Genomic DNA, 55682 nt, shown 5'->3' with positions numbered 1-55682 from the left:
TCAGCGCCGGCACAGTGGCCAACACGCAGGCGGCCATGAACATGCTGACATAGCGGGTGCCGCCACCTTCGGCCGTCAGATCTCCGATCCCGACCTGGATCGTCTTCATCTCGCTGGAATTGAGCAGCAAGGACGCCCAGAGAAAATCGTTCCATGCATTGAGGAAGGTAAAGATCGTCACCGCGGCCAATCCCGGAAGGGAAATCGGCAGGATGATCCGCAGGAAGGTCGAGATGTAGCTGCACCCATCCACCAGCGCCGCCTCTTCGATCTCGGGCGGACATGAGGATTCGAAATACCCTTTCAGCAACAGGATCGAAAACGGCAGAGAGAACCCGGCATAGGACAGGATCAAACCGGTATAGGTGTTCAACAGGCCGGCATCCTGAATCAGCGCATACAGCGGAAAGACACGGGTGATCGGCGGGATCAGCTGGGTCACAAGGATCGTGACGAGGATCAGGGTCATGCCCGGAAAGCGGAACCGCGACAGGACATAGGCGGCGCTGGTCCCGATCAACGTTGCCAACAGCGCCGCCGCCGCCGAGACGTAGATCGAGTTGAAGATATAGCGCCAGATTGGGATCAGCAGGTTGATGTCCTGGTAGGAATCCAGCCGGATCTGATCGGGAATCCACTTTGGCGGCAATTGCTTGATTTCCGCCGCCGTCTGGAACGAGCTTTTGAGCATCCAGAAGATCGGCAGCAGAATGTAGATCAGCGCAATGACGGTTGCGGCAATGACGGTCAGCTTGGTGATCGTGTCGACACGGCGATAGCGGGAAAAGATCCCCTGCCCCTGACGCACAGCCGGATTGACGGTGGCATCCATGGTTATTTGTCTTTCCTGATTTGCGCGCGGATATAGAAGATGCAGATCACGCTGGTCATCAGAAAGACCACACCGCTTGCCGCAGACGCATAATCGAAGCGGAAGAAGTTGAAGGCCTGCTGATAGGCGTATACCGCCGCGACATTGGTCATGTCCTGCGGGCCACCGCCGGTCATGATGAAGTTGATTTCGAAGTGTCCGAAACCGGTGATCAGCAACAGCATCACGATGACACCGAGAACCGGTTTCAGCAAAGGCAGGGTGATATACCTGAAACGCCCGATCAGGCTTGCCCCGTCGATCGAGGCCGCTTCGTACAAGCTGCGCGATATCGACTGCATGCCCGCCAGCAGAAAGATCACCACAAACGGCAGCCCGTTCCACACCCGCACCGCCACCACGGACGCCAACGGCAGCGAAAGCGGTCCGGCGTCAGTGGTATCGGTCAGAAACCGCAGGTTGCCGTCGATCAGCCCCCAATCCATGAGAAGTGCGTTGATCGGGCTGCGATCGGTGTCCAGCATCCACACCCAGATGGCCGCGGCCACGACGGGCGGCACGAACCACGGGGCGCAGATCAGGGTTCTGACAATGGCGCGCCCGCGATATTTCGCATTCATGACATGCGCCAGCAGCAGCCCGAGCGCCACGACCAGAGCCATGACCATGACGGTCATCACCACGGTATTGACCAGCGAGGTCACGAACCGTTGGTCAGACAAGACTACCTGATAATTGCGCCATCCCACGAACGTCTCGCCGGCGGTTTCCGCCTGAATCAGATCGTAGTCCAGAAAGCTCCACCATAGCGACGTGACCATCGGCACGATGCCAAGGGCCAACGTAATCAGAAGCGCCGGTGCAACCATCAGATAGCAAAAGAGATTCTTGCGCAGTTCCATCGCCATCACGTCCTGTTTGTCTGGAAATGCGGCGCGAGACCCGGCCAGCCGGGCCCCGCACCAGGGAGGTTACTTGTTGAACGCCCGATCCATTTCGGCCTGCATCCGCTCTTCGGCCCGCTTGATCGTTTCGTCCATGTCGGCCTGCCGGATCACCACGTCATAAACCATGTCGTAGATCACGGCGCCGGCCTCATCCGCGGCAAGCGCATTCCACACCGGCGACGGGTGCTGCGACGTATGGGCGAATTCGAGACTTTCGGTCAGGACCGACTTCCATTCGGTATCGCTCCAGAATTCGGAATTCATCACACCGCGGTGCGGGCTGACATTGCCGCTCGCCTCGCTGAGCACCTGCATGTTTTCTTCTCGGCTCAGGAACTCGATCCATTTGACGCAGGACTCGACGTTTTCGCTGCCGCGCAGGACGCCAAAATATCCTGACCCCGAATAGGCATCGCGCCCCTCCGGGCCGGCCGCAGGCACGGCCAGGGCCCATTTGTCGTTCAGCTCGGGATATTCCACCGTCCAGTTCGAGGGCCAGCCGCCGGGTACGCTGCCGACGATCGACACCTTGCCCGCCAGAAAGGCCTCGCCGGTGTCGTTCCCCTTTTCCATGAAGTCAGGATCAAGAACCTCATGCGTCCAGACAAGGTCTTTCAGGAATTGCAGGGCGGTGCGCATGGCTTCGTTGTCGATGGTCGCGGTGCGGCCGTCTTCGGTCATCATTTCACCGCCGGCCTGCCAGTATAGCGGCGGAAACGATTGTCCGATGTTGTTGTTGCCAAGCCCGAAGCCCCATTGCGTCACGTTGCCGTTTTCGTCGCGCAAGGTCAGCTTCTTGGCATGCTCAACCAATTCGTCCCAGGTATCGGGGGGCGCGGTCAGGCCGGCCACCTCGAAATGATCGGTGCGATACATCATCGGACGCACGTCGCCACGCCAGGGGATGCCGTAGAAATCACCGCTCCACGTCACGTCCTGAAGGCTGCCCGTGAAAAAGTCTGTGTCGAGCGCAGGCCAGGTGCTGTCACGGTATTCATTGAGCGGCAGCGGCCCATGCTCGGTTCCGCCGATGGCGGAAAATGAATGCAGGAAGAACATGTCGGCGCAGTCCGGGGCCGGCCCGCCCTGAGCCACTGTAAGCCACCGCCGAAAGGCGACGCTCCAGTTGATCGGCTCGTAATTGACGGTGATGCCCGACTCGGCCTCGAATTCGTCGGCCAAGGCTTCGATTGACTGTTTCCAAGCAATGAGGTCGCCGTACGGCTGCGTCCAGAACTCGACCTCCTGAGCTTGCGCGGCCACATGAAGCGATCCGATGATCGCACCCAGCGCAACGCTCCGCGCCAATTTTCCCTGCATTTGATGTCCTCCCTGAGTCGCCATTCCACCACCCACACTATGTGAACGATGCTTGTGCGTGAGTTAACGTATGCACTAATTTCAACATAGTCAATGACTGATTTGGATCATCCCAAGGCTGTAATGCGTCACGTCCCGTGCGCGAAGCCACGCCGAAGGGCGCGATGAAGATCGCGCGCCACACCAAAGTTAAAAGGATTTTTCCAATCGGCATTGCGCTCACGCGCCTGCTCGCCGCCCTGTCACAGCGGCCTGACCGAAACCGGGGAACACCACGTCTTCGAACACTATCATGAGCAGAAGCGCCCCCATGATCGGCAAACGTCCCGCCGTTCGCGCAGTAATGCGCGGGTCGCGTGGGAGCGATGCACGCGCGTCATTCAGGGTCTGGTTTGCAGACCTGCCCCATCACCGTCAGGATCAACCACGGGTGCCACCCGCTTCGCCGGCAGTTCGGGCATCAAACACTCCGATCCCGTGCCGCGTCACCCTCGGATCGCTGCGGGTCGCGCCGAGAACTTCGGCCTTCCTGATAAATCTGGCCGGAGGTGCAGCGGCGGCCCCGGTCGGGACCGCCGCTGCAAAACCTCAAACGTAACGGTTTACCAGGTTTTCGAGCCTTTCCTGCCGCCCCGAACGCGGAGTCGGGTTGAGGCCTTCGCCCTCGACACGGGCCGCGATCTCGTCCAGCCCTTCGGCGAGCATGGCCTGCACCTCGGCGCTGTCCCAGCCGGCGTAGCGGGCCTGCCGGGCTTCTTCCAGCTTGCCGTCTTCCAGCATCTTCGCCGCCGCCTTGAAGCCTGCGGCACAGGCGTCCATGCCGCCGACATGCGCGAGGATCAGATCCTCGGCATCTAGCGACTGACGCCGCAACTTGCTGTCGAAGTTGGTGCCGCCGGTGGTAAAGCCTCCGGCGCGCAGCACCTCGTAATAGGCCAGCGCCATTTCGGGCACGTTGTTCGGGAACTGGTCGGTGTCCCAGCCCGACTGGTAATCGTTGCGGTTCATGTCGATCGAGCCAAAGATCCCCAGCTCACGCGCCAGCGCCAACTCGTGCTCGAAGCTGTGACCGGCAAGGATCGCGTGGCCCTGCTCGATGTTGACCTTTACCTCCTTTTCGAGACCGAAGTCCTTGAGGAAGCCGTAGACCGTCGCGACATCGTAATCGTACTGGTGCTTGGTCGGCTCCTGCGGCTTGGGTTCGATCAGGATGGCGCCGTCAAAGCCAATCTTGCGGGCGTATTCGACGGCCTGTGTCAGGAACCGCCCGGCCTGCTGACGCTCGCGCCCCATGTCGGTGTTGAGCAGCGTCTCATAGCCTTCGCGCCCACCCCAAAGCACGTAGTTCTCGCCGCCAAGCTGATGGGTAGCGTCGATGCAGGTTTTCACCGTCGCCGCGGCAAAGGCATAGACGTCCGGATCCGGGTTGGTCGCCGCGCCGGACATGTAGCGCCGGTGCGAGAACAGGTTCGCGGTGCCCCAGAGAAGCTTTGTGCCGGTCGCCTCCATCTTGCCCTGGAAGTAATCGGTGATCTCGCGCAGGTTTCGGGTGTTCTCGGCAAAATCCGCGCCCTCGGGGCGAACGTCGACGTCGTGAAAGCAGAAATACGGTGCGCCGAGGATCTCGAACATCTCGAAGGCCACGTCGGCTTTGAGCTTGGCCTTTTCCATACCCTCGCCGAACCAAGGCCGCTCGAAGGTCTGCCCGCCGAAGGGATCGCCGCCCTCCCAGGCGAAGCTGTGCCAATAGGCGACCGAGAAACGCAGGTGCTCCTTCAGCGTCTTGCCCATCACCACCTCGTCGGGGGCGTAATGGCGGAAGGCGAAATCATTGTCGCTGTCGGGCCCTTCGTGGCGGACCTTTGGGATGCCCTTGAAAAAATTTGTCATGGTGCTCTCGTCTTTCATGTGCCTGTCTCTCGGCTGTCTGTGGAGCGGCTGGCCCAGACCAGCCCGCGGCGAAGGATTTCGCGCATTTGGGGATTGGTGAATTCGGAGGCCTGATGGCCCAAGGCCGAGTAGAAGACCCGGCCGCGCCCATGGCGACGGGTCCAGACTACCGGCATCACGGTGCCGGAGATCCAGGGCGCATGGCTGCCGTCGAACGTGGTCGTCGCCAGCACTTCGTTGCCGGGGTCGACATGCAAGAAATACTGTTCCGAGCGATACTCGAAATCGTCGATCCCCTCCATCAGCGGGTGCTGCGGCTGGGCGATCTCGACGCGGTAGTCGAGGATATCGCCGGGATGGGCCACCCATTGGCCGCCCGCCATGAACTGATAGGCCGGCGCATCGCGAAAGGTGTCGCCCATGCCGCCGTGAAAGCCCGCAAGCCCGGTGCCGGCCTCGATCGCCGCGCAAAGCCGCTCGAGCGGCACCTGGTCGATGCTCACCTGCGTGCACATCGGCACGATCAGGTCGAAGCGGGCCAGATCGGCCTCGCCCAAGACCGCGACGCCTGCCTCGGACCGGACGTCGAAGCCCTCGGCCTGCAACATCTCCTCGACGATGGCGGCGCAAGCTTCGGGCTCGTGCCCCTCCCAGCCGCCGTAAAATATCAGTGCCTTGGCGCTCATGCCGCCTCCTCCTGCAATGCGATTTCGCCGGTGCCGAGACCGGCTGCCAGCGGCGCGGGCCGCGCACAGCGCGTCGTGATCTCGATCGCCCTGCCCTCTTGGGCCGCAAGGTGCATGGCCTCCATCACCTCGAGAGCGTGCAGCGCCAGATCGCCGCTGGCGCAATGCGGGCGCCCCGAGCCGATGGCCTCTGCCATCTGTGCCAGACCGAGCCCGCGGAAATTGCCGTCGCCATGGCCATGGTGCATCGGTTGATCCCGCCATTCGCCGGTCTCGAACAGTTCGACCGTACCGTCGAAGCGATTGGGATCGGGGATCGTCATCGATCCCTCGGTCCCGTAAAGCTCGAGCGGCCCGTGCCGGTGCGCGCGGACATCAAAGCTCGTGGCGATCTGCACCAGCGCGCCCTGGGCGAACTCCAATACCCCCGCGAGGTGTGTATCGACCTCGACCGGCACTTGCGCACCCGCCCGCGGGCCGGTGGCAATCTCGCGGCTGTCGCGCGCGCGGCCGCCTAAGGCGGTCACACGCGCAATCGGGCCAAGCAGGTTCAGCATGGCGGTGATGTAATAGGGGCCCATGTCCATCATCGGCCCGCCGCCGGGCTGGCTGTAGTAGAAATCCGGGTTCGGATGCCAGGCCTCGTGGCCGGGCAGCATCAGGGTCGCGGTGCCCGCGACGGCGCGCCCAATGCGCCCCGCATCGATCAGCGCCCGCGCGGTCTGATGCGCGCCACCAAGGAAGGTGTCGGGGGCGCAACCCAACCGCAGACCCGCCGCACCCGCCGCCGCGTTGAGCGCGCGCGCCTCCTCGAAGCTCCCCGCGAGAGGCTTTTCCGAATAGACGTGCTTGCCCGCCTCCAGCGCCCGGTGACCGATCTCGGCATGGGCGGCGGGGATGGTGAGATTGAGCACGATATCGATGTCGTCGCGCGCCAAGAGCGCCTCGACCGTCATCGCCTCGCTGCCGTATTCATCCGCCTTGGCCTGCGCCGCCTCGGCACGCAGATCCGCGACGGCGCGGATCTCGAACTGCGGAAACACCGCCGCGTTCTTCAGGTAAATGTCGCTGATGACGCCGCAGCCGACGACGCCCACTCCCAAAGCGCTCATGCCGAGTGCTCCATGCGGCGGCCATCATGCCCGAAGAGATGCAGGTTCGCCGCCTCCGGGCTCAGCGCCAGCCGCTCGCCCGCCTTGAGGCGTATATGCCCCGGCAACCGCACCGTGATTTCGCCCAGACCTTCGGCATCCATATAGGCGATGGTGTCGGCCCCGAGGGTCTCCACGACCTTGGCCACGGCGCGCCATTGTCCCTCGCTCTCGATATGCAAGTGCTCGGGCCGGATGCCGGCGATCTTCACGTCGTCGCGCGCGATGGCACGCCCCGGCAGCAGGTTCATCTTGGGCGAGCCGATGAAGCTCGCCACGAACTCGGACGCCGGGCGGTCGTATAGCTCCATCGGCGCGCCGACCTGCTCGATGTGACCGTCCTTCATCACCACGATCTGATCGGCAAGTGTCATCGCCTCGACCTGATCGTGGGTGACATAGATCATCGTCGCCCCGATCGACTGGTGCAGCTGCGCCAGCTCGACACGCATCTGCGTCCGCAGTGCCGCATCGAGGTTGGACAACGGTTCGTCGAACAGGAACACCTCCGGGTGGCGCACGATCGACCGGCCGATCGCCACGCGCTGACGCTGCCCGCCCGAGAGCTGGCCCGGCTTGCGGTCGAGATAGGCTTCGAGCGACAGAATGCGCGCGGCCTCGCTGACGCGGGCGGCCCGTTCGGCCGCGGGCACCTTGGCAAGGCGCAGGCCGAAGTCGATGTTCTGCGCCACCGTCATGTGCGGATAGAGCGCGTAGGACTGGAACACCATCGAGATGCCGCGATCCGAAGGCTCGGCATCGGTCACATCGGTGCCCCCGATGCGGATCCCGCCCGCGGTGGGGCTCTCCAGCCCGGCAATCATCCGCAGAAGCGTGGACTTGCCGCAGCCCGAAGGGCCGACCAAGACCGTGAAAGAGCCGTCGGGCACGCTGAGATTGAGATCGGGGATCACCGTCACCGCGCCGAACGTCTTGGTGATGCCCGTCAGTTGAACGTCAGCCATCAGAGGCCCTCCTTGTCAGGCCCGCCATCAGCGGGGCTCGTATTGAAAATGCAGGAAGTCGGCGTGAAGGCCGCGCCCCGAGGTGTCATGCGCCGCCATTCCGATAAAGGCGCCGGTGAAATTGTTGCCCGGCCCGTTGCCCGCCTCGTCCGAGATCGCGGATTGATCCAACGCGAGGCCGAGATCGGTCCAATCGCCGCCTTCGATGGCGTAGCGAAAGCGCAGGGTCATACCGTCGACATCGCAGCCGAGCCGGACCCGGCCCGTCGCAGGCAGATCGATCGGGGCGGCAAGCGGCTGTTCCATGCGCATCATCGGCCAGTCGGCAGGACAGCTCATCACCGTGAGCTGGCGCTGCCCCGCATCGCCCGCCGTCACCGCCAGGTAGTGGAACTTGAAGCCGTTGTACCATGCGACCAGCCCGGCGAACTGCTGGTAGGTCTCGGGGGCATAGTCGATTTCGGTCTCGGCGGCATAGGCGATGTCGGTCTGGCGTCGCGCCACCAGCGCATGTTCGAACAACGATCCCGGTGCTTCGCGGCCAAAGAGCCGCAGCGCGCCGGGACGGGCGTCGAGCGAGAACAGCCGCGCGCTGTCGGGCGTGCGCAGCCATTGGAACGCGGGCGGCAGCGCGCCCGGCGCGAAGTCGGTGCGGCCTGTCGGTGGCGCAAACCGGTGCTCGGGCAGATCCGGCGCGGGGGCAGTCGGCGCCGGCACACAGCCACCATGGGCCAGGCGCGGAAATTCCCCGGCCTCCCAGATCAGCTTCTGGATCGCGGTCTCGCGGCCCAGAGGCGAGCGGCGCGCATCCTCCTCGTGGATGCCCACGACCCGGCCCGGCGCATCCCCGCGCGTCGCGTCGAGCGGGCGCGAACACAGGTGGACGAGGTAATGTTCCCCGGCCTGCGTCTCGACGATATCGGCATGGCCGGCGCGCTGAAGATAGGCTTCCGGCGCGTCCTTGGACGTCAGAAGGTGCTTTTGCGGATCGGTCTCATACGGGCCGAAGAGATCGCGGGAGCGGGCCATGGTCACCGCATGCTCGTAGCCGGTTCCACCCTCGGCGGTCAGCAGCCAGTAATAGCCGTCGCGGCGGTAGAGATGCGGACCTTCGGTGAGCTTGTGGTCGGAGCCGCGGTAGATGTTGCGCACCTCGCCCACGAGCCGCTTCTCGGCGACCGAATACTCCTGGCACAGGATGCCGCCGAACCTGTCGCCGCCTTCCTGGCGGTGGTCCCAGACCATGTTGACCAGCCACTTGCGGCCGTCCTCGTCGTGAAACAGCGACGGGTCGAAGCCCGAAGAGTTGAGGTACACCGGGTCTGACCAAGGCCCCTCGATTGCAGGTGCGGTCACAACGTAGTTGTGGCTGTCCTTCCACGCGCCGTCGCGGCGTTTCACGTCGGTGTAGACGAGCCAGAACAGCCCGTCGGCATAGGTCAGGCAGGGCGCCCAGATGCCGCCCGAATCCGGGTCGCCGCGCATGTCGAGCTGTGCCGCACGGGTTAGCGGCCGGGTGACGAGCCGCCAGTTCGCGAGATCGCGGGAATGGTGGATCTGCACGCCGGGGTACCATTCAAAGGTCGAGGTGGCGATGTAGTAGTCCTCGCCCACCCGCAGGACAGAAGGGTCTGGGTTGAAGCCGGGCAGAATCGGGTTGCGGATTTCAGTCATAGTCTCATCCCTTGACGGCACCGCCGGTAAGGCCGGCGACGATGTATTTCTGGGCGGCGAGGAAAAAGACGATCGCGGGCAGGATCGTCAGCGTCACGAAGGCCAATGTGCGGTTCCATTCGGTGACGTATTCGCCACGGAACTGCATCATGCCCAAGGGCCAGGTGAAGGCCTCGCGCGAGTTCAGCACCACCAGCGGCAGCAGGAAGTTGTTCCAGCTCTGCACGAAAACGAAGACGCCCACGGTCGCGAGGATCGGAGTCGAGAGCGGCAGGGTGATCCGAAAGAAAAAGCGCACGTAACCGCAACCGTCGATCCGCGCCGCCTCGAACAGCTCCTTGGGCAATTGTTCGAAGAACGTCCGGAACAACAGGATCGCCAGAGAGAGACCAAAGGCCGTCTGCGGCAGGATCACCGCCCAGTAGGTGTCGAGCAGGCCGATATCGCGCACCTTGATGAACAAGGGCAGGATCGCTGTCGCAAAGGGAAACATCAGCCCCAGTAGCATGTAGGAAAACAGCATGCGCGAGCCGAAAAAGCGGATCTGCGCGAAGACATAGGCCGCCGCCGCTCCGACCAGCAGCGTCAGTGCCACGGTGCCGGTCGAGATCAGCAGCGAATTGCCGAGGTAGCGCCAGAACGCGGGGTCAGCGAGGATCGCACCGTAAAAGCTGACGTCCCAGTCCTGTGGCAGTGCGAAGGCATTCATGCGGATCTCGGCGTTGCTCTTGAAGCCGCCCAGTGCGGTGGCCAGCATCGGTGCCAGCACGAAGCTCGCCACCACGCACAGAACCGCGACGCGCGCGAAGTTGCGCCAGAAATGCGACCGGCTCATGCCCGTGATCCTTTCATGAAGATGCGCTGGTAGAAGACCGCCACGAGGATCGCGGCAAAGAAGAGCAGCACGCCCACGGCGCTGCCAAAGCCGATCTTCAGTCGCGTCAGGCCGAAGCTGTAGAGATAGGTGACGATGGTGTGGGTCTGGTTCGACGGACCGCCGTTGGTCAGCGGAATGATCACGTCAAAGACCTGCAACGCCCCGATGATCGCAAAAAAGGCGCTGACGATGATGGCCGGACGGATCTGCGGGATCTGCACGTAGCGCACGATCTGCGACCGCTTCGCGCCTTCGATCTTGGCCGCTTCGATCAGGTCCTCGGGCACACCTTGCAGGGCCGCGATATAGATCATCATGTGAAAGCCGAAGTATTTCCAGACGATCACCGTCATCACCGCGACAAAGGCCCAGTCGCGGTCGGCAAGAATGAAGAAGCTTTCTTGGCCAAAGGAACGCGCGATTGCAGCTGTGACGCCATAATTGCCGTCGAAGACGAAGCTCCAGATCAGGCCCGCGGCCACCTCGGCCAGGATGTAGGGCACAAAGAAGATGAGCCGGAACACCGCGTTGGTCGGCGTCTTGCGATAGATCAGCAGGGCGAGAAACAGCGCCAGCGGCATCTGGATGAAGAGCGAGATCGCGACGATCTTTGTGGTATTGCCGATCGCGGTGTGGAACACGCTGTGGCCCGCGATCTGCTCGAAGTTGCGCAGCCCCACATAGTCCTGCGGCGTGCCATAGCCGTTCCAGTCGAAGAAGGCATAGTAGCCCGACTCGGTGAGCGGCAGGATCACGAACAGGCTGAACAGGATCAGCGCCGGCGGCAGAAGGATCGCGATGGCGGCGAAGCGGCTGGAACCGGCGCCGCGCCAGATGCGGCGCGCGGGGCGCGGCGACGCTGGCGAGCGAGCATCGAGCATTTGCATGGAATGCGTCTCCGTATCGGTAAGAAGGTGGCGCGCGCTCCGGGGAGCACCATGGGAACGCGCGCCGGAGGGGGAACCCTCAGCGGAACTCCCAGGCCTCCTGGACCTGCGCCGCCGCGTCCTCGGGCGTGATGGCGCCCTGCGCCAGATCGGCCGAGATGTCGTTCACCGTGGCGCCCACCGAAGCCCCAAGGAACTGGTCGAGGAAGATCTGGTGATAGCTCGAGGCGGCGATGTCCTGCGCAACCTGCTGGAAGAACGGATTTTCCAGGGCCTGCTCGGCACCCTTCACGATCGGGATGAAGATACCTTCACGCGCGACCTCTTCCTGGTGGTCGCGGTTGAGCAGGAACGTCAGGAAGTCGACCGTCCCGGGCGCCGCGTCCGAGGTCACGGCCCAGCCGTTCATGCCGCCCAGGGTGACGTTGTCGCCGCCCTCGGACACCGGGTCGGCGACCGCAGGAAAGGAGATGATCGCCAGCTGCTCGTCGGGAAGGCCCTCGCCGCTCTGCGACCGGCCGCGCATTGGCAGGTAATCCCAGTCCCCCATCAGGTGCAGCGCGCCCTTGCCGTCGGCAAACATGCCGCTGGCGGTTTCATAGGTGGTGCCCATGAACCCCGGCTGAAAGGGCTCGAGGTCGGTCAGCTTCTGGAAATCGGCCCCAGCCGCGATGAAGGGTTCGGCTTCGAAACCGCCATCCGCGCCCTCCATGGCCGCAGTCACGACATCGGCGCCACCCTCGCGCAAGGCCAGGTAGCTCCAGTAAAAGTGCAAAGGCCACTTGTCCTGACCGCCGACTACAATCGGGGTGACCCCGGCGTCCTTCATGGTCTGCACCGCGGCCAGCAGGTCATCCCAGGTCTTGATCGCAGTGTGGTCGACGCCCGCCTGCTCGGTCAGCGCGGTGTTGACCCAGAACACCACCTCGGTGGCATAGAGCGGCAGGCCGTGCAACGCGCCATCCACCGAATAGGCGGTCAGCGCGGCCTCGGGGAAGGTGGCACGCACCTCTTCGGTGATCTCGCCGGAGATATCTTTTAGAAAGCCGGCCTCGGCCTGCTCGACAAGCGTCTGGCCGCCCCAGCTATAAAAGATGTCGGGCCGGGCATTGGATTGCAGCAACGTCGGCAGCTTGGATTTGTAGGCCTCATTGGCGATGTATTCGAACACCACGTCAACACCGGGGTTTTGCGCCTCATAGGCCGCCTCTGCGCGCTCATAAAAGGCCTGCTCGGGATCGCTCGGCTGAACCCGCAGCACGCGGATCTCCTCCTGCGCCAGAGCCGTACCGCTCCAAGCTGCGATTGCCACCAGGGCAGTTGACATCACTTTCATCGATAATCCTCCCGGAATTTTGCCGATCTCGGGATCCTCCTGACCCCGATTCTGCTGTGTTTGACTAACGTACGTCAAAAAAATGACGTGTGCAACGCTTTCGCTGCCAAACACGCGTCAGGGCAGGTTGTCGCGGAGGAAGATCTCGGTATGGATGAGGCCGGTGCGCGGATCTGTCGGCACCGCCTCGATCAGGTTGCGCATGATGACGAGCGCGCTCGTCACCTCTTTGTGTATATCTTGCTGCAAAACGGCGTCGAACACCCCGTCTTGCAACGCCGTCCGCGATTGCTCGGTCAGCTCATGCACGACCACGCGGGGCCGGTCAGCAGCGTCGATCCTGTCCAGCGCCTTTCGCAAGCCGCGATTGCCGCCGCCGAGGCTATAGACACCGACAACATCGGGGTATGCTTGAAGCACGTCAGTCAAAAGCCTGTCAACGCGCGCCGCCTCATCGCCGCCCTCGACGGGCGCCAGCACCTCAAGGGTCGGGAAATCCGCATGCATGACCTGCTCGAAGCCGAGCCTGCGCTCGACATGGTCACGTACCAACATCGAACCGGCGACGATGGCAATACGCCCGGGGCGCGCCTGGCAGAACCGGCCCAGAAGCCCGGCGGCGGTGCGCCCCGCTGCGACGTTGTCGATCCCCACAAAATGCCCGCGCGCCGAGGCCGAAAGGTCGGACACCAGCGTGACGACCTGTATCCCGGCAGCGCGCAACTCCAGGACCGCCTGCCGGACCTCTGCCGATTCAGTGGCAACCATCACCACCCCGTCGACCTTGGCCTCTCGGGCGCGCCGCAAGGCCGCAGCCAGACCGCGGCCATCAAAGGGCGGCACCAGCGAGACGCTGATCTCGGTGCGGTCACGCAGGGCGACCTGCGCATGCGTCTCCAGTTCGGCCGCCAAATTGCGCATGAAGCTGTTGGGGCCATCCGGGATCACGAAATGAATATTGTAGTTCCGCTTGCGCGACAGGTTGGCGGCCATGATATCGCGCTCATAACCGAGCTGCTTCATCGCCGTGCGCACCCGCTCCTCGGTCGCTGCGCGCACGCCCGTCCGCCCGTTTAGAACCCGGTCGACGGTGGAAAGACTAACATTGGCGACACGCGCCACGTCATGCACGGTCGGTCGCGACATATGACAGCTCCCTTGGTTTGCTTCGGCCTCCGGATAGACCAGCGCCGACAGATCGACAAATTGCGAGGGGCCCGGGGAACGCGACGCGGCATTGCGTCCCCGCGCGCGCCTCGAACACCTTAGCCGCGGCTCAGCGCCTTGAGCGCAGCGTAGCTCTCCTTGTAGCGGCCGTGCGCCTCCGAGAAGGCTGTGGCCAAGTCGCGCTCGGGCTCCACCACCCGCGAGATCGCAGGCGGCGTCGCGATCTCGGCCCCCTGCCCGCTTGCCGCCATCAACCCAAGGCGCGCCGCGCCGAACGCGCCGCCGAAATCGCCCGCCACCGGCAGTTCGACCGGCAGGTCGAGCGCCGTCGCGATGGCCTTCAGCCAGTACTCCGAGCGCGTGCCGCCGCCGACGCCGATCAACCGGTCAAACCGTGTACCGGTCGAGGCCAGCGCGTCGCGGCTGTCGCGGATCGCGAAGCTCACGCCCTCCAGCACCGCGCGCACCAGCGCCCGACGGTCGGTGTCATGCCCCATGTGCAGGAAGGACGCGCGGACATGCGCGTCGTTGTGCGGCGTCCGCTCGCCCCCGAGATAGGGCAGGAACAGCGTGCGTGACGGCGCGCGAAGTTCCCCCAGATCCGCGGTCAGCGCGGCGGCCGGGCTGCCGAGCACGCCGGAGAACCAGTTCATCGCGTCAGCGGCGGCGAGGATAACCCCCATCTGGTGCCAGCGGTCCGGCAGCGCGTGGCAAAAGCTGTGGACGGCGCTCTCCGCGTTCGGGTTAAATCCTTGTGTCGCGGCAAAGAGCACGCCGGACGTTCCCAGCGATACGAAAGCCGTGCCCGTCTCCACAACACCCATGCCAACCGCCGAGGCCGCATTGTCACCGCCCCCGCCCGCGACGACGACATCTTCGGCGAGCCCCCAGCGCGCGGCGATCTCCGGCCGCAGCTTGCCGGAGACCTCAGAACCTTCGACCAGCCTCGGCATCTGCGCGCGATCAAGCCCCGTCGCGCCGAGCAGCGGGTCGGACCAATCGCGCGCGGCGACGTCCAGCCAGCCGGTCCCGGCCGCATCCGACATCTCCGAGACATGCTCCCCGGTCAACCAGAGCCGCAGGTAGTCCTTGGGGAGCAGCACCTTGGCGATCTTCTCGAAGACATGCGGCTCGTGGCGGCGCACCCAGTCGAGCTTGGGCGCGGTGAAGCCCGGAAAGACGATGTTGCCGGTGATCTCGCGAAACTGCGGATCGGCATCGAACGCCGCGGCCTCGGCATGGCTGCGTGTATCATTCCACAGCATGCAGGGGCGCAGCACCTTGTCGGAGGCATCAAGCAGCGTCGCGCCATGCATCTGCCCCGAAAGGCCAATGCCCCGTACGGCGCCGGGGTCGATCCTGTCCAGAAGCGCGGCGATTGCCGTTTCGGTGGCGGCGATCCAATCCGCCGGATTCTGTTCGGACCAGCCGTCATGCGGCCGGTCGACCGACAACTCCGCGCTGGCTTCCGCCAGGATCGACTGGTCGTCATCGATCGCCAAGGCCTTGATGCCCGATGTTCCGAGATCCAACCCGATCACTATCATTCTGTCCTGCCCCCTGTCTTTTGCCCTGACTTTGCCGCGCGATGCCCAAAGCCAGGAGCGAACCCAGATTTTGACATACGTACCTCAGAAAATTCTGGGAGAAAAGCAAATTGAGAACGACAGCGCAAAGGACGGCGGGGGAAGGCATCGCCAGCCTGTTGGCCCACGGCCTTTCGCCAAAGTGGCCGGGATGGAGATCACGCCCACGATGCCGCGCCTGCAAGGCTACCGCTGCCCTCCCGGGATCGTCGCCAATGCCGTCTTTTCCTTCCGCCGCTTCGCGGTGGGCAAGGCAGATGTCGAGGAGCTGCCTAAGCGCCTGAAGCGGCCGTCTGACCGTCGCCGAGCTGGTAACTTCCAGCCAAAGGCAAACGGGCTGGCAATGCCCTCCGGGCCGTCGCGAAACGGCGGAATGAAACCGGCACAGGGACTGAGAGCGGCTGCGTGACTCTTATGACCACGCCCCGAACAAAGTGGAAATTGCCAGGGCAGAGCCCGCCCCTAGCAACGATTACAGGGGCTCCGGTTAGCCGGATGCCCCATCACCGGCTGATCCGGCATTCCCAATCATTGGCCGCAAAGCTAAGCCACGGCGAGGATATTGTGCCGTCCGATTTCCTCGATACGGTTGACGCCACACAGACCCATCGTCGTTTCCAGCTCATGCCGGATGAGGTCCAGCGCCTTGACCACGCCGGCCTGTTTTGCGGCGCCCAGCCCGTAGAGCATCGATCGGCCCATCATCACGCCGGACGCACCATAAGCCAGGCCCTTGAACACGTCCTGCCCGCTCGTGAAGCCACCATCGATCAGGATATCCGTTCGCGCCTTGGCGGCCTCGACCACCGAGGGCAGCGCGTGGATCGTCGACGCGGCGCCATCGAGTTGGCGTCCCCCGTGATTGGAAACGACGATCGCGTCACACCCGGTTTGACAGGCCAGTTCCGTATCCTCCGGGTCGATGATGCCTTTGAGGATCAGCCTTCCCTTCCAGCGATCGCGGAAATACTTGACGTCATCCCAGTTCAACGTCGGATCGAATTGGCTGTCCGTCCATTTCGCCAGGGTTTTGCTGCTGCCGACATCCGCGACATGGCCATGAATATTGCCGAACTGCACCTGTCGGTGGCGCATCATGTCCCAGCACCATTGCGGCTTGGTGGCGAGGTTCAGAAGGTTGCGAAGCGTCGGCGCCGGCGGGGATGACAACCCGTTGTGGATGTCCTTGTTGCGCTGGCCGACCATCTGCAAATCCAGCGTCAAGACTATGGTGTCGATCCCGACCGCTTCACAGCGCTGCAACAGGCGTTCGATAAAATCCCGGTCGCGGATGACGTAAAGCTGGAACCAGAACGGCGACGTCGCATGTTGCGCCACCTCTTCGAGCGAAGCGATGGAAACCGTCGACAGGCAATAGGGCACGCCGAATTCCTCACAGGCGCGCATGGCATGTACTTCGCCGTTCGGCCAGAACATTCCAGTCAACCCCGTCGGCGCCATCGCAACCGGCATCCGCACATCCTGACCGACCATCCGGCCCTTTGCAGTCCGGGTCGAGACGTCCCTGGCAACGCGCTGCCTTAATTTGATGTCGGCCAGATCCCCGGCGTTCGCGCGATAGGTGCTTTCCGTCCACGACCCGCCGTCGACGTAGTCATAGAACATTTTCGGCACCCTGCGGCGCGCGGCGCGCCGGAGGTCTTCATTGCAAGCAAAACGGGGCATGGCTTTCCTGTTCGGTTGTCAGCCTGAGGTGCGCTGGCGGCGCGGAACAGAACACACATGAGGCGGGCCGTTCTGATCGTCGGCAAGCGACAAAGGTGGAAAGCGCCAGTTCTTCAGGACTTGTTGACGGGTTATCAGTTGTCTGATAACCCTACCACAGAGGCGACGACATTCAAGCTCGAATCTCGACGCTTCAAACCTGAAACGGGAGGACAGAATGACTTGGAATGTATTGACGCGCGCCCTGCGGGGCAGCGCGGTGCTGCTTTGCACCTTGGGGGCACAAGCCGCGGCCGAAACCGCGGTTGAAACGGCTGCAAGCACCTTTTCGACGGACCTTTGCGAGCCGATTGACAAGGCCGCGGTGGCCGACATCCCCGGCGCTGTATCGGGGTTCACCGGCTACGCATCGGCTCCCGGCATGTGGCTGACAGAGCCCGAGGCCAGCGCCCTGACCGGCAAGCGCATTGCCATGAGCGTCATGAGCCTCGGCCATCCCTATTTCCAGGCCATTGCGAACCACTGGGAAACGCTGGCGGAAAAATACGACTTCGAGCTGCGGGTGTTTGACGGCCGGTTTGATGCCGGAACGGTTCAGCGCATGGTGGACGACATCATCTCATATGCGCCCGACGGCGTGGCTTTTGCGCCGCTCGACAGCGCCGCTTCAGTACCACAGGTCAAGCGCATGCTGGATGCCGGGTTGAAAGTCGTGACCTATAATGTGCAGCCGGCGGAAATGGTTGCGCCCCGCGTTTTCGCGAATGATTTCGACGGCCCGCGCATCGTCGGCTGCAACCTCGCCCGGTACTTCCAGGCCAAGTTTCCCGAACGCGACCCGGTGATCGGCATCGTCGACCAACCCGAGTTGCTTCAGGTTCAGGATCGTAAGAACGGGTTTCTCTATGGCTTTCTTTCCCTGATGCCCGAGGCGCGTGTGGCCCAGGCCGTCAACGGCGGCGGGGTGATCGACAAGGCCAATGCCGCCGCATCGGACCTGTTGCAGGCCCATCCCGACATCAACGTGATCTTCGGCATCAACAACGACAGCTCGTTGGGCACCGTGGCCGCCTTGAAAGCGGTCGGCAAATATTCCGACGAATGGGGCGCGCTTGCCTCGGTCGACGGGTCCGAACCGATCATGGGCGAGCTTGGCAATCCGGTGTCCCCGCTCAAGGCCGAAAGCGGATATGGTCCCTACGACTTTTCCCTGGCCGCCTTCAACCTGCTGGCCGCGACGATCGAGGGCGAGGCGGATGAGACCACCCAGGTCGTGGTCGGCTATCCGCCCATCATTCCGACCGAGGACGGGATCGAAAGCTGGTTGGCTCAGCAATACCCCCGCTAAGTTATCCAAAGGGGCGGTGTCATTGCGCCGCCCCGCCTTCCAGACATTTGAATGCAGGAGCATTGCCCGTGCAACATTCGGAGCCGGTTGATCCCGGCCTTTCACCATTGCTGAGAGCCACTGGTCTGGGCAAATCCTTTCCCGGGGTACAGGCATTGAGTGGCGTGGACTTCGACCTTTTCGCAGGTGAAGTACACTGCCTTATCGGCGAAAACGGCGCCGGGAAATCCACGCTGGTCAAGATCCTCGCTGGCGTCCAAGAGGCCGATGCCGGCACATTCGAGGTCAATGGCAAGGCGATGTCCTTTGCCAATCCGCAGGAATCCCAGGCCGCCGGAGTGGCCTGCATCTTTCAGGAACTGGCGGTTGTCGATGGCCTTTCGGTTTCGGAAAACATCCTCTTGGGGGATGAACCGGGACGATTTGGGTTTTTCGACAGCAAGGCGGCGGATGTCCTGGCGCAGGACCTGCTGGACAGCATCGGATTTTCAGAGCTGCGCGCCAGCCAGCAGGCCCGTGATCTTTCGGCGGCCCAGCGGCAAGCGGTGATGATTGCCAAGGCGCTGCGGCAGAACGCGCGCCTGATCATCATGGATGAACCGACCTCCCCCCTGGAAGAAGCCGAAGTCAGGAAGCTCTTCAAGGTCATCGACCGGCTGCGCGCGGCGGGCAAGGGGATCATCTACGTGTCCCACAAGATGCGGGAAATCGACGAGCTTGGCGACCGCATCACCGTGTTCAAGGACGGCCACAGGGTCGGGACCGTCACGCGTGGCGCGGCGACGCCCGAGGACCTGGTCAGGATGATGGTGGGCCGCAAGCTCGACACGCTTTTCCCCGCGCGTGACAGCCAGCCCGGCGCTCCGGTCCTGGAAGTGCGCGGCCTGTCCAATGCGCATATCCGCAATATCGATCTGACGGTTCGCCGGAACGAGATACTCGGCATTGCCGGGCTGGTCGGCTCGGGGCGCACGGAATTGCTGCGGGCGATCTTTGGCGCGGACCGGGTCAGCAGCGGCACGGTCACGGTCGAAAACGCGCCCGTGCCGCCCAATTCCATCCCCGCCGCAATCGAGGCCGGGTTTGCCATGGTGCCGGAGGAACGCCGCAGTGCCGGGATCGTGCCGGTTCTCTCGGTGGCGGACAATACCGCGATCATCTGGGATCAATATGTCAATCGCCGGGCCCACGACGGCCCGAGACCGGACGCGATCCAGAAGATCATCGAGATGCTGGGCGTCCGCACGGCTTCGGTCACACAATCCATTTCCGCGTTAAGCGGCGGCAACCAGCAAAAGGTCGTCGTCGGCAAATGGCTTCTCAGTCAGACGCGGGTTCTTTTGCTGGATGAACCCACGCGCGGCGTCGATGTCGGCGCGAAAAAGGAAATCTACCAGATCATTCACGACCTCGCCGAGCAAGGGCTCGCGGTTGTCTTTGTCTCGTCGGAGCTACCCGAACTGCTTGGGCTGGCGGATCGTATCGTCGTCATGAACAGCGGCGAAATCGTCGGCGGGCTTTCCGGTGACGCAACCGAAGAACAGGTCATCGAACTGTCAATGCTTCATGCTGCGACCCCTATTCTGACAGGAGAACATCCATGAGCGATGTCGCAACGCCCCATTCCACCGCCGGAATGGGCCAGAAATTCCTATCGAACCGCAATATGGTGCTGACCGCCGCGACGCTGGCCGTGCTCGTCTTGATGTGCGGTGTCTTTGCCACTCTGACCGACCGGTTTCTGACGGTGTCGAATTTTCAGAACGTGATGCGCAATGCGGCGCCTGTCATCATCGCAAGCTGCGGCATGACAACGGTTATGATTGCCCGTGGGCTCGATCTGTCAGTCGGAAGCGTGTTGGCGGCCTCTTCGGTAATCGCCGGTTCGCTCGCCGTGGCGGGCGTGCCCCTGTATCTCGCATTCCTGCTGGCGGTTCTGTTTGGTGCGGCGGTCGGTGCCGTAAACGGCGTGATCATCGCCGGGCTTGCCGTCAGCCCGATCATCGTGACGCTCGGCATGCTGAATATTGCCCGTGGCGCAGCGTATCTGATCAGCCCCAGCGCCATTCTGGTCGGCCTGCCATCCGGCTGGAGCTTTCTGGGAACCGCCAAGGTCCTGGGATTACCGATGCCGATCGTCATTGCGGGCATCGTCGTGGCGGTGTTCTATGTGATGACAAGTTACACCACCTTCGGCAAACGGATCTATGCCATCGGCGGCAACGAAGAGGCCGCGCGCTTGTCCGGGATCAACATCAAACGGACCCTGCTTTGGCTCTATGTCATGTGCGGCATGACCGCCGCGCTCGCCGGTGTCGTGCTGTCCTCGCGCGTGGGCTCCGGGGATCCCAATATCGGGGTGGGATTTGAGCTTCAGGTGATCGCCGCAATCATCATTGGCGGCACCAGCCTGTCGGGTGGCGAGGGTCGTATCCTTGGCACGGTCATCGGCGCTCTGATTATCGGTGTGCTGGCAAACGGGCTGAACCTTGCGGGTGTCGAACCCTTCTGGCAGTTTGTGGCTCAGGGCCTCGTCCTTATCGTTGCCATCATCGTCGACCGCTTGGTGCAGGATGGCGTCCTCAAGATGAGAAAGGGCGCGTGATCATGGCCCGATCAGTCGAAAAATACGCCGTTGTCACCGGAACCGCCGGGATCGGCCTGGGCGTGGCCCGGCGGCTTGTCCAGGATGGCTTTGCGGTCACGCTTTGCGGCGTCGACGCTCAGGACAATTCAGTCGCCAAAGAGGCCCTGCCCGAGGCAGCTGTTGTCGAACTCGACGTTTCGGATGATCGGGCCGTTGCGCAGTTTGCCGCATCATTGATCGCGCGTATCCCCAAGCTGGACGCCCTGATCAATTGTGCCGGAATTCAACCCTACGGCACAATCGAAACCACCACCCCCGCCGATTGGCAAAGGGTGATCGGTGTGAATCTTGGCGGGTATTTCAACATGGCGCACTTCCTGTACCCGCTGCTGAAAAAGGCCGGCGCCGCCTCGGTTGTCAATTTTGCCTCGGTGCAGGGGCACAGGTGTCAGAACAACGTGCTGGGCTACGCGACCAGCAAAGGCGCGATACATGCCTTCACGCGCGCCCTTGCGGTGGATGCTGCGCGTGATGGCATCCGGGTCAACTCCGCTTCCCCCGGCTCGGTTCGGACCCCCCTGCTGGAATTCGCCGCGCGCGAATTGACACCCGCCGATGGCGACCCGGCGGCAACCATGCAGGGCTTTGGCGACGCCCATCCCGTGGGGCGCGTCGGCACCACGCAAGAAATCGCCGCCCTGGTCTCTTACCTGACCGGCCCGGAAAGCGCGTTTCACACCGGGGCCGATTTCGTTATTGATGGGGGGCTTAACATCAAGTTGGGCGTTTAGTCAGGACAGGCGAATGACAGAGGACCCGGGAACCACAAAGATGCCGTTGCGCGCCTCCCGCGCCGATTTGCCAACCATGCTGGCGGATGCCCTGCGTGAACAAATCCTGTCGGGCGAACTCGCTGCCGGAGACAAGCTTCCGACCGAACGCGCCTTTTGCGAACGCTACGATGTCAGCCGCGCCGTGGTGCGTGAAGCGGTGTCGCGCCTGCGCCACGAGGGGTTGCTGTCCTCGCGGCAGGGTGTCGGCGTTTTTGTCAGCGCGCCCGACAAGAACCGGTTCCTGTCCATCACAGAGGAACAAATGTCCCAGCCCGAGGATTTCCGGCATCTGTACCAGGTGCGAAATATCCTCGAGAGCCAGACCGCGCGACTGGCGGCGCAGTTTCGCAGCGAGCAGGATCTGGCCAAGCTGCGCGCCCTGATCGACGACATGGAAAGCGAAACGGCCAGCCCGGAAAGCTATATCGAAGCGGATTTCGGCTTTCACCGGGCGCTTGCCGCAGCCAGCCAAAACCCGTTTCTGGTGTTGTTCATCTCGTACATCGATCAAACCCTCAAGAACAGCATCGCCCTGGCCATAGACAAACAGATCTTTGAAGAGACGACGAAAATCGCAGCGCAAGAGCATCAGGTCATTCTGGACTGCGTCGAGGCGCAAGATGAACAGGGCGCATGTGACGCGATGACCCGCCACCTTGTCGGGTCATCGGAACGCCTGGGGCTGGCAAGCTGAAGCCCCATCACACTTGACCTCACCATGCGTCGATGCGATGCCGCTACAACTGCGACAGGGGCGCCCGGAAACGGGCTGAGATGTACCCTTGGAACCTGACCCGGATAATGCCGGCGGAGGAAGGCGCGCAAATCCCCGGGGTGCAGGTTCCGGCTTTTGCAATCCTCTCTTCTGCCGGTGCAGATGAGGAGCGCTTTGATGATCCCCAACATTCTCTCGATTGCCGGATCCGACAGTTCCGGCGGCGCTGGCATTCAGGCCGATATCAAGGCGATCTCGGCCAATGGCGGCTATGCGATGACCGCCATCACGGCGCTGACCGCGCAGAACACGCGGGGGGTCTCGTCGGTGCATCTCTGTCCGCCCGACATGCTGTTGGCGCAGATCGCGGCGCTGCGCGCGGATGTGCGCATCGACGCGGTCAAGATCGGCATGCTGGGCGACGTGGCGCTGACCCGGGCCGTGGCCGGCGCGCTCGAGGGGCTGGCCTGCCCGATCGTGCTCGACCCGGTGATGGTGGCCAAGGGCGGCGACAGACTTCTGGCCGAAACAGCGGTCATGGCCCTGCGCGAGACGCTGCTGCCACGGGCGGCGCTGGTCACGCCAAATCTGCCGGAGGCGGCCGACCTGCTGGGCCAGGCCGAAGCCCAAAGCCGCGAGGACATGCACGCCCAGGCCCGGGCCCTGCTGGCGCTCGGGTCGGGGGCGGTGCTGCTCAAGGGCGGGCACCTGGCCGGCGAGATCTGTCCTGACCTGCTGGTCACCTCGGCGGCTGACATCTGGCTCGAGGCGCCGCGCATCGCCACCGGCAACACCCATGGCACCGGCTGCACCCTGTCCTCGGCCATTGCCACGCGGCTGGGCCGGGGCCACCCGCTCGAACATGCGGTGCGCCGTGCCAAGGCCTATATCACCGGTGCCATCGGCGGCGCCGACAGGCTCGATGTGGGCGAAGGGCACGGCCCGGTGCATCATTTCCACGCCGTCGAGGCCCAGATCGCCGCAGGCCCGTAAAGACGCCGGGCAAGCCAGTGCGCCGCCGCAAGGCCTTACAACAGCGCGTCGGTCGAGAGCTTGATCGTCAATGCCGCCAACATCAGCAGGATCAGCCGATCAAAGCTCCGGGCCGAGATCGACTTGGCCAGCCAGCCACCGATCCGCATGCCGAGAAACAGCGGCACCAGCGCGGTGACACCGATCAACAGGATCGTCGGGGTCATCACGCCGGCAGCCAGCAACAGCGGCACCTGCACCGCGGTGGTGGCGGCAAAGAACAGCGAGATCGTCGGAATGAAGACCGGTCGCGACAGTTGCATCGCATTGAGAAAGCTCACCGAGACCGGCGCCGAGATCCCGGCAGCACCTTGCAGCACCCCACCGAGCGCGCCCATGGGCGCCGCCAGCCGGTTGGCCCGTGCGGAAGAAAGGGCGAAGGCCGGGCTCAGCAACCGTAGGCCGATATAGGCCAGCACCGCCCCTGACAGGATGAGTTTGAGCGTGTCGGAGCTCAGCCAGACCAGCATGAGCGTGCCAAGGCCCACCCCGGCCGCCCCGGCGCCGGCAAAGACCCAGGGAAATCGCCCCGGAAGCCGCGCCCGGCCGAACGCCCGGAGCTGCCAGACATTGGTGGTGAAATTCGGCAGGACCATCAGCGCCACCGCCAGCTTCACGTCAAAGAACGAGGCCATCACCGGCACCGCGATCACCGGCGCGCCCAAGCCGAGTGCGCCCTTGAGCATGCCACCGGCCAGAAGGGCCAAGGCAATCGCGGCCAGCGAGGCTGGATCGGTAAGCGCTGAAACCATGGCAAGTTCCGTTCAGGTCGTGACGGCACTTTATGGATACATTTTCAGAGTAGTTGCAAGATATTTTGCCAAAAACGTATACGTATTAGCTGAGTTTTACTCGAAACGCCCCGTTTCAGCCCCTTGCTCCAGGGCCGAGCGGGGGCAGCGCAGCTCCCATTCCAATCCCTGTGGCGCATAGTCGATCCGCACTTCGCCCGACATCGACGAGGCGGTCATCGTGTCGAGAACGGTCGAGCCGAAACCCTTGGACCGGGGCGGGCAGACCTCCGGCCCGCCGGTTTCCCGCCAATTCATGCGAAACGTGCTTCCGTCGATCTCCCAGCCGATGTCGACCCGGCCGGCCTCATTGCTGAGACTGCCGTATTTGGCGGCGTTGGTGGCCAGTTCGTGCAGCGCCATGCTCAGGGTCTGGGCCGCCGCCGGCGGCAGAACCACCGGCGGGCCCGAAATCATCACGCGGCTGCCGATGGTGCCGAAATGCCTGAGCTGGCTGGTCACCAGATCGGAGAGGTTGATGCGCTGCCATTCGTTGTTGACCAGCAGATCCTGATTGGCCGCCAGCGCCTGCAACCGTTCGCCAAAGATCTTGACGAACCCCTCGGGCGAATGCGCCGCGGTCTGGCGGGCGATCACCTGGACGATGGACAACAGGTTCTTGCTCCGGTGGTTGACCTCGCGCATCAGCATCTGCCGCGCCTCGTCAGAGCGGCGCCGGGCGGTAATGTCCTGAATGATCTTGATCAGATAGGCGATGCGGCCGTCGGAATGGCGCACACAGCTGACCGTTGTGTGGCCCCAGACCACCGCGCCATCGCGATGCAGGTAACGCTTTTCAAGATCGTATTCATCCGCCGCGCCCGAGGCCAGCCGGCTCCAGGCCTCGTGGTTCAGGGTGAGATCGTCGGGATGGGTGAAATCGTCAAGCGCCTCGCCCTCCATCTCGGACACCTCGCGGCCCAGCATCCGCGCCAGGCTTTCGTTGACGCGCAGCAGCACGCCATTGCCGCCGACGATGCTGATGCCGACGCCGGCATTCTGAAAGGTGGCGCGAAACCGCTCTTCGGCGGCCTCGATGGCGCGGGTGCGCTCGGCCATCCGCACCTCGAGCGCGGCATTGACCTCGGCCAGTTCGGCAACGGCCCGGCGTTGCTGCCTGGTGATTGCGGCGACAATTACCCCGGTCGCGGCGGCGACCAGCAACAGCACCTGCATCCGGGTGTGCGGCAGCACCGGCCCCGAAGGCGAGACCGCGGCGATCTCAAAGGTCTGCGCATGGGCGGCGATGGCCACCGCCAGCGCCAGAACGGCCAGCGTTGCGCCACGGAATTCGAACCGCAAGGCGGCCCAGAGAACCGGCAGCGGCAAGAGAAAGGCATGCGCCGCGCCGGTGCTCATTTCCCACGAGGTGAGCCCGAAAAGCAGCAGGCCGATCACCGCCCCCTCGAGCAGCTGCGCGCTGTCGGGCCGCGGACGCTCGCGCCAGATGTTGTGGGCGGAAATCACCAACGGCGTGGCGATCAGAATGCCGGTGGCATCGCCCAGCCACCAGACGGGCCAGGTGGTGGCAAAAGGATTCTTGCCGACAAGTGCATCAATGGCGCTGCCGAGAGTGGCGCTGATCACCGGCGCGCCCAACACGCCGATTGCCAGCAGCGCCAGGACCTGGCGTAGCGTGTCGATCCGGCGAATCGGTGCGCCGAGATACGGCGCCAGCAACAGGGCCGCCACCAGAACTGCCGCGGCATTCGCCCCGACATAGCCCAGTGCCCAGAGCAGCGGGTTGCCGAACCACAGCGCGTTGCCGGTCAGCTCGCCCAGTGCCGCCACCGCGATCCACCACGGCCAGCTTTGCCGCGGGCTGGTCAGCAACATGGCAAGGATGACGCCATTGGGTGGCCAGACCGTGATCGGGATGTCGGGGATCACCATCATCCAGCGCCCGAAGCCGGCGGCCAGCAGATAAAGCAGATAGACCGCCGCAAGTCCCAAGGCGGTGGGCCGACCCGGGCGCGCCACGGCCGTTGCCGCGGGTGCGGCATTCACCGGCGCGAGGTCGGGGCTCGTATCGACCGAAGCGGCCGCGCGCGCAGATTGGTCCACTCCCATCCCTCTCTCGTTGTGGCTCGGAAAACGACACCACGACCGGCCCGCCCGGTGGCCCGGTTGCCGATCCCGGCGTCCGATACGTAGGATATCACCGCTGGTCATCCTCCTGCGAGCGGATAAGAGTATCAAGGGAAAATCGTCGACTCCGGGCCGAACCGCTCCGGCAGGGAGCCGGGGGCAGCGTCCGGAAAGCGATGCTCCCCAAGGTCTTAGCCAGAAGTTTCCGTGGCGGAACGGATCGCCAGAGCGGTCACTGCGAGAGTTTTTCGAAGACGTCGCGGTGGGCGTCGATGCTGGGCGCCGGGGTCCGGGCCTGTTCGGTCGGCACAGCGATCCTGTTGGCCTGCCAATCCCGCAGAGTGATATTGGCCGGACTGTCCTTGCTGACCGCGAACTGCATGGCGCTGACCCGCCAGCGGTCCTCCTTGCGACGCAAGATGATGAAGCTGAGGTAAGGCTCTTCGGTCAGCAGCTGGCGCTCGCGCACATAGCGGGTTTCATAGGTGGCCCAGATCGTGTCCTCGCCCTTGCGCACCGCATCAAGGCAGCGGCGCACCATATGGGTCAGCCGCTTGCCCTGGATCTCGGCGATGAAATGCGCGCAGAGCGCCCGCATCTCGGCGCGCGTGTTGGCCACGGCGCGGCCCTGAAGACTTTCGAGCGTGCAGGGAATGTCGCAATACTCCAGCGTCGCCTCGACATCGCCAGCCATGGTGGCGTCGCCCTGACGGTCGAGAAAGTCCTGCGTGATAATCCGCGCCTGATCTTCTGTCATCTGAATGCCGGTCCCAAAAACACGCGACGTCAATATGTGATGGCAACAATGCTCGGCTTCCCTTGCCAAGACGTCAATAGCTGCGCGCCAAAATCGGTAAAAAGCGGGGCGAACCCCGCCTTTCCGGCAGGGGCGGCTCAGGGCTTCATCCGTGCGCCTTCCCTGTCAAAGAGCGGCCCGAGGGTGACTGTCGCGTCGAACAGGCGCCGCGCGATATCCACCTGCACCCGCTGCCCGTCGCCGAGGCCCTTGGCATGGCCCAGTGCCACCGGCGCGCCAACACGAAAGCCGAAGGCGGCCGAAGTGGTCTGGCCGACGATCTGGTCTTCGGCGTGGATTGGCTCGTGCCCAAGGGGCACTGCCTCGGCATCGTCAAAGGTGAGCGAGATCACGTGGTTTTCCGCGCCGGCGGCACCACGCGCCGCCAATGCCTCGGCACCAATGAACCCGCCCGTTTTGCGGATGGCAAAGTCGAGCCCGGTCTCGATCGGGGTCACGTCGCCGTCAAGCTCGTGCCCCATGGCGCAGAAGCCCTTCTCGATCCGCATCGCGGTCTGGGCGTAGAGCCCGGCAGGCGTGGCCCCCGCCCCGGTCAGTGCGGCGTAGATCGCCGGGGCGTTCTCGGCGCGGCAGGTGATCTCCCAACCGGCCTCGCCCACATAGGACATCCGCGCCGCGCGCACGTGATGGCCGGCGATATGCGCCGGGCCGACCTTGAAGTACCCCAGATCGTTCAGCTCGGGCGCCCCGCAGTCCGCCGCGATCCGCGCCGCCTCGGGCCCCATCAGGCCGAGCACCGCGTAATCTTCGGTGCTGTCGGTCAGGGTGACGTCGAAGCCCTCGGCGTGCCGGCGGAACCAGGCCAGATCGCGCTTGATCGCCGCGGTGCCGACAAACAGGCGGTAGTGATCTTCGGCAATGCGATGGGCGGTGATGTCGGATTCAAACGTGCCCCGGTCGTTCAGCACGGCGGTGTAGATCACCGAACCGGGCTTGCGCGCCATGTAGCCGGCGCAACTGCGCAGCAGAAACGCCTCGGCGTCGGGGCCCTGCACCTCGATCTTGCCAAAGGGCGAGGCGTCAAAGATCGCCGCCCGCTCATGCGCCGCCGCGACCTCGGCTCTGACCTGATCGAACCAGGGCGGCCGGCCAAAGGTGAGGGCCGGTGTGGCCTCGCCGCCAAAGTAAAGCGGCCGCTCCCAGCCGTAGACCTGGCCAAACCGCGCCCCGGCGGCCACGTAGTCCTTGTGCAGCGGCAGAAGGCGCAGCCCGCGCGCGGTCTTGAGCTGCTTGCCGGGAAAGGCGATTTCGTAATGCGTGCCAAGGATTTCCGGCGCCCGGGCCATCAGATGTTCGACCGAGTTGAACACCGGTGCAAACCGCTTGGCATCGGCCTCTGAGAGATCATAGGCGGTGTGGCCATGCACGATGCAATGCGCCAGGTTCATCCCTGCCCCGCCGCCCGAAGCCATGCCGACCGAATTCATCCCGCAGCCAAGGAAAAGCCCGCGCGTCTCGGCCGTCTCGCCCAGCATGAAGGTGCCGTCGGCGGTAAAGCTCTCGGGCCCGTTGAGCAACGATTTCACCTCCGCCGTTTCCAGCGCCGGCAGCCGGTGCAGGGCGTTCATCATCATTGGTTCGAAGTGATCCCAATCCTCGGGCAGCAGGCGGAACTCGAAATTCTCGTCGAGCACGCCCGGCGCGATCGGCTTGCCCATCGGTTCGAAACACCCCACCAGCAGACCGCCGCTGTCGTCGCGAATGTAGAGATGATTGTCGTGGTCCGAGAGCGTCGGCATGTTGCCGGTGATGCCCTCGACCGGCTTGGTCAGCAGGTAGAAATGCTCGCAGGCCAGAAGCGGCACCTCGGCCCCCGCCATCGCCCCGACCTCACGCGACCAGAGCCCGGCACAGAGCGCCACGGCGTCACAGCGGATCGTGCCGCGCGTCGTCTCGACGCCGCGCACCCTTCCGTTCTCGGTCAGGATGCCGGTCACGCCGGTCTGTTCGAAGATCCTGGCATTGCGCTTGCGGGCGGCCTTGGCCAGCGCCGCGCAGACATCAGAAGGCGACACCCGCCCGTCGTCGGGCGACCAGACCGCGCCCAGCACGTCCTCGGCATTCATCAGCGGCCAGCGTTCCTTGGCCTCGCCGGCGCTGATCGAACGGGCATCGATGCCATAGGCATGGGCCAGCGCCTCCTGCCGCCGGATATGGGTCAGCCGGTCGGGGTTGGTCGCGATCGAGAGCGAGCCCTTCTGAATCCAGCCGACATTCTGGCCGGTCTCTTCCTCGAGTTGGGCGTAAAGATCGACGGAATACTGGATCATCCGGGTCAGGTTGCGCGAATGGCGCAGCGCCCGCACCTGCGCCGCCGAATGCCAGGTGGTGCCCGAGGTGAGCTGGTTGCGCTCGACCAGGACGGCGTCGCCGACCCCCATCCGGGCAAGGTGATAAAGGGTCGAGCACCCCATGATGCCGCCGCCAATGACGACAACTGAGGCGTGTTCGGGCAATGTCTCGGACATGAGGGTCTCCTGCTTGGCCATCGTGAGGCTGACCGCATGAAACACTTGTTTCAGGAGTTGACAACACACAAAACGTTTGAAACGCTCAGTTTCAGGCGGAAAGGAGATTCTGTGCCGGACACCATCGAGGATCGTATCAGCGCCGAATATGTCAATCTCAGCGCGCAATTGCGGCGGGCGGCGGATTATGTGGCCTCGAACCCGGTGGATGTGGCCACCCGATCGCTGCGGGCGATGGCGCAGTCGAGCGGCGTCTCTCCGGCCACCTTTTCGCGGCTGGCCCGCATTCTGGGCTTCAAGGATTACGAATCCCTGCGCGAAACCCAGCGTGCCGCCATGGGCGAGCGGTTGGTGCCCTATGCCGATCGGGCCGAGGCGCTGCGCCGAGGCGATCAGGCGCCCGAGACCTTCCTGCACCGCCAGGCCGGGATCTGCACCCAGAACATCGCGCAGCTCGAACGCACGATCTCCGGTGCCCGGCTCGCGGCAGCGGTCGAGGCGCTGCACGGCGCCGACAAGGTTCTGCTGGTCGGGCTGCTGGGCTCGGCCGGAATTGCCGACTACATCGGCTATCAGGCGCAATTCTTCGCCCGCAACTGGTCGGTCGCCGGGCGCAGTGGCGCCTCGACGGCGGCGGCCTTTGCCAGCATGTCGCCCGGCGACGCGGTGATCGTTCTGACGAAATCGCCTTATGCCGAGGCCAGCGTTCGCGCGGTGCGTGTGGCGCGGACCAATGGTTTCACCACCATCGTCCTGACCGACAGCCACGCCTGCCCGGCGCTTGAAGTTGCCGACCATCCGTTTATCGTACCTTCACAGACAGCAAATTTCTTTTCTTCCTACACGGCAACCCTTGTGCTGATTGAAACAATGATGTCGATGCTGGTGTCCCGCGTCGGCCCCGAAGCCGAAGCGCGAATACGTGCAACGGAGGAACAGACCCGGAAACTGACCGAGGTCTGACAACTCAAAGAAGACTGAACAGAGGAGACCATAATGTTTGCACATCTCAAATTCACTGCGGCCGCGGCCGCGGTGGCGGCCATGGGCACTGCGGCCCAGGCTCAGGATCAGACATTCATCACCATCGGCACCGGCGGTGTCACCGGGGTCTATTATCCCACCGGCGGCGCGATCTGCCGTCTGGTGAACAAGGACCGCAAAGAGCACAACGTGCGCTGTTCGGTCGAATCGACCGGCGGTTCGGTCTACAACACCCGCACCATCCGAAATGGCGAGCTCGACTTCGGCGTGGTGCAATCCGACGTGCAGACCGCCGCGATGGAAGGCGCCCGCGCCTTTGACGGCGACGAGCCTTATGGCGACCTGCGTTCGGTGTTCTCGATCCACCCCGAGCCGCTGCACGTCATGGTACGCGCCGGCACCGGCATCTCGTCGGTCGCCGACATGAAGGGCAAGGCGGTCAATATCGGCAACCCCGGCTCGGGCACCCGGGCGCTGGCCGACGTGCTGATGGCCGCCAACGAGATCACCCCCGGCGACCTCGGTCTCGCCGCCGAGCTGAAAAGCTCGGAACAGGCGGCCGCGCTCTGCGACGGCAACATCGATGCCGCGATCTGGGCCGCCGGCCTGCCCAATGGCTCGACCATGGAAGCGACCTCGACCTGCGACATCGAGCTGCTTGACCTGAGTACCTCGAACCTCGAGCGGGTGCTGGAGCAGAACAAGGCCTATGCCAAAGCGAACATTCCCGGTGGCATGTATCCGGGCAATGATTCCGACGTGGTCTCCTGGGGCCCGAAAGCCACCATCGTGGCCGATGCCAATACCCCCGACGAGGTGGTCTATGTGCTGGTGAAAGCGGTCTTCGACAATTTCGATGACTTCAAGAAGCTGCACCCCGCCTTTGGTGCCCTGACCAAGGAAGAGATGGTCAAGGACGGTCTCTCGGCCCCGCTGCACCCGGGCGCGGAGAAGTACTACAAGGAAGCCGGCCTGATGTAAGCCGGCGCGCGGGGCACGGCCCCGCGGCCTGACATCGACCGGCGGCGCCTCGACGCGCCGCCGGCAACCAACAAGCGGCGCGCGGCCCTGCGGGGCCAGCGCATCCGCAGCCAACAGGGGATACCGATGGAACAAAAGCGCGGACAGCCGGGGCCCGATCCGGCGCTCGACGATATCGTGGCGGATGCCGACACGGGGGGGCGGGCACCGCATGACGCCCTCGGGCGGCGCGCGCTCTGGGTCATTCCGCTCTGTTGGTCGATCTATCAGCTTTGGATCGCCTCTCCCCTGCCCTTCATGGTCGGCTTCGTCTGGAACGACACCCAGACCCGCGCCATCCACCTCGGCTTTGCCGTGCTGCTCGCCTATCTCGCCTTTCCCGGCTACAAGGGCGCGCCCCGGCACCATATTCCGGCGCTGACCTGGGTCATCGCCATTGTCGCCGCAATCGCCGCCTCTTACCTGTGGTGGGATTATCGCGGCGTCGCCAACCGCACCGGCAACCCCAACACGGTCGATCTGATCATGGCCGGCATCGGGTTGATCCTGCTGCTCGAGGCCGCCCGCCGCTCGCTCGGCATTCCGCTGATGGCGGTGGCGCTGTTCTTCCTGTCTTATGTCTTCTTCGGCTCCTGGTCGGGCCTGCCGGAAGTGGTGCAGTGGAAAGGCGCCTCTTTCGAAAAGGCCATGTCGCATATGTGGCTGACCACCGAAGGCGTCTTTGGCGTGGCGCTCGGGGTCTCCTCGGGCTTTGTCTTTCTCTTCGTGCTCTTTGGCTCACTGCTCAACCAGGCGGGCGCCGGCAACTATTTCCTCAAGCTCGCCTTCGCGGCCCTGGGCCACCTGCGCGGCGGTCCGGCCAAGGCGGCGGTGATCGCCTCGGCGGCGACCGGGCTGATCTCGGGCTCGTCGATTGCCAATGTGGTCACCACCGGCACCTTCACCATTCCGCTGATGAAGAAGGTGGGCTTTCCCGCCACCAAGGCCGGCGCGGTCGAGGTCTCCAGCTCGATCAACGGCGTGCTGACGCCGCCGGTGATGGGCGCCGTGGCCTTCCTGATGACGGAATACGTCGGCATTTCCTATGTCGAAGTGGTCAAGACCGCCATCGTACCGGCCGCGATCTCCTATTTTGCGTTGGTCTATATCGTGCATCTCGAGGCGCTCAAGATGGGCATGACCGGCACCAGCCGCATGCACCCGGTCAAGTTCATCCTCGGCGCGATCTTCATCATCGCCATTTCCATCGTCATCGCCGGCGGCACGCTGTTCCTGACCGGGGTGATCGTCGGTGCGATCGGCAGCGCCTTTGGCGGCGCCTCGCTCTGGGTGATCGTCGCGATCATGCTGGCGGCCTATGTGGCCGCCGTGCGCTATGCGGCCCAGGGCGAAGACCTGGCGATGAGCCTTGAATCGATGGAGCATCTGCCGCCCACCAAGGAGATCTTCAAGACCGGCATCCACTACCTGATGCCGATTCTGCTGCTGATGTACCTGCTGATGATCGAACGCAAATCGCCGGGCCTCTCGGCCTTCTGGTCGACCATCGCCATGCTGTTCATCCTGCTGACGCAAAACCCGCTCAAGGCGTATTTCCGCGGCGAGGGCAACATCGTGGGCCATATCAGCGAAGGCATTTCCGACATCGCCGAAGGCATGATCGCCGGCGCGCGCAACATGATCGGCCTGGCCGCCGCCATGGGCGTCGCCGGCATCATCGTCGGCGCCGTGACCCTGACCGGCATCGGCCAGGTGATGGCGGAATTCGTCGAGTTCCTGTCGGGCGGCAACCTGCTGGCGATGCTGTTCTTTGTCGCGGTGATCTCGATCATCCTCGGCATGGGGCTTCCGACCACGGCGAATTACATCGTGGTCAGCTCACTGATGGCCGGCGTCGTGGTCGAACTGGGGTCGCAGGCCGGGCTGATCGTGCCGCTGGTGGCGGTGCATATGTTCGTCTTCTACTTCGGGATCATGGCGGATGTGACGCCACCTGTCGGGCTGGCCAGTTTCGCCGCCGCCGCGATCTCCAAGGGCGACCCGCTGAAGACCGGCTTCCAGGCCTTCTTCTACTCGATCCGCACCGCGCTCTTGCCCTTCCTCTTCATCTTCAACACCGACTTGCTGCTGATCGATGTCGGGCCGGTCCAGGCGATATTCGTCTTCATATTCGCGCTGATCGCCATGCTGCTCTTTGCGGCGGGAACGATGAATTATTTCATGGTCAAGTCGCGGCTCTATGAAAGCGCCATCCTGCTCATCGCCGCCTTCGTGCTGTTCCGGCCGGGGTTCTTCCTCGACCAGATATCACCCGAGTTCGAAACCCGCCCGGCAACGGAAATCTTCCAGATGGCCGAGGTCGCGCCAGACGATGCCTCGCTCCGGGTCAGGCTGGTGGGCGAGAACCTCAACGGCGATCCGATCGATGCCCGCTTCCTGCTGCCGCTCGGCCCCGCCGGAGAGGAGGGCATCGCCCGGCTGTCTTCCGGCGCCGGTATCGAGTTCCGTCAGGAGGACGACGGCGGTATCTTTGTCGACAACCTCGAATTTGGCGGGCCGTCGGAACAGCTTGGCATTGACTGGGATTGGGAGTTGGTCGAGCTGGAAGTCGCTGCCGACCGCATGCCGAAGGAAATCTTCTACATCCCGGCGCTGCTTCTGGTGCTGATCGTCTTCCTGTTGCAACGCAGACGCCAGACCGACCAACCCGAGGAGGCCTTCGCATGAGCAAGCGGTTTCTCTGCGCCATCGACCTGACCCACGAGGACGACGCAAAGGCGCTGTTGACAGAGGCGGGCCGACTGGCCCGGCTCGAGGGGGCGGCGCTCAGCGTCGTCACCGTGCTGCCGGATTACGGCTCCACCTTCGTCGGCTCTTTCTTCAAGCAGGGCACGCTCAAGAATGCCTCGGAGTCCGCGCAGGAGGCGCTGCACCAGATGGAGCGGGAGCTGCTGTCGGATCTGGCGCCGGTGCAGAGCATCGTGGTGGTGGGCTCGGCATACGAAAAGGTGCTCGAGGCGGCCGAGACGGTTTCGGCCGACCTTGTCATCGTTGGCGCGCACAAGCCCGATTTCGCCACCCGTGTCATCGGCCCCAACGCCGCCCGCATCACCCGCTACGCCCAGACCTCGGTGCTCGTGGTCCGGCTGTAGGCCGCAACATCCTTGCCCGTTGCAATCGCACGCTATCGGCGTTTGCGCGGGCGCGGCCGTGTGAAATTTACGCGGGCCTGTGGTATCCTGTCCCCGTCAGGGAGGGATCACCATGGAACTGAAACCTGTAGATGCCTGCGACGTCCTCGTTCTTGTCGACAATGTCAGCGATATCCTATCGACGGTCCCGGACAATGTTACGGCGGAAATTCCCAATGTTCTGCGCGCCGGCGCGCAGGAATTGTCGGGGCGGTGCCTGTGCTGCGCACAATGGGGGCTGTCGCTGATCGTTTCGGCCCGGTCGGGGGACACGCAACGAACGATGCTCTTTGATTCCGGGCCCGAAGATTATGGCGTCGACCGGAACAGCAACCGGTTGGGCGTGGATCTGGCGGTGATCGATGCGGCGGTCTTCTCGCATGGCCACTGGGATCACGTCGGCGGCATGATCGCGGCCTTGCGGCTCATTTCCGATGCCAAGTCCGGCGGCACAACCCCGATCTACGCCAATAGGGGCATGTTTGTCGATCGCGCCATGCAGCGCGCCGACGGCAGCCTTCTGCCGTTTGCCAAGGTGCCCTCGACCGAAAAACTCGAGGCGGCCGGCGGACAGGTGTCGTTGAACGATGATCCACAGCTGCTGTTGGACGACCTGTTCTACCTCAGCGGCGAGATCCCGCGGGTGACGTCATACGAAAAGGGGTTGCTGGGCCAGGTCCGGCTTGCCGCCGATGGCAGCTGGCAGCCGGATGAGCTGATCCTCGACGAACGCTTCGTTGCGGTGCATGTCCGAGATCGCGGCATCGTGGTTTTCACCGCCTGTTCACATGCCGGCGTGGTCAATGTGCTGCACCACGCCCGCGAGGTCTTTGACCCGGTGCCGCTTTACGGCGTCATGGGCGGATTTCACCTCTCCGGCCCCTATTGCGAATCCATCATTCCGCAAACCGTCGAGGACCTGCGCCAGTTCGACTTGCAGATTTTCGTGCCCGGGCATTGCACCGGCTGGCGGGCAACCCACAAGCTTGTCGAAGCATTTGGCGAAAGCCGGGTCGTGCCGTCGGCGGTGGGCCGGCGTCACATGTTCGCCGCCTAGACCGGCGCTCAGTACAGCCCGTCGATCTCCAACGGGATCCGCTTGACCTTGCGCGATTTCAACAGATTGCGCGGCAGTTCGTCGGCATCGGCCTTGCGCAGCCGTTGATAGCGCTTCTGCGCCACGTCTTTCATCTTGTATTCGCTGTCGATCACCGTCGGACGCATGAAGACAAACAGCGTGCGGCGGGTCTGCTGACGGTTCTTCGAGCGGAACAGACGCCCCACCAGCGGCGCATCCCCCAGCCCCGGCACCTTGCTGTCGAGCGCCTGGCTGTCATCGGTGATCAACCCGCCCAACACCACCGTGCCGCCATCGCGGGCCTGCACCGTGGTTTCGATCACCCGGCGGTTGGTGATCAGATCGGCGGCGCCCTGCACGTTGGTATTGACCAGCGACGACACCTCCTGGGTGATGTCCAGCCGGACAACCCCGCCGGCAGTGACCCGCGGCAGCACCTCCATGGTGATGCCGACATCGCGGCGTTCGATGGTGGTAAAGGGTTCGGCGGTATTGCCGTCGGTGGCGAAAGAGCCGGTGCGGAACGGCACGTTCTGCCCCACCACGATCGACGCGGCGCGGTTGTCCATCGTGGTGATCGACGGCGTCGACAGCAGGTTGGCGCGCGAGGATTGCGACAGCGCCTGCACCAGGATGCCGAAATCATCGACCGTGCCGGCCAACGTCAGGCCAGAGGCCAGCGCCCCGGCCGGCGCCACGCCAAGCGCGGTCAACACCGCCGAAAGCGGCGCACCGCCGCTGTCGAAGGAGGTGCTGGCAAAGACCCCCTGCGGCAGATCCGGCCCGATGCCAAGCTGGGTGCCGATCCGGTCGGCGACCTCGCCCGAGACCTCAACGATTGCCGCCTCGATCACCACCTGCGCCCGCCGCTTGTCGAGCGCGTCGACAAGTTGCGTCACCTCGGCAACCTGGCGTTCCGTGCCGCGGATCACCACCGCGTTGGTTTCCGGCGAGGGCTGCACCGAAACCTCGGTCACCGCCCCGGGCTGCACCGGCGCGCCCGAGGCCTCGGCATCGGCCACCGGATTGGCCAGATCGGCGCCGCCGCGGATCGTGTTGGTGACGATCTCGGCCACAGCTTCGGCATCGGCGAATTTCAACTGATAGATATGGGTGCGCAACACCTCTTGCGGGCTCGAACGCGGCGCCCGGTCAAGGCTCTCGGCCAGCAGCCGGATTTCGGTGAGTTCGGCATCGCTGCCGCGCACCAGAAGCGCATTGGCCTGCGGATCGACCGAGAGCCGCGCACCGGTGCCGGCCGAGCCAAGCACTTCGGTGATCGCCGTCGCCACCGTCGCGGCCTCGGCAAAGGTAAAGCGGACCACCTCGGTCTTGAGGCTCTCGGGGCTGTCGAAGGTGGCGGCGATGGCGGCGATCCGGTCGACATTGGCACGGGCGTCGGACACGATGATCGCATTCGGATCGCTCAGCGCCTCGATATAGCCGCTCTCGGCCACCAGCGGCCGCAGCACCCGCACCGCCTCCTCCGAGGGCAGACGGTCGAGCGGCAGCAGCCGGGTCACCACATCCTGCGAACCGGCCTCGTTGGCGCCGCTCAGCGTGCCGCCTTTGGCGCGGGCCTCGGCCTCGGGGATCACCTCCCAGATGACGCCGCTTTCGACGGCGGTAAAGCCGCGCACCCGCAGGATCGACTGAAACAGCGCCCAGACCCCGGCCCGGGTCAGCGGTTCGGCCGAGACCACGGTGACCGGCCCCTGAAGCCCCGGATCGATGACCAGGGTACGGCCGGTGATCTCGGAGACCTGTTCGGCAAGAACGGTGATCTCGGTATTGCGAAGGTTGACGACGAAGGTCTCGCCATCGTCCTCCTGAGCCATCAGCGGCCCACCGGCGAGCAGCGCCACGACCAAGGTCGAGACAAGCGCCACCGCGTAAAAAACCTGCCAGACTGCCCGCATTGCCTTCCCTTATCTCAGCGAGAAGGTCATCAGCAGCGTTTCTCCTGAACGCTCGACTTCCAACCGTGCCACTCCCGCCGCTGCTACTTGGTCATAAAGTTGGCGGTCTTTGTCAATGTTACCGACCGCTTGACCGTTAAGCCGCGTGACAATGTCACCCGGTTGCAACCCTGCCAGCGTCACCCCGATGTCGGGATCGGGCTTGATGCGATAGCCGCGGTCGGTGCGTTCGACGCCGATGGTCTCCATCACCTCGGCCGGGTCGCGCTGTATGCGGCCACGCCACTTGTCGATGTAATCGTCGATGGTTTCCGGCGGCGGCGCCTCGCGCAGATCGAGCGAGCCGCGCCCGGCAGTCAGCGAGGCGGCCAGCCGCGCCAGCGGATCGTTCGGCGCCTCGGCAACCTCGGTGACATCGGCCGTCGGCGGGGCGGTCTGGCCAGCGATCAGGTCGTCGCGGATAAAACCGTCGAATCCCAGCTCGTGCTCGGTGCCGTCTATCTTGAGAATCACCGAAGCCGCCAGCACGTCGGTCAGCACAACGTCGTCTTCGACGCTCTCGCCGATGCGATAGGCATTGGTGTCGGTGCCATCGTAGATAAAGGCCCGCGACACCGCCTTGTCGGCATAGGCGAGGATGCCGCGCAGGGCGAAGTTCACCTTGGTCGGCGCCGGTTTCGCCGGGGCGTCGCTCTCGGCCACCACCCGGTCGGGCCGGCCAAAGGGGGCAAAGGCGAGGATCGCGCCGATATCGGGCGCCACCGCAGAGCCGGTGTCGAGCGGGCGCAGGATATCCGCCGGCAGGGTCGAGACCCGCGCAAGGCGCAGCCAGCCGCGCTCGTTGGCTTGCCAGCCCAGGCTGGCCAGGGCGGCGGCAAAGACAAGGGCGGTCATGGCCCAGAGCTGTCTTGCGGTCATGTCGTTCCCTTTCCTACCAGGTATAGCCGCGCAGCACGACGCCGCCGCGCGCGCCCTCGACCGTCACGATCCGTTCCGTGAGGCCGGCGTCGGTCAATGTCCGCTCGGCCTCGGTCACCGCGGCCCGGCGGCCAAAGACCGCGTCCCAGGCCGGCTGCACCTCGAGCCCGAGATGGCGCGCCGCCAGCCGGTTTTCGGCCACCCAGCGCAGGGTGACCCGGTCTTCCAGCCCGGCGATCCGGCCGGTGTGATCCTCGACCACCCCGAGAAGCGCCACCGCGCCGGTGGCCAGAACTGCCAGCGCAACCAGCGTCTCGATCAGGGTAAAGCCGTCGTCACGCCTCATGTGCCGGCCTCCAGCATTGCCGCGAAGCCATCAAACCGCAACACCGCCGGGGCGCCGCCACGCAGGGTCAGGCGCAGCGGCCCGTCCTCGGGGGGCAGCAGCTCCGGGGTGATGCTGAGCGTGCCCTCCCCCTCGAGCGAGACGCCGCCGGGAAAACCGTGCCGCGCCGCCAGCACCGGCGCCGGATGCGCCTGCCAGCCGTCATCCTCCCAGACCTCGAAAACGTAACCCGTCGGATCCCAGAGCATCCGCACCGGCGCCAGCGTCTCGAGGCTGGCATCCACCGCCCGGGTCAGCCGCGCCTGCAACAGCCGCGCCTCGCGGGTGGCACCGGGCGCCTCGGTGCCCCGTGGGATCGCCAGCATCGCCGCCCCGACCGCCGTGCCGATGATCGCCAGCACCACCAACGTCTCGATCAGGGTGACGCCCGCGTCGGGGCGGCGTGTCTGGGGGGCCGTCCGGGTCATTTCGCGCTCACTTGCACTCCATGTGCGATATCCGCGTTCACGCCGTCGCCCCCGGTCTGGCCATCGGCGCCGAGGCTGATGAGATCGAAGGCCCCGGTTTCGCCCGGCGAACGATACAGGTAGTCGTTGCCCCAGGGATCGGCCGGCATCGCCGCCAGATACCCGCCCTGCGCCCAGTTCTGCGGCACCGGCGCCGCCGTCGGCCGCTCGACCAGCGCCGCCAGCCCCTGCGCGGTCGAAGGATAGACCCGGTTGTCGAGCCGATAGAGTTCCAGCGCACTGGCGATCGACCGGATGTCGGTTTCGGCCACGGTGACCCGCGCCTCGTCCGGGCGGCCAATGACATTGGGCACCACCATCGCGGCCACCACCGCGATAATTACCAGCACGACCATCATCTCGATCAAGGTGACGCCGGCGTCGGACGCCCTGCGGCCCGGGCGGCGCTTTGGTCTGCGGCGACGCATATTGAGCACTACAAACATGCAACTTTTCTCCCCGATAAGCGTATCTATAATTGGGTGTTAGAAAAACCGTGCGGAGGAGATACAGTAGAGCATAGCACGCTCAAAGGGTGGAGAGAACCGAAAAATGCTGGCTTCACAGGACGTTAATCCTGAAATCTCCGTCAATCCGGCGGCCGATGAAGCTATGCCTGCCGCCGCTGGCGGCGCCGGGATCGGCATTTCCCTGCCGCGCACCATCCTGCCGGACGCAATAATTTCAAAGCGATTGCACGGCAAAACTGCATTCGTAATTCCAGCACTCAGCGTCACGTTGCATACGGTGCATTTGCCGGTGCGCGGACAGGCACAAAAGCTCGCGGCCCTGCCCTATGCGCTCGAGGAAGACATCGGCCGCCCCGAGGCCGAAATCCATCACGCGCTCTGCGGCGCGTCTGCCGATGGCGCCATGCTGGCTGCGGCGGTGTCGCGCGAGGCAATGACGCTGGCCGTCGATGCCGCGGACGGCGCGCCGGTGACACCGGAACATTTCCTGTTGCCGGTGCCGGCGCCCGCCGAGGGCGAGGGCGGCGGCTGGATCGCCTGGCGCGAGGGCGATCTGGTGCTGGTGCGGGCCTCAGACGGCACCGGTTTTGGCGCCCGGGCCGACATGCTGGCGGCACTCTGGGCCGCTGCCGGCTGGCCGGCGATCGACAGCTATGGCGCCGCATTGCCCGCCGGTCTTCCGGCGCAGCGCCGCAGCGCCGAGGATCTGCCGCCGCCGGGCCCCTTGCCCAATCTGCGCCAAGGCGATTTCGCCCCGCCGCAACGGCTGCGCGCGCCCGCCATCGCGCTGGCGCTTACCCTCCTGCTGGCGCTCGCCGGGCATCTCGGCCTCGCCTTTGCCGATCTTCAGCGCCAGCGCGCCACCGTCGAGACCCTGCGTGCCGAGGCGTCCGAGCTTCTGGCCCGCAATGTCCCCGGCGCCCGCGTCACCGATGACCCCCGGCTGCTCTATCGCCGCCTGGCGGCAGGCGGGCAGGAGGCGCCCGGCTTTCTCGCCGTTCTGGCGCGGGCGTCAGAGGCACTGGCGGCGACGCCGGTGCAACTCTCCAATCTCAACTGGTCGGGTCGCGACGCGGCACTCACCCTCGAGGCCGAGGCCCAGGGAATCGACGTGTTGCAGGCCGCCGAAGCCGCTCTGCGCGCCGCCAATCTCGATGTGGCCGCCGGGGCCGTCACCGCTGGCGGCGGCAGCGCCCGCATGACCCTGACCGTGAGGAGCGCACAATGATCTCCGCTCTCGCTTCGCTCTCGCGCCGCGAACGGCTGCTGATCGGACTGGCCGCGGTCGTGCTGCCGGCGGCCTTGATCTGGCAAATGCTGTGGAAACCGCTCGAGGCCGAACGCGCCGCCACGGCGGCCGAGATTGCCCGCCTCGACGCGCTGATCCATGTCGCCGCACAGGCCAATACCACCGCCAGCCAAGACAGCGCCCCGGTCGATACGCGCCCGCCCAGCCAGCGCATCACCCAGAGCGCCGCCGCCGCCGGCATCGCCCTCACCCGGCTGGAACCGGAGGGTCGGCAATTCCGCGTCGCGGTGTCGGAGCTGCAATTCGACGATGCGCTGCAATGGATTGCCGCCCTGCGCGACGAGCACGGGTTGAAGGTGGCCGAGCTTGACATGGCTCGCCGCCTGACCCCCGGCGCCGTAACCCTGACCCTTGCGCTGGAGCCGCTGCAATGACCGCCCGCCTCGATTATGGCTTTGCCCGCCGCCACGGCGTGATCCTGCTGGACACCGACGACGGCGCGCCGGAATGCGCCCATCTCGCCAAGGCGCCGCTCTCGGCACTGCTCGAGGCGCAGCGCTGTGCCAACCGCGCCATCGCCTTTCGCCAGATCGACGCCACCGCCTTCGATACTGCGCTCTCGGGGCTCTACAGCAATTCCGCCACCCAGGCGGCGCAGATCGCCGCCGAGGATGACACCGATCTGACCGCGCTGGCCGAGACTGCCGCCTCGGTCGACGATCTGCTCGATCAGAAGGACGATGCCCCGGTGGTGCGGCTGATCAATGCGCTGCTGCTCGAAGCGGTCAAGGAAAACGCCTCTGACGTGCATATCGAGCTGGAAGAAACCCGCCTCGTGGTCCGGCTGCGGATCGACGGCACCCTGCGCGAGGTTCTGGAGCCGCGCCGCGCGCTGGCGCCGCTCTTGACCAGCCGGCTCAAGATCATGGGCAAGCTCGACATCGCCGAAAAGCGCCTGCCGCAGGATGGCCGGGTGTCGCTCAAGGTTGGCGGCTATGCGCTTGACGTGCGGATCTCGACCCTGCCGTCGCAATATGGCGAACGCGTGGTGCTGCGACTGCTGGACCGGGGCCAGACCCGGCTGGGCATTCCGGCGCTGGGGCTGTCCGAGGATGACCGGGCGCGCTTCGAACGGATGCTTTCTTCGCCCGAGGGGCTGGTGCTGGTGACCGGGCCGACCGGTTCGGGCAAGACCACGACGCTTTATGCCGCGCTCTCGCATCTCAACGACCGGGCGCGCAATATTCTGACGGTCGAGGATCCGATCGAATATGCCATGGACGGGGTCGGCCAGATGCAGGTCGAGGCCAAAACCGGGCTGACCTTTGCCCGCGGGCTGCGGGCCCTGCTGCGGCAGGATCCCGATGTCATCATGGTGGGCGAGATCCGCGATGCCGAAACCGCCAAGATCGCGGTGGAATCGGCAATGACCGGCCACCTCGTCCTGTCGACCCTGCACACCAACACCGCCGTCGGCGCGGTCTCCCGGCTGCTCGACATGGGGGTCGAACGCTATCTGCTGGCGCCGATGCTGCGCGGGCTGGTGGCGCAGCGGCTGGTGCGCCGACTCTGCCCCGACTGCCGCGAACCTCGCCCGCTCAGCGCCCGCGATGCGGCGCTGCTGGGCCATGCGATGCGGGAAGGCGCGTCGGCCTATCACGCGCCGGGATGTGACGCCTGTTCGCAAGAGGGCTATCGCGGCCGGCTGCCGATCTACGAGGTGGTCGAAGGCACCACGACCCTGGAGCAGATGATCCACGATGGCGCCTCGGAGGCCGATCTGATCGCCGAGGCCCGCCGCGCCAGCACCAGCATCCTCGACGACGGCATCGCCAAGATCAAAGCCGGGCTGACCAGCGCCGAAGACGTCGCCCGCGCCGTGCGGGACAGGGTCTGACCGATGTCGGCCTTTCTCTATACCGCCGTCGACCAGGCCGGCAAACGCTCCAAGGGCCTGCTGGACGCCGCCAGCGCCGCCGAGGCCCGCGCCCAGTTGCGCGCCCGCGCCCTGCTGCCGCTCAGCGTCGAGGCGACGCGGGCGCGCGCCGGTGTCAGGACCTCGCTGTTTCGCCACAAGCTGTCGCTGCGCCGGCTGACGCTGATCACCCGGCAACTCGCCACGCTGATCGGCGCCTCAGTGCGGATCGACGATGCGCTGCGCATCACCGCAGACCAGCAGGTCAAGCCGCGCGACGCCTCGTTCCTTCTGAACCTGCGCAGCGCGGTGCAGGACGGTCAGAGCCTGGCCGATGCGCTGGATGCCGAACCGGCCAGTTTCAGCCCGGCGTACCGCGCCTCGGTGCGCGCGGGCGAACGTGCCGGGCGGCTGTCGGACGTGATGAACCAGCTCGCCGATCATATCGAGGCGCAATCGCGCAATCGCCAGAGCATCCAGCTGGCGCTGATCTATCCGGCGCTGCTGGCGGTGGTCTCGATCGGGGTGATCCTGGCGCTTCTGGGCTTCGTGGTGCCCGATATCGTGCGGGTCTTTACCGCTCGCGGCGCCGATCTTCCGGCGCTCACCCGCTCTCTGATCGCCCTGTCCGAAGGATTGCAACGGTTCGGCCCGATGATCGCCGCCATCGCCCTGCCGCTTGTTCTGGGCACGCTGGCGCTGCTGCGCCGGCCCGGGCCGCGCGCTGCCTGGCACCGGCTTTTGGCCACCGGGCGGCTGACCCGACGGCTGGTGCAGCGGGTCAATGCGGCGCAGTTCACCGGCACCCTGGCGATGCTGTTGCAAAGCGGCGTGCCGCTGGCCGATGCGCTGCGCGCCGCCGCCGGCACGGTGTCGAACCTGCATCTGCGCGCCCGCATCGCCACCATGACCCGCGAGATCGAGGATGGCGCCGCGCTCTCTTCGGCGGCAAAACGCGCCGGCATCTTCTCGCCCATGTTGATTGCGATGATTGCCAGCGGCGAGGCCGGCGGTACGTTGGGGACAAGCCTCGACCGCGCCGCCAGCGATCAGGCGCGCGAGCTCAAGGCCTCGGTGGCGACGCTGGTGGCGCTGGTCGAACCCGGCGTGCTGCTGGTGATGGGCGGCATCGTGATGCTGCTGGTGTTGGCCATCCTGATGCCGATCATGCAGCTCAATTCGCTGGTCGGATGAGGCCGCGCATGGCCCCGCCACCTTCGATCTGATAGCAAGGCCGCAACCCCTCAGGAAAATCCCGAATGCCCGATCCCTTTCGCCCCTCCCGTCGCCGCTTCCTCGCCCTGACCACAGGCTTTGCCGGGCTGGCGGGCTGTGCCTCGCTCGACGGGCTGGGCGAAATCGGCGGCACCACCGAGGGCCCCGGCAAGGCCACCATCCTGCTGCCGCTGACCGGCGAACAGGCGCAGCTCGGCAAGCGGCTCGAGGCGGCGGTGCGGCTGGGGGGCGGCCCCGGCATCGGCATCGAAATCCGCGACAGTGGCTCTTCGCCCGATACCGCCGTCATCGCCGCCAAGGCCGCCGAGGCGGCCGGCGCCAACATCCTGATCGGCCCGGTATTCTCGGCCCAGACCAAGACGGTGGCCGCGGCTGTCAACATCCCGATCGTCACCCTGTCGAACGACACCACGCTGGCCGATCGCAACACCTTTGTCTTTGGCGTCACCCCGGCACAATCCGCCCGCGCGGTCTTTGCCCTCGCGGCACAGCGCAATATCCGCGAAATCGCCCTCGTCGCCCCGCCCGGCCCGCTCGGCGCCCGCAGCGCCGCCGAGGCGGTGCCGATCGCCCAGGCGCTCGGCATCACCCTACGTCCGCCGGTCATCACCGACACACCGGGCACGGTGCTGGCCGAACTGCAAGCCGGCGGCGGCCTGCCCGACGGCGTCTACCTGCCTTCGGCCGGGGCCAGCCTGATCCCCTTCGCCGAAGCCCTGGCAGGTCAGGACACGCGGATCCTCGGCTCCACCCAATGGGCGGCCCGCGATCTCGAAGCGGTGCGCGCCCTGCGCGGCGCCTGGTTCGCCGCCCCCGATCCGCTGCGCTTCGCCGCCTTTACCCGCGCCTATGAAGAACAGACCGGCGAGCCCGCCGGCATCATCTCCGGGCTGGCCTATGACGGGGCCGAACTAATGCGGATATTGGGCCAGACCGGCAAGCAGACCCGACGGGGCCTGACCCGAAAGGAGAGTTTTACCGGTGTCCTCGGCCCCTATCGCTTCCTTAGCTCGGGTCTGGTCGAACGCGGCCTCGCGGTGCTCGAGGTGGGCGCAGGTGACATCAACCTGATCGGTTCCACCTCGATATGAGGCCGCGCCCCGACGCCGGCATGACGCTGATCGAAATGCTCGTAGCGCTGGCGATTCTGTCGGTGATCGGCGTCGCCGGGTTGACCATGCTCGACACCACCCTGAACGTGCAGCGCCGCACCGAAGGCCGGCTTGACCGGATCGAGGAGATCGACCGCGCGCTGACCGTGCTGCGCCGCGATCTGGCCACCGCTGCACCGGGCTTTGCCGTGCTGGACGAGGGCGGGCTGACTTTCCTGCGCGCCACGACCGACGCTCCGCTTTCACTGCGCATCGCGCTGGAAGAGGGCACGCTCACCCGACAGGTGCAGCGCGGCCCCGAAACCCCGCCGCAGCACCTTCTGACCGGCGTGCGCGAAGCCCGCTGGCGGCTGCTCGACGGCGCCCGCCGCTGGCAGACCGCCTGGCCGGAGCCCTCGGCCAGCCCGCGGGCGGCGGAACTCACGCTGCGGCTCGAACTCCCGCAGCGGGGCGAGGTGGCCGAAGTCACCCGGCTGTTTCCGATGCCGGCGGGAGCCACCCGATGAGGCGCGGCGAGGCGGGGGTCACCCTGGTCAATGTGCTGGTGGTGCTGGCAATCACGTCGGGGCTGGTGGTGTTGTTGCTGCGCCAGCAGGAAGACGGCCAGGACATCGTCGCCCGCCACGCCGCACTGGCGCAGGCCGAACAGATCGCGCTTGGCGCCGAGGCTTCGGTGCTGGCGGCGCTGCGTCGGGATCTCGACACCGGCCCGGAGGAGGATCACTTTGCCGAACCCTGGGCCGGCGTCATCCAGGAGGAGGTCGCGTTGCCGGAAGGACGGTTCTCGGTGAAGGTGCGCGACCGTCAGGCGAAATTCGATATCAATCTCCTCACCGCGCCGGCCGTCGGCCCGCAGACGCTGTTCCAGCGCCTCGCCACGCGGCTCGACATCGACGCCGCCGAAGCCCGGCGCATTGCCGAACTCGTGGCCCTGCTCGGCGCGGTCCGCGACCTCTCCGATCTCGAAGCCCGGGGCATCGCGCCGGATACGCTGGCCCGGCTCGCGCCGCATGTCACCGCCCTGCCGGTGCCGTCGACGATCAACCTCAATACCGCCGACCCGCTGCTGATGGAGGTTCTGTTCCAGAACCCCGGGATCGCCTCGCAGTTGCTGTTCCGCCGCCGGTCGCAGGGCTTCGTGTCCCGCAAGTTGCTGACCGATCTTGGCGCGCTGCGGCCCGGGCTGACTGGTTTCGGCTCGCATGCCTGGGAGGTCGAGATCCTGGCCGAGAGCGGCGCCGCGCGGGTGCGGCTTCTGAGCCTGATCCAGCGGCGCAACGATCTCGAGGGCAAGGCGGTCGCGCTGATCTCGCGCCGGTTCGACGCGCCGCTGCCGACTGAGGCGCCGGCCGAACCATGAAAAACCCCCCGCGCCGGGGCGCGGGGGGTCTGGCCTGACGGATCAAGGGGGGCTGTTCCGTCAGGGATTGAAAGGCGTCTTCTTCGGCGTCAGCTTCAGATTAACGCTTTGCGCATCAACAGGCGTGGAATTGCGGATCTGATTGAAGGCATCCACAAAGGCCTGTCCGAGGGTGGCAATGCCCCTGGGGCTGTCGCCGCCTCCGCCATCGCCTTCACAGGCGGCGAGAAGCAGCACGGCACCAAGTGCCACGCAGGTGAGTTTACGTCTCATCATCACTCACCCCGCTCAATTCTCGGCGCCGGGAAGCGGCGTGTTCAGATAGGGGAACACGGCCTGCATCTCGGTCGCGTCGATTGGCGCCCCGTCGATGAACGGCTCGTCACCCACCGGCGCATCCGACGGCTGGCAATAGCCGAGGTTGACGAAATCGCTCGGCTGGTCTTCGACCGCACCGGCAACGCCCAGTTCGGCGCCCAGCGGCACATCGTGACACAGCGCACCCATCGCCACGCGCAGCGCGACATCGACCACGTCATCACCCGGACGGCGACCATTGGGGAAGCCGGCAAGGTCTTCGGCCACAACGCCATAGGGGTGTTGCGCGCTCTGTGGTGTCGGCGGCACGGCGGTGTTCAGCCGCAGCATTTCCGACGCGGTTACCGTGGCCTGTTGGTTGAAGCCCGGCAGACCGGTGAGGAAGGTGGCGACAAGGTCATCGCGCGGAATGTTCGACGGTGCGATATTGCTCGAGGCACCCAGCGCCTGACGGAACAGGATATCGATCAGTGCCGGCAGCGTTGGGTTGGTCACATAGACTGCCAGCGCGCCGTCCTGGGTGGGCTCTGCCGCGTTGAACAGATCCTTGTCAGGCAGACCGATGACAACTTCGTTGACCAGCGGGTTGGACAGCCGCGATTGCTGCACCCAGGCACCGCCATAGATCGAGGGATCCTCATAGGTCGGCGAGGGATCTTCGATTTCGGCCTGCGGCAGGCTCGAGGTGGTCCAGGCGCCGATCACGCCATTGCCCGATCCGACCAGACAGTCGATCGGCACTTCCAATGCCAGCGAGGTGATGTTGAACCGGTCGACCAGATCGTCATTGGCGCGATCATTGGGGATCGAGCCTTCCAGCGGCACCATGTTCACCAGGTCGAAGATTTCGCCCAGGTTCACCGCAAAGGCCTCTTCGCGCTGGCCGGCAAAGGCACGACCGGGCGTGGCACAGCCGGGAATGTCGATGTCATAGACAAAGCTGTTGGCATAGGCCTCGTAATCGGGAAAGGTCTTTTCGCCGATGTAATCCAGCGGTTTGACAAAGGTGTCATTGCCGCCCGAGGTGATCGATCGGATGGTCCCGGAGCGGCGGTCGCCGGTGACGACGTTGAGCGAATACCGCTCCTGTTCGTTCACCGTGGCATCGCCGGCGCCGGACACCTGCCCCGCCGTCTTCAGCGGAATGGCGACATCGACATTGCCGATGGTCAGCGCGATGCCGTTGCCGCCGGCGCCCAGCATGTTGTCGAAATCGAACTGGAACGTCAGATCTTCGACTGCATCACCATCATTGTCGACGTGGATCTCATAGATCGCATCCTCGTCCATGGTGAAATAGTTCGGGCCACCGTAAGGGGCCTGAAGCGGCTGATAGTTTGCGATAAAGGTCACATAGCCCTGCCGGCCGGGCTCGTAACTGCGAAACATGTAAAAATCAGTACCATCAACCTTGGGTGAATGCGTGATGGCGGGCGCTTCGCGGTGCGAGGCACCCATCGCGCCCGTGGCGGCGACCGCAAGAAGGCTGATTGCCACCCCCGTGCGGATCGTCATATTATTGCTCTTCATAATTCACTCCCTAATAGTTATGGTCCGCTGCGAAACGCGCGGAGGGATGCGCGGGCAAATTGTCGCGCACAAAAAGGCTACGTAGGGCTGCGCAAAAAAGTTTCAAAAACTGCGGGAATTATTTCCGGACTATGCCGCCTGTTCTCGTCAGCCTGATTTCCGATGTCGTTTTGCTGATCTGCCTCGCCGCGCTCGCCTGGATCGATCTGCGCCAATTCCGTCTGCCCGATGCGCTGACCCTGCCGCTTGTGCTGCTCGGCCTCGGTCTGTCGCTCACCGGTCACGGGCCGGCGCCGCTGGATGCCGCGATCGGTGCGGCGGCAGGCTTTGCGGTGTTCTGGGCGCTTGGCGCGACCTATTTCCGCCTGCGGAAGATCGACGGGCTGGGCCTCGGCGATGCCAAGCTGATGGCCGCCGCCGGCGCCTGGCTCGGTTGGCAGATGCTGCCGTGGCTGGTGCTGGGCGCCAGCCTTCCGGCGCTGGTCTTTGCCCTGGTCGCAGGTCAGGGCCACCATGACAGGATCGCTTTCGGGCTCTGGCTCTGCCTCAGTTTCGCGGTGCTGCGTCTCGCGACCTGAGAAGACGCCCGTCGGGTCAGAACAGGCCGTTGTCGTTCTTCGATCCGGCTCCGATGACCTGCAAGACATCCCAATGCTCGATCACCTTGCCGTCGTCATCAAAGCGGAAGATGTCGATACCCGCATAATCCTCGCTGCCCGGCCAGAGCTGATGGCAATGCAGGACAACAAGGTCATCCTCGGCGATGGCCCGTTTGAAGCTGACCGATTTGCCGGGATACTCGGCCGCCATCCGCTCGAAATAGGCGATGAAGGCATCCTTGCCGTCGCCGACATGCGGATTGTGCTGGATATAGACGTCGCCGACATAGCGCTCGATCGCCGCGCGCGGCTGGCACCGGTTGAACATCAGGTCGTAAAACGCCATCGCGTTGGCCTTGTTCTCTGCGGGCGTGGTGGGCATCTCGGGGCTCCTTCTGAGGTATTCTCCGCGCCGAGCATCGGATCGCGGCGGGCGCTGCAAGCGGGGGTCTGGGCGGCGTCAGGCTGCGGTCTGCCGAGGGTGAAAGAGGAACGACCGCATCGAGACCGACCCCAGATCGATCGCATCGGTCATATAGGTCAGATCGTCGTTGCTGTCCGACGCGCCGGCAATGGTCAGCGCCGGCAGGTAGTGATCCACCGTCGGATGCGCCTCTGACAACAGCGGGCCAAGACCCGGGGCATCGGCAAGCGCGGCGAAATCGCGCTCGGTGAGACGGTCGGCGAAGAGCCCGTCGAAGGCCTCGGCGAAATCGAGTGGCGCGCCGCCGGGCCGCATGGCCCGCAGATTGTGCACCACATTGCCCGATCCCAGGATCAGCACGCCGCGATCGCGCAGCACCGACAGGGTGCGGCCAATCTCGAGCTGATGCGCCAGACGCGCCTCCATGTCGATCGAGACCTGAAACACCGGCACATCGGCATCAGGGTAGAGGAATTTCAGCACCGCCCAGGCACCGTGATCGAGGCCCCAGCGGTCATCTTCCTGCGCGCGATGGCTCTTGAGAAGGGTCACCACTTCGGCCGCCAGTTGCGGCTGGCCCGGCGCCGGGTAGCGCTCGGCGTAAAGCGCCTCGGGGAAGCCATAGAAATCATGGATCGTCCGGGGCATGGCCGAAACATCCACCAGCGTCGTGCCGCGGGTCATCCAATGCGCCGAGACCACGAGGATTGCCTCAGGCCGTGGCAGGCTCTGGCCGAGGGTCTTCCAGGCGCGACTGAACGCGGTGTCTTCGATGGCATTCATCGGGCTGCCATGGCCGAGAAACACCACCGGCATCCGGGCGCTCGGGGCGAAACGGTCGGCAAGCGACGCAAGGCTGTGGGTTTGCATGGGTTGTCTCCTGTGTGACGCCGGGCCGCCACGGCGGCCGCCCGGCCTTGGCTGCCGGATCAGGCGAATTTGCCGAGGCCGCGTTCCAGCACCGGCAGTTTCAGGGCCAGCGCACCGGCACCGAGCAGCGCGATGGCGCCCTGCGCGACGGCCCAGAACAGCGGGAATTCCCAGCCGCCGCCTTCGTTAGAAAACGTCCAGCCATTGCCCGCATGCGCCCAGATCGCCCCGATCAGGATAGCGATCAGCGGCAGCGAGACCAGCCGTGTCGCCACGCCGAGAATGAGCGCCAGGCCACCGCCCAGCTCGCCAAGGATGGTGAGATAGGCAAAGACCCCGGGCAGGCCGAGACTTTCGAAAAAGGCCACCGTGCCGGGGATTGTGAACAGGCTGACCTTCATCCAGCCATGGGCGATGAAGAGCGCGCCACTGGTGACGCGCAAAAGAAGTGCCGCATAATCGGCCGAGACGGTGTTGGGGGTCATGTCGAGATCTCCGAAAGTTTCGTTGGCAAGGTTGGGCTGGCCGGGCGCGGGGCCCGTCAGCGCGTTGTGATGCAAGGATAAGACTTGCCCCACACCCATGAAATGGCGAAGGTATGGAATGACCATCCACAAAATGTTCTGAATTATGCTGGGAAACTCGCTGCCTTGGATCTGATCGATCAGCTTCGCGCCTTTGTCGCCACCGCGCAGACCGGATCCTTTACCGGTGCGGCAGAGCAGCTTGGCATATCGAACCGGCTGACCTCGAAATACGTGGCCGAGCTCGAGCGGCGCCTGGGCATCCGGCTGTTTCAGCGCACCACGCGCAAGGTCGGGCTGACCTCGGCGGGCGAGGATCTCCTGTCGCGGACACCGGCGCTGCTCGACGATCTCGATGCCGTGCTGAGCGCGGTGTCGGAGACCTCGCGCGGGCTGTCCGGCACGCTGCGGATCTCGGCGCCGGTCACGTTTGGCGAGGTCTATGTCGTCGACATGCTCAGCCGCTTCATCGCGGCGCACCCCAGTCTGACCGTGGATCTGCGGCTGGACGATCGCTACGTCGATCTGGCGACCGAAGGCATCGATGTCGCCTTTCGCCTCGGCCGGTTCGACATGGCCTCGCTCAAGGTCCGTCGGTTGGGCGCGTTTCGCAGCGTGCTGATCGCCAGCCCCGATTATCTCGCACGATATGGCACGCCGCGTCGGCCCGAGGATCTGCCGGATCACACCTGCATCGTCGACACCAACCGCCGCCTGCCCCGCCGCTGGCTGTTTCACGACGCCGGCTCCGAGATCGCGGTCACGGTGACCGGCCGGTTCTTTGTCAATTCCGCCAAGGCCGCCGTCACCCTGGCCGGGCGCGGCTTTGGGCTGGCCTATGTGCCGCGTTTTGCCCTCGGCGCCGCGCTGGAGAGCGGTGAAGTGGTCGCCGTGTTGCAAGATCATGTCGGCGAAAGCGGCCAGGTCGGGGCGGTCTACCTCGAAGGCCGCGCGCTGCCGCGCAAGGTCCGGGCCCTGATCGATTTCGCCGCCAGAGACCTGTCTGGCCGGCAGATCCTCTGATCGCCCACACCCCTGAAATCCGGCGGTTGCGCGCGCGATTCCACGACGCGCTAGGGCCGCGCCGCCCGGAAGACGCTTGTACTCAGGCACAAACACCCTAAAAGAAGGGCCTCGGATTGCCGCGAGGGAAATTGCTATGAACATGCTTGGTACCTTCATCAAGCCGATGCACCCGGAAGGCCTCAAATTTGTTGCGACCTTCGGCCTCATCACCGCCGGCCTGTTTCTGCTGACCCCGATTCTCGGGTGGATCGGGGTCGGGCTGACGGTCTGGTGTTACTACTTCTTCCGCGACCCGGAGCGGGTGACGCCTGACCGGCCCGGGCTGATCGTCAGCCCGGCGGATGGCATCATCTCGCTGATCGAACCGGCGGTGCCGCCGAAGGAACTGGGGATGAGCGACCGGCCGCTGACCCGGGTCAGCGTCTTCATGAACGTCTTCAACTGTCACGTGAACCGGGCTCCGATCGCCGGCGAGATCACCGCGGTCGCCTATCGCCCGGGCAAGTTTTTCAACGCCTCGCTCGACAAGGCCAGCGAGCACAACGAACGCAACAGCCTGTGCATCCGCCTGTCCGATGGCCGGGAAATCGCGGTGGTGCAGATCGCCGGGCTGGTGGCACGGCGGATCGTCTGCTTCGTGGCACCGGGGGCGCAGACCGCGACCGGCGAACGCTTTGGCCTGATCCGCTTCGGCTCGCGGCTCGACGTCTATCTGCCGCCGGGCGTGACGCCGCTGGTCAGCCTTGGCCAGACCATGGTCGCCGGCGAAACCGTGCTTGCCGAACTGCCCGCCGCCGAAGGTGCAGGTGACCCGCAATGAATGCCCCCCGGGGCAAGACCGGCACCGACATGCCGCTGTTACAACTGTTGCCCAATATGCTGACGATTGCCGGTCTCTGTGCCGGGCTGTCGGCAATCCGGTTCGGGGTGGAGGGAAATTATGAGCTGGCGGTACAGCTGATCCTGGCGGCCGGTGTGCTGGACGGCCTTGACGGCCGGATCGCGCGCCTGCTGCGCAGCGACAGCAAGATGGGGGCAGAGCTCGATTCGCTGGCCGATGTGGTAAACTTCGGCGTCGCGCCGCCGCTTGTCCTCTATTTCTGGGCGTTGCAGGACACCCGCGCCGGCTGGATCGCCGTCCTGGTCTTTGCGGTCTGCTGCATCCTGCGGCTGGCCCGGTTCAACGTCAGCAGCAATGCGGATCGCGATGCCGGCATTGGCGGGCCCAGCGCCTATTTTACCGGCGTGCCCTCGCCGGCGGCGGCGCTGCTGGTGCTGCTGCCGATGTCAGTGTCCTTCGCCTTTGCCGGCTCGGCGCTGCTGCCGGATTTCGTTGTCGGCGCGCATATGGTAGTGATCGGGTTGCTGATGATCAGCCGGATCCCGACCTGGTCGTTCAAGACCGCGCGGGTGTCACGCAGGAAGGCCAAGTTCTTTCTGCTGGGCGTCGCCATCGCCGGCGCAGCGGTGCTGACCTATGCTTGGGTTACGCTGGTCGCGCTCTGCCTGGCCTATATCGCAACCATAATATGGTGTCTGGCGACCAAACGGCCGCCAAAACGCGGGCCGGGCACCGAACAGGAGAAGTAAGTGGATATCGAGTCGGTTCAATCCTCATATGCCCGGTGGGCACCGGTCTATGACACCACCTTCGGCGCCGTGACCAATGTGGGCCGACGCCGGGCAGTGGAGTTCATCAACACGCTGACGGGAGCGGTCCTCGAAGTCGGGGTCGGCACCGGGCTCTCCCTGCCGCTGTACAGCGACGATCTACAGGTCACCGGCATCGATTTCAGCGACGACATGCTGGCCAAGGCCCAGGCCCGGGTCGAGCGGATGCGGCTGGACCATGTGGCGGCGCTGCGGCAGATGGACGCCCGCGAGCTCGATTTCCCCGACGAGACCTTCGATACCGTCGCCGCCATGCATGTGCTCTCGGTGGTGCCCGAGCCCGAACGGGTGATGGCGGAAATTTCCCGCGTGCTCAAACCTGGCGGACGGGTCGTCATTACCAATCACTTCGTGCGCAGCCAGGGGGTGCTGGCGCATCTCGAACGGATCGTCGCGCCCTTTGCCAATACCCTCGGCTGGCATTCCGATTTCGAGATCGAGACCGTGCTGAAAGAGCCGGACCTGGCGCTGGAGGTGCAAAAATCCCTGCCGCCACTTGGCATGATGACCTTCCTCGTTCTGACCAAGACCAAGGCAAGCTGATCCCGAGGTGCGCCGGCGCGCTCAGGCGACCGCGCGCACCGAATACTCCGGCGTTCCGCCCCAGACCAGATCCCAGGAGGCCCCGGGCCTGACGTTCTGGATCGCGTTCGGCTCGAAACAGACCAGACAGTTTCCTCCCGGCGCCGGCGCCCGGACCGACGGATAGATCAAGCCGCGCGAGCCCTGCCGCCGCAGGCGCTCTGCCAGCGCCTGCCCCTCCGGATAGCCCCGCGCCGGATCCCCCGCCAGCGACGGATGGTCGGGCTGATCGGTGATGTCGTCGAAACCGCCGATGAAATCCGCCAGCAGTTCGACATACCGCGCGCTGTCCTTGAAACAACCGGTGTAGCCGAGCTCCCGGGTGCGGTGCCAGGCCACTTCGCTGACCGACACCATGACATCCCAGGCACAATACCAGGCGCCGCGTGTCTCCGAATTGAAGCGGTTGCCGCCGGCGCGGGTATAGGTAAAGGCCGCGTTGACATGGGTGTCGCCATAGATCCGCAGGTCGCGGCTGCGCCGGCGCCAGGCAAGTTCGCGCGGATCGAGATGCGGGTTTCTGCCCCGCTCGGCTTGCAGCCGACCGCTGGTCAACCCCTCGATCTCGGCCAGGATCTCGAATTCATCGTCGCTGTCGACAAGGCCGCGCAAGGCCGGCGGCTTGTGATAGGTGGCGGGCAAGAGACGGGTGAGGCCGCGGTCGGAAATCTCCCTCCGCCTCATGCGCCGCCCCGCAGCGCGTCGAGATAGGTCCGGATGGCGAGGATCTGCGGCAGCCCGCCCTCGATCGCCGCCTCCAGCGGCCGGCGGCCGCCAAACAGCGGCCCGGTGTTCGGCCGTGTCATCCAGGCACGCGCCAGAGGCTCGGAAAAATAGAGTTCGAGCGACTTGTAGATGCCGATCACCGCACTCAGGCGCAGCAATTGATCCTTGGTCAGATCGCCGGCAAACCCCGGTTTCCGGGCGCGCTTCCAGGTGCTCTCGGACATATCCGCCAGCCCGGCGGCATCCTTCTGGCTCAGCCGCCAGTGATCGACGACACGGGCATAGGCCTTCAACGCGACGGCGTTGATCTCGGCGGGTTCGCGGATACGGTCTGCAACGGCCATCTCATTCTCCTTGGCATCGAATCTATATCATATGACCCAATTGTAAAGTCCATATGATCCAAACGTGCCCGAAGGACGCCCCTGTCATTTTTCATTTTCGAAGTATGAAGCGTTGTCTTT

General features: G+C 64.9%; 54 protein-coding genes and 1 riboswitch (1 of these 55 running past the window's edge). Of the genes, 24 read left to right on the top strand and 30 right to left on the bottom strand.

Annotated elements, in window-relative coordinates; genetic code table 11:
• The 13 genes from PVW49_RS20040 to xylB all read right to left on the bottom strand — a co-directional run.
• Positions 1 to 832: the 5' portion of a carbohydrate ABC transporter permease gene (locus tag PVW49_RS20040; RefSeq protein ID WP_074839240.1), read on the bottom strand. Its footprint begins 62 nt before the window's first position; only the first 832 of its 894 coding nucleotides appear in the window; the start codon lies at positions 830 to 832; its stop codon lies beyond the left edge, outside the window.
• 2 nt (positions 833 to 834) lie between these two features.
• Entirely contained in the window at positions 835 to 1740 is a 906-nt protein-coding gene (locus PVW49_RS20035; RefSeq protein WP_274591381.1) for a carbohydrate ABC transporter permease, read from the bottom strand.
• A gap of 63 nt (positions 1741 to 1803) precedes the next feature.
• Positions 1804 to 3099, bottom strand: coding sequence for an extracellular solute-binding protein (locus PVW49_RS20030; protein WP_244526579.1), 1296 nt, complete (start codon positions 3097 to 3099; stop codon positions 1804 to 1806).
• 588 nt (positions 3100 to 3687) lie between these two features.
• Positions 3688 to 4989 (bottom strand): xylose isomerase, encoded by a 1302-nt coding sequence (xylA, locus tag PVW49_RS20025; protein WP_274591380.1) that lies wholly within the window; start codon positions 4987 to 4989, stop codon positions 3688 to 3690.
• Positions 4990 to 5003: 14 nt separating this feature from the next.
• Positions 5004 to 5675, bottom strand: a complete 672-nt coding sequence (locus tag PVW49_RS20020) for a ThuA domain-containing protein (protein ID WP_274591379.1) — start codon at positions 5673 to 5675, stop codon at positions 5004 to 5006.
• Positions 5672 to 6787, bottom strand: coding sequence for a Gfo/Idh/MocA family protein (locus PVW49_RS20015; RefSeq protein ID WP_074839250.1), 1116 nt, complete (start codon positions 6785 to 6787; stop codon positions 5672 to 5674). The genes PVW49_RS20020 and PVW49_RS20015 overlap by 4 nt, the downstream gene beginning before the upstream one ends.
• Complete coding sequence (locus PVW49_RS20010; RefSeq protein ID WP_074839253.1) at positions 6784 to 7791, bottom strand: ABC transporter ATP-binding protein; 1008 nt, start codon at positions 7789 to 7791, stop codon at positions 6784 to 6786. Before PVW49_RS20010 ends, PVW49_RS20015 begins: the two co-directional genes overlap by 4 nt.
• A 27-nt stretch (positions 7792 to 7818) precedes the next feature.
• Positions 7819 to 9465: a glycoside hydrolase family 43 protein gene (locus tag PVW49_RS20005; protein ID WP_274591378.1), complete on the bottom strand. Its 1647-nt coding sequence runs from the start codon at positions 9463 to 9465 to the stop codon at positions 7819 to 7821.
• Between the two features lie 4 nt (positions 9466 to 9469).
• Positions 9470 to 10300 (bottom strand): carbohydrate ABC transporter permease, encoded by an 831-nt coding sequence (locus PVW49_RS20000; protein ID WP_048534345.1) that lies wholly within the window; start codon positions 10298 to 10300, stop codon positions 9470 to 9472.
• Complete coding sequence (locus PVW49_RS19995; protein ID WP_048534344.1) at positions 10297 to 11229, bottom strand: carbohydrate ABC transporter permease; 933 nt, start codon at positions 11227 to 11229, stop codon at positions 10297 to 10299. Before PVW49_RS19995 ends, PVW49_RS20000 begins: the two co-directional genes overlap by 4 nt.
• 79 nt (positions 11230 to 11308) lie before the next feature.
• On the bottom strand, positions 11309 to 12565 hold the full coding sequence (locus tag PVW49_RS19990) for an ABC transporter substrate-binding protein (protein WP_274591377.1): 1257 nt from the start codon (positions 12563 to 12565) through the stop codon (positions 11309 to 11311).
• 117 nt (positions 12566 to 12682) lie between these two features.
• Positions 12683 to 13711 (bottom strand): LacI family DNA-binding transcriptional regulator, encoded by a 1029-nt coding sequence (locus PVW49_RS19985; RefSeq protein ID WP_274565368.1) that lies wholly within the window; start codon positions 13709 to 13711, stop codon positions 12683 to 12685.
• A 119-nt stretch (positions 13712 to 13830) separates the two neighbouring features.
• Positions 13831 to 15276 carry a xylulokinase gene (xylB, locus tag PVW49_RS19980; protein WP_274591388.1) on the bottom strand — a complete coding sequence of 482 codons (1446 nt, stop codon included), beginning with the start codon at positions 15274 to 15276 and terminating at the stop codon, positions 13831 to 13833.
• Between xylB and PVW49_RS19975 the strand changes: the two genes are divergently transcribed.
• Complete coding sequence (locus PVW49_RS19975; protein WP_274591376.1) at positions 15242 to 15727, top strand: hypothetical protein; 486 nt, start codon at positions 15242 to 15244, stop codon at positions 15725 to 15727. The genes xylB and PVW49_RS19975 overlap by 35 nt on opposite strands.
• A 134-nt stretch (positions 15728 to 15861) precedes the next feature.
• Here PVW49_RS19975 and PVW49_RS19970 read toward each other — a convergent pair whose 3' ends face one another.
• Positions 15862 to 17004 carry an alpha-hydroxy acid oxidase gene (locus tag PVW49_RS19970; RefSeq protein WP_274591375.1) on the bottom strand — a complete coding sequence of 381 codons (1143 nt, stop codon included), beginning with the start codon at positions 17002 to 17004 and terminating at the stop codon, positions 15862 to 15864.
• Positions 17005 to 17221: 217 nt separating this feature from the next.
• Here PVW49_RS19970 and PVW49_RS19965 point away from each other — a divergent pair, with 217 nt between their 5' ends.
• The 6 genes from PVW49_RS19965 (at position 17222) to thiD (ending at position 23480) form a co-directional block, all read left to right on the top strand.
• Positions 17222 to 18352, top strand: coding sequence for a sugar ABC transporter substrate-binding protein (locus PVW49_RS19965; RefSeq protein WP_083416151.1), 1131 nt, complete (start codon positions 17222 to 17224; stop codon positions 18350 to 18352).
• 68 nt (positions 18353 to 18420) lie between these two features.
• Positions 18421 to 19956 (top strand): sugar ABC transporter ATP-binding protein, encoded by a 1536-nt coding sequence (locus PVW49_RS19960; protein WP_338020404.1) that lies wholly within the window; start codon positions 18421 to 18423, stop codon positions 19954 to 19956.
• Positions 19953 to 20957 (top strand): ABC transporter permease, encoded by a 1005-nt coding sequence (locus tag PVW49_RS19955; RefSeq protein ID WP_083416152.1) that lies wholly within the window; start codon positions 19953 to 19955, stop codon positions 20955 to 20957. Before PVW49_RS19960 ends, PVW49_RS19955 begins: the two co-directional genes overlap by 4 nt.
• 2 nt (positions 20958 to 20959) lie before the next feature.
• Entirely contained in the window at positions 20960 to 21730 is a 771-nt protein-coding gene (locus PVW49_RS19950) for an SDR family NAD(P)-dependent oxidoreductase (RefSeq protein ID WP_274591373.1), read from the top strand.
• A 13-nt stretch (positions 21731 to 21743) separates the two neighbouring features.
• On the top strand, positions 21744 to 22466 hold the full coding sequence (locus PVW49_RS19945; RefSeq protein WP_048534332.1) for a FadR/GntR family transcriptional regulator: 723 nt from the start codon (positions 21744 to 21746) through the stop codon (positions 22464 to 22466).
• A 46-nt stretch (positions 22467 to 22512) separates the two neighbouring features.
• A riboswitch (TPP riboswitch) is annotated at positions 22513 to 22605 on the top strand.
• A gap of 59 nt (positions 22606 to 22664) precedes the next feature.
• Positions 22665 to 23480 carry a bifunctional hydroxymethylpyrimidine kinase/phosphomethylpyrimidine kinase gene (thiD, locus tag PVW49_RS19940; protein ID WP_274565371.1) on the top strand — a complete coding sequence of 272 codons (816 nt, stop codon included), beginning with the start codon at positions 22665 to 22667 and terminating at the stop codon, positions 23478 to 23480.
• A 35-nt stretch (positions 23481 to 23515) separates the two neighbouring features.
• Here the strand turns inward: thiD and PVW49_RS19935 are convergent, their stop codons facing one another.
• The 4 genes from PVW49_RS19935 to PVW49_RS19920 all read right to left on the bottom strand — a co-directional run bounded on the left by PVW49_RS19935 (position 23516) and on the right by PVW49_RS19920 (position 29683).
• Positions 23516 to 24271: a sulfite exporter TauE/SafE family protein gene (locus tag PVW49_RS19935; protein WP_274565372.1), complete on the bottom strand. Its 756-nt coding sequence runs from the start codon at positions 24269 to 24271 to the stop codon at positions 23516 to 23518.
• 96 nt (positions 24272 to 24367) lie between these two features.
• On the bottom strand, positions 24368 to 26374 hold the full coding sequence (locus tag PVW49_RS19930) for a sensor histidine kinase (protein WP_274565373.1): 2007 nt from the start codon (positions 26372 to 26374) through the stop codon (positions 24368 to 24370).
• 256 nt (positions 26375 to 26630) lie between these two features.
• Positions 26631 to 27155: a hypothetical protein gene (locus PVW49_RS19925; protein WP_048534325.1), complete on the bottom strand. Its 525-nt coding sequence runs from the start codon at positions 27153 to 27155 to the stop codon at positions 26631 to 26633.
• A 137-nt stretch (positions 27156 to 27292) separates the two neighbouring features.
• Positions 27293 to 29683, bottom strand: a complete 2391-nt coding sequence (locus tag PVW49_RS19920) for a GcvT family protein (protein WP_274591372.1) — start codon at positions 29681 to 29683, stop codon at positions 27293 to 27295.
• A 111-nt stretch (positions 29684 to 29794) separates the two neighbouring features.
• Between PVW49_RS19920 and PVW49_RS19915 the strand changes: the two genes are divergently transcribed.
• The 5 genes from PVW49_RS19915 to PVW49_RS19895 all read left to right on the top strand — a co-directional run bounded on the left by PVW49_RS19915 (position 29795) and on the right by PVW49_RS19895 (position 35896).
• On the top strand, positions 29795 to 30646 hold the full coding sequence (locus tag PVW49_RS19915; protein ID WP_211568998.1) for a MurR/RpiR family transcriptional regulator: 852 nt from the start codon (positions 29795 to 29797) through the stop codon (positions 30644 to 30646).
• Positions 30647 to 30679: 33 nt separating this feature from the next.
• A complete protein-coding gene (locus PVW49_RS19910) occupies positions 30680 to 31648 on the top strand; it encodes a TAXI family TRAP transporter solute-binding subunit (RefSeq protein ID WP_048534322.1) in 969 nt (322 codons plus the stop codon).
• 126 nt (positions 31649 to 31774) lie between these two features.
• A complete protein-coding gene (locus PVW49_RS19905) occupies positions 31775 to 34375 on the top strand; it encodes a TRAP transporter permease (protein ID WP_274565376.1) in 2601 nt (866 codons plus the stop codon).
• Complete coding sequence (locus PVW49_RS19900) at positions 34372 to 34800, top strand: universal stress protein (protein WP_048534318.1); 429 nt, start codon at positions 34372 to 34374, stop codon at positions 34798 to 34800. The genes PVW49_RS19905 and PVW49_RS19900 overlap by 4 nt, the downstream gene beginning before the upstream one ends.
• A 112-nt stretch (positions 34801 to 34912) precedes the next feature.
• Complete coding sequence (locus PVW49_RS19895) at positions 34913 to 35896, top strand: MBL fold metallo-hydrolase (protein WP_274565377.1); 984 nt, start codon at positions 34913 to 34915, stop codon at positions 35894 to 35896.
• Positions 35897 to 35904: 8 nt separating this feature from the next.
• Here PVW49_RS19895 and gspD read toward each other — a convergent pair whose 3' ends face one another.
• The 5 genes from gspD to gspG are packed head-to-tail and all read right to left on the bottom strand — an operon-like array spanning position 35905 to position 40052.
• Positions 35905 to 37836: a type II secretion system secretin GspD gene (gene gspD, locus PVW49_RS19890; RefSeq protein WP_274591371.1), complete on the bottom strand. Its 1932-nt coding sequence runs from the start codon at positions 37834 to 37836 to the stop codon at positions 35905 to 35907.
• 9 nt (positions 37837 to 37845) lie between these two features.
• Positions 37846 to 38754, bottom strand: a complete 909-nt coding sequence (locus PVW49_RS19885) for a type II secretion system protein N (RefSeq protein WP_074839293.1) — start codon at positions 38752 to 38754, stop codon at positions 37846 to 37848.
• 13 nt (positions 38755 to 38767) lie between these two features.
• A complete protein-coding gene (gene gspI / locus PVW49_RS19880) occupies positions 38768 to 39100 on the bottom strand; it encodes a type II secretion system minor pseudopilin GspI (protein ID WP_053083396.1) in 333 nt (110 codons plus the stop codon).
• Positions 39097 to 39567 carry a type II secretion system protein gene (locus PVW49_RS19875; RefSeq protein ID WP_048534313.1) on the bottom strand — a complete coding sequence of 157 codons (471 nt, stop codon included), beginning with the start codon at positions 39565 to 39567 and terminating at the stop codon, positions 39097 to 39099. Before PVW49_RS19875 ends, gspI begins: the two co-directional genes overlap by 4 nt.
• Positions 39564 to 40052 carry a type II secretion system major pseudopilin GspG gene (gene gspG / locus PVW49_RS19870; protein ID WP_371398957.1) on the bottom strand — a complete coding sequence of 163 codons (489 nt, stop codon included), beginning with the start codon at positions 40050 to 40052 and terminating at the stop codon, positions 39564 to 39566. The genes PVW49_RS19875 and gspG overlap by 4 nt, the downstream gene beginning before the upstream one ends.
• Before the next feature lie 106 nt (positions 40053 to 40158).
• Between gspG and gspL the strand changes: the two genes are divergently transcribed.
• From gspL to PVW49_RS19835, 7 genes are all read left to right on the top strand, one after another.
• The gene (gene gspL / locus PVW49_RS19865; RefSeq protein ID WP_338020403.1) at positions 40159 to 41304 is read left to right on the top strand and encodes a type II secretion system protein GspL; all 1146 of its coding nucleotides are present in this window, start codon (positions 40159 to 40161) and stop codon (positions 41302 to 41304) included.
• On the top strand, positions 41301 to 41759 hold the full coding sequence (gspM, locus tag PVW49_RS19860; protein ID WP_274591369.1) for a type II secretion system protein GspM: 459 nt from the start codon (positions 41301 to 41303) through the stop codon (positions 41757 to 41759). Before gspL ends, gspM begins: the two co-directional genes overlap by 4 nt.
• Positions 41756 to 43222, top strand: coding sequence for a GspE/PulE family protein (locus PVW49_RS19855; RefSeq protein WP_274591368.1), 1467 nt, complete (start codon positions 41756 to 41758; stop codon positions 43220 to 43222). Before gspM ends, PVW49_RS19855 begins: the two co-directional genes overlap by 4 nt.
• Positions 43223 to 43225: 3 nt before the next feature.
• Positions 43226 to 44434 carry a type II secretion system F family protein gene (locus PVW49_RS19850; protein ID WP_048534307.1) on the top strand — a complete coding sequence of 403 codons (1209 nt, stop codon included), beginning with the start codon at positions 43226 to 43228 and terminating at the stop codon, positions 44432 to 44434.
• Between the two features lie 65 nt (positions 44435 to 44499).
• Positions 44500 to 45567 (top strand): ABC transporter substrate-binding protein, encoded by a 1068-nt coding sequence (locus PVW49_RS19845; protein WP_274591367.1) that lies wholly within the window; start codon positions 44500 to 44502, stop codon positions 45565 to 45567.
• Positions 45564 to 46094 carry a PulJ/GspJ family protein gene (locus PVW49_RS19840; RefSeq protein WP_074839309.1) on the top strand — a complete coding sequence of 177 codons (531 nt, stop codon included), beginning with the start codon at positions 45564 to 45566 and terminating at the stop codon, positions 46092 to 46094. Before PVW49_RS19845 ends, PVW49_RS19840 begins: the two co-directional genes overlap by 4 nt.
• The gene (locus tag PVW49_RS19835; protein ID WP_274565380.1) at positions 46091 to 46948 is read left to right on the top strand and encodes a general secretion pathway protein GspK; all 858 of its coding nucleotides are present in this window, start codon (positions 46091 to 46093) and stop codon (positions 46946 to 46948) included. Before PVW49_RS19840 ends, PVW49_RS19835 begins: the two co-directional genes overlap by 4 nt.
• A gap of 60 nt (positions 46949 to 47008) precedes the next feature.
• Here the strand turns inward: PVW49_RS19835 and PVW49_RS19830 are convergent, their stop codons facing one another.
• Positions 47009 to 47221, bottom strand: coding sequence for a hypothetical protein (locus PVW49_RS19830; RefSeq protein WP_139211515.1), 213 nt, complete (start codon positions 47219 to 47221; stop codon positions 47009 to 47011).
• A gap of 15 nt (positions 47222 to 47236) precedes the next feature.
• Positions 47237 to 48796, bottom strand: a complete 1560-nt coding sequence (locus PVW49_RS19825) for a DUF4331 domain-containing protein (protein WP_053083395.1) — start codon at positions 48794 to 48796, stop codon at positions 47237 to 47239.
• Positions 48797 to 48927: 131 nt separating this feature from the next.
• Between PVW49_RS19825 and PVW49_RS19820 the strand changes: the two genes are divergently transcribed.
• Positions 48928 to 49374, top strand: coding sequence for a prepilin peptidase (locus PVW49_RS19820; protein WP_274591366.1), 447 nt, complete (start codon positions 48928 to 48930; stop codon positions 49372 to 49374).
• A 16-nt stretch (positions 49375 to 49390) separates the two neighbouring features.
• On the opposite strand, the gene PVW49_RS19815 is transcribed toward PVW49_RS19820, so the two are convergent.
• The 3 genes from PVW49_RS19815 to PVW49_RS19805 all read right to left on the bottom strand — a co-directional run bounded on the left by PVW49_RS19815 (position 49391) and on the right by PVW49_RS19805 (position 51174).
• A complete protein-coding gene (locus tag PVW49_RS19815; protein WP_274565381.1) occupies positions 49391 to 49777 on the bottom strand; it encodes a nuclear transport factor 2 family protein in 387 nt (128 codons plus the stop codon).
• Between the two features lie 78 nt (positions 49778 to 49855).
• Positions 49856 to 50689, bottom strand: a complete 834-nt coding sequence (gene ygiD, locus PVW49_RS19810; protein WP_274591365.1) for a 4,5-DOPA dioxygenase extradiol — start codon at positions 50687 to 50689, stop codon at positions 49856 to 49858.
• Between the two features lie 59 nt (positions 50690 to 50748).
• Positions 50749 to 51174, bottom strand: a complete 426-nt coding sequence (locus PVW49_RS19805) for a DoxX family protein (protein WP_274565383.1) — start codon at positions 51172 to 51174, stop codon at positions 50749 to 50751.
• 165 nt (positions 51175 to 51339) lie between these two features.
• On the opposite strand from PVW49_RS19805, the gene PVW49_RS19800 reads away from it, so the two are divergent.
• The 4 genes from PVW49_RS19800 (at position 51340) to PVW49_RS19785 (ending at position 54453) form a co-directional block, all read left to right on the top strand.
• The gene (locus tag PVW49_RS19800; RefSeq protein ID WP_274565384.1) at positions 51340 to 52236 is read left to right on the top strand and encodes a LysR family transcriptional regulator; all 897 of its coding nucleotides are present in this window, start codon (positions 51340 to 51342) and stop codon (positions 52234 to 52236) included.
• Positions 52237 to 52372: 136 nt separating this feature from the next.
• Positions 52373 to 53059, top strand: a complete 687-nt coding sequence (locus tag PVW49_RS19795) for a phosphatidylserine decarboxylase (protein ID WP_274565385.1) — start codon at positions 52373 to 52375, stop codon at positions 53057 to 53059.
• Positions 53056 to 53829, top strand: coding sequence for a CDP-diacylglycerol--serine O-phosphatidyltransferase (gene pssA / locus PVW49_RS19790; RefSeq protein WP_048534292.1), 774 nt, complete (start codon positions 53056 to 53058; stop codon positions 53827 to 53829). The genes PVW49_RS19795 and pssA overlap by 4 nt, the downstream gene beginning before the upstream one ends.
• Positions 53830 to 54453, top strand: coding sequence for a class I SAM-dependent methyltransferase (locus PVW49_RS19785; RefSeq protein ID WP_274565386.1), 624 nt, complete (start codon positions 53830 to 53832; stop codon positions 54451 to 54453). It abuts the gene before it with no gap.
• A 21-nt stretch (positions 54454 to 54474) separates the two neighbouring features.
• Here PVW49_RS19785 and PVW49_RS19780 read toward each other — a convergent pair whose 3' ends face one another.
• Together PVW49_RS19780 and PVW49_RS19775 are read right to left on the bottom strand one after the other, a co-directional pair.
• Positions 54475 to 55176 carry an RES family NAD+ phosphorylase gene (locus PVW49_RS19780; protein ID WP_274591364.1) on the bottom strand — a complete coding sequence of 234 codons (702 nt, stop codon included), beginning with the start codon at positions 55174 to 55176 and terminating at the stop codon, positions 54475 to 54477.
• Positions 55173 to 55562, bottom strand: coding sequence for an MbcA/ParS/Xre antitoxin family protein (locus PVW49_RS19775; protein ID WP_048534288.1), 390 nt, complete (start codon positions 55560 to 55562; stop codon positions 55173 to 55175). The genes PVW49_RS19780 and PVW49_RS19775 overlap by 4 nt, the downstream gene beginning before the upstream one ends.
• Positions 55563 to 55682: the final 120 nt, after the last annotated feature.

The organism is Marinovum sp. PR37, from assembly GCF_028807375.1.
GTDB classification, from domain to species: domain Bacteria; phylum Pseudomonadota; class Alphaproteobacteria; order Rhodobacterales; family Rhodobacteraceae; genus Marinovum; species Marinovum algicola.
The sequence above is the reverse complement of the archived record's forward strand: the minus strand, read 5'-3'. Positions and strand labels throughout refer to the sequence as shown.

Excerpts from the sequence above, each read along its gene's own strand:
- PVW49_RS19985 (WP_274565368.1), bottom strand. The coding sequence starts at position 13,711 with ATGTCGCGACCGACCGTGCATGACGTGGCGCGTGTCGCCAATGTTAGT.
- PVW49_RS19910 (WP_048534322.1), top strand. The coding sequence starts at position 30,680 with ATGTTTGCACATCTCAAATTCACTGCGGCCGCGGCCGCGGTGGCGGCC.
- PVW49_RS19905 (WP_274565376.1), top strand. The coding sequence starts at position 31,775 with ATGGAACAAAAGCGCGGACAGCCGGGGCCCGATCCGGCGCTCGACGAT.
- PVW49_RS19995 (WP_048534344.1), bottom strand. The coding sequence starts at position 11,229 with ATGCAAATGCTCGATGCTCGCTCGCCAGCGTCGCCGCGCCCCGCGCGC.
- PVW49_RS19780 (WP_274591364.1), bottom strand. The coding sequence starts at position 55,176 with ATGAGGCGGAGGGAGATTTCCGACCGCGGCCTCACCCGTCTCTTGCCC.
- gspG (WP_371398957.1), bottom strand. The coding sequence starts at position 40,052 with ATGTTTGTAGTGCTCAATATGCGTCGCCGCAGACCAAAGCGCCGCCCG.
- PVW49_RS19895 (WP_274565377.1), top strand. The coding sequence starts at position 34,913 with ATGGAACTGAAACCTGTAGATGCCTGCGACGTCCTCGTTCTTGTCGAC.
- PVW49_RS20030 (WP_244526579.1), bottom strand. The coding sequence starts at position 3,099 with ATGCAGGGAAAATTGGCGCGGAGCGTTGCGCTGGGTGCGATCATCGGA.
- pssA (WP_048534292.1), top strand. The coding sequence starts at position 53,056 with ATGAATGCCCCCCGGGGCAAGACCGGCACCGACATGCCGCTGTTACAA.
- PVW49_RS20035 (WP_274591381.1), bottom strand. The coding sequence starts at position 1,740 with ATGGCGATGGAACTGCGCAAGAATCTCTTTTGCTATCTGATGGTTGCA.
- gspI (WP_053083396.1), bottom strand. The coding sequence starts at position 39,100 with ATGAGGCGTGACGACGGCTTTACCCTGATCGAGACGCTGGTTGCGCTG.
- PVW49_RS19775 (WP_048534288.1), bottom strand. The coding sequence starts at position 55,562 with ATGGCCGTTGCAGACCGTATCCGCGAACCCGCCGAGATCAACGCCGTC.
- PVW49_RS19850 (WP_048534307.1), top strand. The coding sequence starts at position 43,226 with ATGTCGGCCTTTCTCTATACCGCCGTCGACCAGGCCGGCAAACGCTCC.
- PVW49_RS19955 (WP_083416152.1), top strand. The coding sequence starts at position 19,953 with ATGAGCGATGTCGCAACGCCCCATTCCACCGCCGGAATGGGCCAGAAA.
- PVW49_RS20015 (WP_074839250.1), bottom strand. The coding sequence starts at position 6,787 with ATGAGCGCTTTGGGAGTGGGCGTCGTCGGCTGCGGCGTCATCAGCGAC.
- PVW49_RS19945 (WP_048534332.1), top strand. The coding sequence starts at position 21,744 with ATGACAGAGGACCCGGGAACCACAAAGATGCCGTTGCGCGCCTCCCGC.
- PVW49_RS20000 (WP_048534345.1), bottom strand. The coding sequence starts at position 10,300 with ATGAGCCGGTCGCATTTCTGGCGCAACTTCGCGCGCGTCGCGGTTCTG.
- PVW49_RS19935 (WP_274565372.1), bottom strand. The coding sequence starts at position 24,271 with ATGGTTTCAGCGCTTACCGATCCAGCCTCGCTGGCCGCGATTGCCTTG.
- PVW49_RS19925 (WP_048534325.1), bottom strand. The coding sequence starts at position 27,155 with ATGACAGAAGATCAGGCGCGGATTATCACGCAGGACTTTCTCGACCGT.
- PVW49_RS20005 (WP_274591378.1), bottom strand. The coding sequence starts at position 9,465 with ATGACTGAAATCCGCAACCCGATTCTGCCCGGCTTCAACCCAGACCCT.
- gspD (WP_274591371.1), bottom strand. The coding sequence starts at position 37,836 with ATGCGGGCAGTCTGGCAGGTTTTTTACGCGGTGGCGCTTGTCTCGACC.
- PVW49_RS19920 (WP_274591372.1), bottom strand. The coding sequence starts at position 29,683 with ATGTCCGAGACATTGCCCGAACACGCCTCAGTTGTCGTCATTGGCGGC.
- PVW49_RS19855 (WP_274591368.1), top strand. The coding sequence starts at position 41,756 with ATGACCGCCCGCCTCGATTATGGCTTTGCCCGCCGCCACGGCGTGATC.
- PVW49_RS19815 (WP_274565381.1), bottom strand. The coding sequence starts at position 49,777 with ATGCCCACCACGCCCGCAGAGAACAAGGCCAACGCGATGGCGTTTTAC.
- PVW49_RS19990 (WP_274591377.1), bottom strand. The coding sequence starts at position 12,565 with ATGAAAGTGATGTCAACTGCCCTGGTGGCAATCGCAGCTTGGAGCGGT.
- PVW49_RS19885 (WP_074839293.1), bottom strand. The coding sequence starts at position 38,754 with ATGACCGCAAGACAGCTCTGGGCCATGACCGCCCTTGTCTTTGCCGCC.
- PVW49_RS19965 (WP_083416151.1), top strand. The coding sequence starts at position 17,222 with ATGACTTGGAATGTATTGACGCGCGCCCTGCGGGGCAGCGCGGTGCTG.
- PVW49_RS20020 (WP_274591379.1), bottom strand. The coding sequence starts at position 5,675 with ATGAGCGCCAAGGCACTGATATTTTACGGCGGCTGGGAGGGGCACGAG.
- PVW49_RS19820 (WP_274591366.1), top strand. The coding sequence starts at position 48,928 with ATGCCGCCTGTTCTCGTCAGCCTGATTTCCGATGTCGTTTTGCTGATC.
- PVW49_RS19975 (WP_274591376.1), top strand. The coding sequence starts at position 15,242 with ATGCCCGATGTTCCGAGATCCAACCCGATCACTATCATTCTGTCCTGC.
- PVW49_RS19970 (WP_274591375.1), bottom strand. The coding sequence starts at position 17,004 with ATGCCCCGTTTTGCTTGCAATGAAGACCTCCGGCGCGCCGCGCGCCGC.
- PVW49_RS19835 (WP_274565380.1), top strand. The coding sequence starts at position 46,091 with ATGAGGCGCGGCGAGGCGGGGGTCACCCTGGTCAATGTGCTGGTGGTG.
- thiD (WP_274565371.1), top strand. The coding sequence starts at position 22,665 with ATGATCCCCAACATTCTCTCGATTGCCGGATCCGACAGTTCCGGCGGC.
- PVW49_RS19900 (WP_048534318.1), top strand. The coding sequence starts at position 34,372 with ATGAGCAAGCGGTTTCTCTGCGCCATCGACCTGACCCACGAGGACGAC.
- gspM (WP_274591369.1), top strand. The coding sequence starts at position 41,301 with ATGATCTCCGCTCTCGCTTCGCTCTCGCGCCGCGAACGGCTGCTGATC.
- PVW49_RS19845 (WP_274591367.1), top strand. The coding sequence starts at position 44,500 with ATGCCCGATCCCTTTCGCCCCTCCCGTCGCCGCTTCCTCGCCCTGACC.
- PVW49_RS19840 (WP_074839309.1), top strand. The coding sequence starts at position 45,564 with ATGAGGCCGCGCCCCGACGCCGGCATGACGCTGATCGAAATGCTCGTA.
- PVW49_RS19875 (WP_048534313.1), bottom strand. The coding sequence starts at position 39,567 with ATGACCCGGACGGCCCCCCAGACACGCCGCCCCGACGCGGGCGTCACC.
- PVW49_RS20010 (WP_074839253.1), bottom strand. The coding sequence starts at position 7,791 with ATGGCTGACGTTCAACTGACGGGCATCACCAAGACGTTCGGCGCGGTG.
- ygiD (WP_274591365.1), bottom strand. The coding sequence starts at position 50,689 with ATGCAAACCCACAGCCTTGCGTCGCTTGCCGACCGTTTCGCCCCGAGC.
- PVW49_RS19825 (WP_053083395.1), bottom strand. The coding sequence starts at position 48,796 with ATGAAGAGCAATAATATGACGATCCGCACGGGGGTGGCAATCAGCCTT.
- PVW49_RS19795 (WP_274565385.1), top strand. The coding sequence starts at position 52,373 with ATGAACATGCTTGGTACCTTCATCAAGCCGATGCACCCGGAAGGCCTC.
- PVW49_RS19830 (WP_139211515.1), bottom strand. The coding sequence starts at position 47,221 with ATGAGACGTAAACTCACCTGCGTGGCACTTGGTGCCGTGCTGCTTCTC.
- PVW49_RS19805 (WP_274565383.1), bottom strand. The coding sequence starts at position 51,174 with ATGACCCCCAACACCGTCTCGGCCGATTATGCGGCACTTCTTTTGCGC.
- gspL (WP_338020403.1), top strand. The coding sequence starts at position 40,159 with ATGCTGGCTTCACAGGACGTTAATCCTGAAATCTCCGTCAATCCGGCG.
- xylA (WP_274591380.1), bottom strand. The coding sequence starts at position 4,989 with ATGACAAATTTTTTCAAGGGCATCCCAAAGGTCCGCCACGAAGGGCCC.
- PVW49_RS19950 (WP_274591373.1), top strand. The coding sequence starts at position 20,960 with ATGGCCCGATCAGTCGAAAAATACGCCGTTGTCACCGGAACCGCCGGG.